The sequence below is a fragment of the Streptococcus bovimastitidis genome, assembly GCF_001885095.1.
In the GTDB taxonomy this organism is placed as follows: domain Bacteria; phylum Bacillota; class Bacilli; order Lactobacillales; family Streptococcaceae; genus Streptococcus; species Streptococcus bovimastitidis.
Window position 1 is genome coordinate 979183 of the sequence record NZ_LZDD01000001.1, and the last position, 56012, is coordinate 1035194.

Here is a 56012-nt window from a genome sequence, read left to right on the forward strand (position 1 = left end):
TCCATATAGGCAAAAAGTAAGGATAGGGTGTTTTTGCAAAGTTTTAAAAATCATAACTTCCCTTTTTTATTTTAAAGTCCAGCCACCGTCAATTTTAACAATTTCGCCTTGCATGGAAACTGCCTTTCCTGAAACTAAAAAGTCTGTCAGGTCGGCTATTTCTTCAGCTTGGGTCCATCTTCCGATTGGGGTTTGCTCAGCAACCCAATCGGCAAGGCCACCTTCTGAAAAGTCGCTAGCGGTCATGCCTGTTTGGACAGCCCCTGGGGCAATCCCAAAAACTTGAATGCCTGCTTTAGCATAGTCCAAAGCTAATTGTCGGGTGAAGCCAGCTAGGGCATGTTTTGAGCTGGTATAGGCAGCACCGCCACCTCCTGCTTGAAAACTGGCTATGGAACACATGTTGATGATAATCCCGCTTTGTTGCGCCAGCATTTTTTCCAAATAAAAACGGGTAAGCTTGACCACGGAAAAGAAATTGGTAGCAAAGAGCTTTTCAAAGTCCTCTTGGTTTGTTTCAAGTAGGGGTTTGTAGGCGTCCAGAATGCCCGCTGTATTGATGAGAATGTCGACCTGAGGTAGCCAGTCAAAGAGTGGGCTTAAATCGTCTGTCACATCTAATTGGAGAAAATGAAAATCACCTTCTAAAGCCGGCTTGGGACTGACATCAAGACCATAAACCTGATAGCCATTAGCTAAGAGGTGCTCTGCCTGGGCTTTCCCGATACCAGAAGCAACGCCGGTCACAAGGACTGTCTTAGTCATGGACTTCAACCCAATCTTCTGCCAAAACATCACATGGAGTTGGTGCCCACATAGAGAAGCCTTCCCCATCACCTGAAACATTAATCAAAAAGTAGGGAGTTACTTCCAAGGCCTGACCATTTTGCTCAATAGAATCAAAGAGTTGCACATAATTTTCAGCACCACCCCAACCACTTCTCACATATTTCTTCTTAGCTTTCAAGCCTGGTAAAATCTCTTCGAAAGTCATATCTATCTCCTTATTCACTTAGTCTAGTTGTTAATGATTTATGACTATTATAACATGAAAAGCCAAAATGATTAGTAGCTTGAATTACAAAGAGAAATTCATTGTTTTTCTTGTCCAATGAGATGATTTTAGTTACAATTATAGTATCGTCATAAGGCAAGAAACGAGGAAATCACTTATGAAAATTAACACTACCTATTTAGCTATCGGGCTAGCTTTTCTTGGTCTCCCCATCGCACTCAAAAGCATAGCCTATTTTCCAATTGCTCTAACTTTCTTTGTCCTAGCCTTTATCATTCCGCCTGAGGAAGATGATGAGGACAAAAATCATGAAGAGCAAAAAGATAGTAAAAGTGATTTAAATACTAAAAACTAAAGCAAAAAGAGAGTCCTTAGGGACTCTCTTTTCTTTTCTATTTACGGTTGTATTTCATCATTAATTTGAGAATAAAGGCCATGACAAACCAAAGGATGGCAGAAATACCGATGACCATGAGCCATCCCAATGGGCTTTGGGTTAGAAAACTTGGTAGGGGAACATTTATTCCGAAGAATCCTGTCACAATACTTGGGATGGTTAAGAGGATTGATAATAATGTCAGAATTTTCATGGTATCATTCAATTCATTGTTTAAGACATTATTATAGGTGCCTTCCAATTGGGCGAGGACCTGGGCTGAGAGTTGAGCCATTTCAACTAGCTGTCTGGCTTCAATTAGGGCATCATCTAACTGCTCCTCTTCGGCATCATCAAGGTCCAGATATAAGAGATGACTTTTTAACTGTTCTATCAAGAGAACGTTTTGTTTACTTGCTGATACGATATAGACAAGGCCTGTTTCTAAATCGGATAGTTGCAAGAGTTCTTTTTTACTGGTTCTTTCTCGTAATAAATTATTCAAACGATTCCGTTCAACATTGAGGTGGTCAACTGTTGGGAAATAATTTTTGGAAATCAGATAAAGGACTGTAAAAAGGAATTTGTAAAGGGAAATGGAGCCGTTTTTTTCGAGAATAGTCTCCATTTGCTTAATAATATAGGCACTTTTATCCTTATAAATGGTAATGAGGTTATCATCAAAGACGAAAAAGGTAATTGGAACAGTTTGATAATAATAATCTTGCTTGGAGACATCCAAAACATTATAAATCAATAATAGTGTCTTATCGACACGATCATATTCTAAATGGGATAGTTCGTTTTTATCAGCGGCATAGGTTAAGATTTCTGAATCAATTCCCAGCTCATGCTTCAGATAAAGTAAATCTTTAGCATTATCCGCATTGGCCATATAGGTCGTAAATTGGGGCTTTTTAACTTCCTTCACAGGTCTCTCCTTCTTAGACTACTTTTTGTCAGTATATCAAAAAAAGAGTCAAATGACTCTTTTTAGCTATTCTAAATGCTTAATTGTCACTTTCAAACTGACTTAAATCAAAGGCTTCTCCTTTTATTTTATCTGGAAGGATAAAGGCAACCAAGAGTCCTAGTAAAGTTGGTAGCAACCAACCCATGGACATACTATGGAAAGGTATATGAGCAACAAAGCTAGCCAATGCTGTTTTTGGCATGAGACCAGCAAGAACTTCCAATAGAGATGTCACAGTGACTAAGGCAATGGTTAAAGACATCCCCTTTTTAGATAAGGCAAAGGCTTTATTGAGGAGAATAATGATAACGAGCACAATGACAATTGGATAGAGTAGGGTCAAGACCGGCACGGAAAAGGCAATGACCGCGTTGAGTCCAAGATTGGCAATTAAAAAGCCAATAAGCGTAAAGAGAATCGTATAAACCTTATAAGACAAAGCCTTAAAATGCTTAGCAAAAAACTCAGAAACAGCTACAATCAAACCAACCGTTGTTGTAAAGCAGGTCATAACCACCATAACGCTTAGGAAGAGACGGCCGAAGGGGCCGAATAACTGATAGGAAGCTTGGGCTAAAACATAAGCCCCTTTATTAATAGACGGATCAGCCAGTACCGAGCTTGGGATTGGGAATTTATTGCCTAAGAAAGCAAGCCCCAAATAAAGAATACTAAAGGCTAAGCTGGTTACAAGTCCCACTACCCAAATAGTTGATAAATATTCTTTCTTACTAGCAAAACCAAATTGTTTGAGGGTCTCTGTTGCTACCAAACAGAAGGCAACAGAGGCAAGGGCATCCAGTGTATTATAACCGGCTAAAATACCTCCCCCAAAGGCTGAAGCTACATATTCAGCGCTAGCCTGACCACTGTCAGCTTGTCCGTATTTAAATGCCCCTACGACTACTAATACTAAAATCAGCAAGGCGAATAGCGGCGTCAAAATCTTACCCACACTATTCATGATTTTATTGGGGTTATAGGCTAATGCGAAAGCCGCTAAAAAGAAGCAAAGGGAGAAAAGCATCAAGGCAATCTGGCTATTGCCAACAATAGGTGAAAGGCCGACTTCAAAGGACACCGTAGCTGTTCTGGGAATAGCAAAGAGGGGACCGATGGTTAAATAAAGGAGAACCAGGAAGCTGAGCGAGAACCAAGGGCTGAATTTAATATCCATTTCCTGTTTGAAGCCACCATTTGTTAGGGTGCCGACCAATAAGGTAATAATGGCTAAACCAACTCCTGACAGACAGAACCCAATAATCGCCGGCCAAAAATGTGTGCCTGATGCAACCCCTAAGGCTGGTGGGAAGATTAAGTTGCCGGCTCCAAAAAAGATACCAAATAAAAGCAATCCTGTTAGAAAACCTTTTTTAACCATAAAATACCACTATGTAAACGGTCGTTTACACCTTTCTAAAAATTGTCATTTTTTCATTTTCAAAGCCAGGATAATTCGCTATTGAAACCGAGCTAAATCTGACTGGCAAAATAAAATAAGTGTTTTCTATTATAACAGAAATAAAGCAATTTTCTAGCTTTTTTTCGAAATTTTCTAAATATTTATACAAAAAAGGAAAGACCTTTCGGTCTTCCTCGAAATCTTAACCAATAATGGAACCGTTTGGAACAGACGAATCAACCGTAAGAACAGTCAATTGTTCTCCATGTTCAGCCGATAAAATCATGCCTTGGCTGACATATTTTTTCATCATTTTGCGAGGTTTCAAATTAGCTACAATCTGCAATTTTTTACCCACTAATTCTTGCTCGTTTGGATAGAATTTTGCGATACCAGACAGGATTTGACGATCCTCTCCATCTCCCGCGTCAAGACGGAAGCACAGCAATTTATCCGAACCTTCGACCTTAGAAACTTCCTTAACTTCAGCCACACGAATCTCAACAGCATCAAAAGTCTCAAATTTGATTTCCTCTTTTTCAGATTTGAGCTCAACTTCTTCAGGAACCCATTCTTTTTCTTGAGGAATCGCAGAGCCGCCTTCCATTTGTTCTTTGATGTAGGCAATTTCTGCTTCCATATCAAGACGAGGGAAAATGGGTTGCCCTTTAGAGATGACAGTCGTTTGAGCTCGAATACCAACTAATGAAAGATCTTCCAAGTCAGCTACCGCTTCTAAACCAAGTTGAGTCATAATAGCATTTGAACTTTCCATCATAAATGGTTGAATCAAGTGTGCCACCACGCGCAGACTTGCTGCCAAGTGTGCCATAACTGAAGCTAAATGTTGCTTGTTGCCATCTTCTTTAGCAAGAACCCATGGAGCAGTCTCATCGATGTATTTATTAGCACGTGAAATGATGGTCCAAACTGCTTCTAAAGCCCGTGGGTAGTCAACAGCTTCCATTTGAACATGATACTCTGCAATTTGCGCAGCAACGACTGCTTCTAAATCAGCATCAAAATCGGTAATACCGGTTTGGTAAGCTGGCATTTGACCGCCGAAGTATTTATTGATCATAGCAATGGTCCGGTTTAGCAAGTTACCCAAATCGTTAGCTAATTCGTAATTGATGCGGCCAACGTAATCTTCAGGAGTGAACATGCCGTCAGACCCAACTGGCAAACTACGCATGAGGTAATAACGTAAAGCATCTAAACCATAACGTTCAACCAACATTTCAGGGTAAACCACGTTCCCTTTAGATTTGGACATTTTACCATCTTTCATGACAAACCAGCCATGGGCAATCAAGCGTTCTGGTAATTTCATGTCTAACATCATCAAAAGAATCGGCCAATAGATTGAATGGAAACGAAGGATATCTTTTCCAACCATATGGAAAACAGTCCCATTCCAGAATTTATCATAATCTTCATGCATTTCTTGACCATAACCTAATGCAGTTGCATAGTTAAGAAGGGCATCAATCCAAACATAAACCACGTGTTTAGGATTTGAAGGCACTTTAACACCCCAAGTAAAGGTTGTCCGACTAACAGCCAAATCTTCTAAACCAGGTTCGATAAAGTTTTTAAGCATTTCGTTCAAACGGCCTTCAGGCTGAATGAAGTTTGGGTTTTCTTTATAGAAAGCAACCAAACGGTCAGCATATTTGCCTAAACGAAGGAAGTAAGACTCTTCTGAAACCCACTCCACTTGGTGACCTGAAGGGGCAATCCCACCTGTGACTTTACCGTTTTCATCACGGAAAACTTCTTCTAATTGGCTTTCAGTAAAGAACTCTTCATCAGAAACAGAATACCAACCTGAATATTGACCTAAGTAAATATCGTCTTGAGCTAATAATTTTTCAAATACCGCAGCAACCACTTCTTCATGATAAGCATCGGTTGTTCGGATAAATTTGTCATAAGAAATGTCAAGCAAGCTCCAAAGTTCTTTAACGCCTTCTGCCATTCCATCAACATAGGCTTGAGGTGTAATACCCGCTTCTTCAGCCTTAGTCTGAATTTTTTGACCATGCTCGTCAAGACCTGTAAGGTAAAAAACCTCATGATTCATCAAGCGTTTGTAACGGGCTAAAACGTCACAAGCAATGGTTGTATAAGCAGAACCAATGTGCAATTTCCCTGATGGGTAATAGATTGGAGTTGTAATATAAAATGGTTTTTTATCAGTCATTTGATTTCCTTTCAAGGCTAATGAAACCTTATCAATTTCTTCTCTAACTGGTTCTTATGACCCTTTTAAGAGATATTATTTATTATAGCATAATGTCGCCATCAAAAAAACAGCTTATTCCTCAGAATAAGACAGCATAAAGGGTTTGATTTTACTTTGAATATGGTAATATTCTTTTCCTAAAATATAATTGACATAAGTTAAGGGAATAAGGACAAGCCCTAAAGATAATTCGCCAAATTTTAAGGATAAGAGAGATGCGGCTAAAGCCCCTAAAATAAAGGTAAAAATGACAAAAGCCGTATTGCGACCGATCAGAATCATTTCTCGATTTTTTTCGTAAAGCCCTTTGGTCAGCTGATAAGCAGCATTTTTAACATTACCAGTCATCATGACATTAGCATAGGTTGCCCCACGTAGCGATTTAAAAGTATCCACTTGAATGGAAGCAAAGAAAGCCAGTCCAGAAACCGTAAAGAAAGCTGGAAGTATTGGTGTCAGAATACTAGTGATAAGTGCAATCACTGTCAAAACAAAACTGGACAACAAATACCAGTGAATACCATGTTTATTAGCCCAACGATGCATAAAGTAGGTAAAGGATTGACCTAGCATAAAAACAATGATGGGTAAGAGAAAATCTAGAGCCCTGTCCAATCTGCCCTGAGCCAAACTCATTGCTAGAGAAGCAACATTTCCTGATTGAATGCCCGCAAAACGTTGCCCTTGAGTCATAAAGGTAAAGGCATTGACATAACCCGAGATAAAAGTCAGACTCATGGCACAACGCAGAGCTTCATGAACATAATATCTTTGTTTTTTTCGTTTTGACATGGTTTCCTTCCTAATGACACGAAAAAAATACTGTTCAACAGTATTTTCAGACTTATTAAGGAGGATGTGGGATTCGAACCCACGCACGCTTTTACACGCCTGACGGTTTTCAAGACCGTTCCCTTCAGCCGGACTTGGGTAATCCTCCAAAAACTAATAATAGTATAGCACAGGTCAAGTCTCTTAACAATAGTTAATAGTAGAAAAAATAAGTAAAAATCTGAGATTTTAATCTAGCTCAGAATAAGATCAAAATGAAAACCTGACAACTATTGTGTCAGGCTTTATATCTTTATAATTTAATATGTTTTCTTATGGTGTCACATTTGATGTTTGGGTACTAGATTCAATAGTGACATTTTGTAAGTAATTGTCTTGACCAACTTGGCCCTTGAAGTGATCTCCTGCTTTGATAAATGGAAGTTGATCCGGCGTATCCTTGCTGGCTTTGATTTTATAGACCTTGCCTTCAGAAAAAAGGTAATAAATGGTATTTCCAGAAATCATTTGACTGGCTACTTGTTCAACCTGACCAGAAACTTTTTCCACTTTCTGACCACTATCAGCTTGCGAAGATAAGCCACTGGTGTCGCGGTCCGTAAATTGAGCAATCAAGGCTTCAATATCATTATTGACTGTCACTTGTTGATAATCTTCCGCATCAACCAAGGCATATGATTTAATCAGACCGGCATCATCTTTCAAGGACACCAAATAGAAAGCTTTATCATTTAACTTAACCAAAACTGGCGCTGTTGCTTGATAACCTTTCTCTTGAACTTCGCCTTCGGCGGATCGCTTCGCTGAGCTCTCAGTCGCTGAAGAAAGCTTGTAATTAGTGACCTCTCGAGTCCGCATATTGACTAAAATAAAGCCAAGATTTGACGAATCAGCTGTTGCCGAGGTAATACCTGTATAGAGATAGAGGTCCGAACCAATGGTCAAATAATTATAATTATCAGTGGTTTTTTTAACACCTGACTGACTAAAGACGGTATTCCAATAACCATTTTGATAAGTATAATGGTCGTTAACTCTTTCCAGAACATTTGAGGCTGAATAAACACGGTCAACCCATTTAGGAATTGCTTTTAAACTGTAATGCTTGGTTTTACCAGTGACAGCATCCAGTAATATAGCACCTGTTGGATCGGGTGAAGACAGGCCAAAACGTGGTTTATAAGTAGTTGCAACATAATAAGGATTGCCTTGATCATCCACTTCAAATGATGGATCACCAAAAATGGTAAAAGGATGCGTAAACCGTAAATGGCGCAAGGTATCTCGGAAAAGGTACTCAGAACTTGAGTATTTCATTGCCTTTTGTAAACGAACCAATTGGGCCTTACCAGTGGTTTGATTGACTTTCACATAATAATCAATCCCCTCTTGGCGGTTGGTCGCCCACTTCCAAAAACTCTTATACTCCAGAGGTGAAACGCGATAAGGTTGTTTACCTATTGTAATTTGACGGTATTCTTTGGAAATACCAAATTGGGACACTTTGTCAATTGTTCCAAGATAGGTATCGCCTATCTTCTCCGCTGATTCTCGGTCCAGCAAAGCTAGAGTTGAAATATTGCTTTCAGGGAAATCTTTCTTGAAATCTGCACTCTTTACGTTGATCACGTCAGCATAAGCTTTAGCTCTAAAAAGACGGGTATTAAAGAAAGACAAGACCCCAATAACCAGAGCTATCCCAAGAATAGCCAGAGTCAGCCAACGGTTGATACCGGAAAAAAGATTGAAATTCTGGGTAACATCTTTGACTTTCCCTTTTGCTTTCGAGTTGGTAAAAAGACTTTGAATCCCATCTGAAAGAGAGTGGATATAAAGATTAACCATTAAGATGACAAGGAGGAAGATAACAAATAACCAAAACTCACCACTCCAAATATTGATTGGTGGCAGATTGATCCAGTAATAAGAGGCAATCACAATCAGGGAAATCAAAGTTACCAAGACATGCATTTTTCTTTTCATAAGCTAACCTTTTCTAGAATGTATTATCTTCTATTATAGCACATTATGAAAGGGATTTCTCAATTACCATTTTTATAAAAGCGATAAGAATAAATAATAGGAAAAGCAATCATAATCGTTAACAATATTCCAAAAACGATACCGTTACTAATTTTAAGTAAGCCAAAAATCAAAATCAAGAGACCACCTGCTACCCAAACTTTTCCAGCTAATCGATGCGTTTTATTCCAGTTATTCTCATTATTTAAGGTCCAAGGAACTCGGATCCCAACAGTATAGTTTTGACGAATTTTTGGTAAATAGTTTCCGATAACCAAGAAAACAAGGCCCATAAAGATATTGGCATTGAAAGTCATGCCATGTCCAGAGCCAGTGGCTGCAAAGAAGACCATGGTTTGGGCAAAGAGCGATATGGCTGGGACAATCCAATAGACCAGACCAGCCATTTTTCTAAGCCGCCCTGATTTAGGGTCTTTGGAAACTAGCCAAACCGTAAAAAGATGGATGGCTAACATAAATAAGGGTAAGAAAAAGACGGCAAAGGTTTTACTGGAATAATCATCAGCTTTGCCAGAAAAATCAAAGTGGGTTGGTACTTGATTTGGCAATTGTTTCCATAGTAGCAAGCCAATTAAAATTGGTAAAAGTGTCACTAAACTAGTTATTAACAAGTGTTTTTTATTGATTTTCATTATTCTTATCTCCTCTTAGATCTGATAACCAAACCATGACATCCTCTAGGACCGAGGTGTTAATCTCATAATAAATAAAATTTTTAACCTTATTTTCTTCAATCAAATTGGCTTTTTTCAAGATGTTTAAGTGATAAGAAACCGAAGCCTGTGCCAAATCAAATTGCTTGGCAATCTCTCCTGCTGACCACTCACCCTCTTTTAAAAGATTGAGAATTTCCCGGCGGACCGGATCGGATAAAGCCTTAAAAGTTTCTGCGAAGCCCATTGGATAACCTCCGTCTATTTCGAAATTTTTCTAAATATATTATAACACTCACTAACTAAAAAGCAAGAGCTATTTCGAAAAAATTTAAAATAGATTTTAAAGGTGTGAAAATTCGCTTGATAAGCGCTTTTTTGCTAGAATAGACTTATCTTAAGACAGAAAGAGATTCAAAATGAAACTGATTTCCTGGAATATTGATTCCTTAAACGCAGCCTTGACCGGTGAATCACCACGCGCCCTTCTTTCACGCGCTGTAATCGACACTTTAGTAGCTCAAAACGCTGACATTATTGCTATTCAAGAAACAAAATTATCAGCAACTGGCCCTACTAAAAAACACATGGACATTATCGAAAGTTATTTTCCTGATTACGTTCACGTTTGGCGCTCATCCGTTGAACCTGCCCGCAAAGGTTATGCTGGAACTATGTTCCTCTATAAAAAAGAACTAAACCCAATTGTTTCCTTCCCTGAAATTGGAGCACCTTCAACAATGGATGCTGAAGGACGGATTATCACACTTGAATTTGATGATTGTTTTGTTACTCAAGTTTATACACCAAACGCTGGAGATGCTTTAAAACGTCTCGAAGACCGCCAACTATGGGATATCAAATATGCTGAATACTTAGCAGAGTTAGATGCCCAAAAACCAGTACTGGCTACAGGTGACTATAACGTTGCCCACAATGAAATCGACTTGGCAAACCCAGCTAGCAACCGCCGTTCCGCTGGCTTTACCGATGAAGAACGTGCTGGCTTTACCATGCTTTTAGGCAAGGGCTTTACCGATACCTTCCGTCACATCCATGGTGATATTCCTAATGTCTACACCTGGTGGGCACAACGAAGCAAAACCAGCAAAATCAACAACACTGGCTGGAGAATTGACTACTGGTTAACCTCAAATCGTGTTGCTGATAAAGTTCTAAAGTCTGAAATGTTAGACTCAGGTACTCGCCAGGACCATACCCCTATCCTTCTTGAAATTGACCTATAAGATGACAAGCCAAGAAAAATTTGATTTGCTTGAAAAGCGTATGGCCTCCCAAGCTGATACTGGACAAGCTGAAAAAATGGCGGCCTATATGAAAAACCATTTTGACTTTTACGGCATTCCTGCGTGCCCTCGTCGCCTCATCTACAAGGACTTAATAGCTGCAGACAAGAAAGCTAAAAGCATTGACTGGCTCTTGCTAGATCTTGCCTGGGCAAGTCCAAACGGGAACTGCACTACTTTGTCTGTGATTATCTAAAGGCTTTGACTAAATGGCTAAGCTTTGACCATGTTCCCAAACTCTTAACCTATGTCACCAGCAATCAGTGGTGGGATTCTATCGACCATTTTGACCATATTTTGGGCAGCATTGAGAACAACAGGCGGGATGCATTCATGTTGGAGCTCTCGCTGTCAGAGGATTTCTGGTTGCGACGCATCGCCATCGATCATCAGTTGGGCAAAAAGGATAAAACCAAGCCGGAACTTTTGGCTGCTATTATCTTAAACAATCTGGGATCTTCAGAATTCTTCATTAATAAAGCCATCGGTTGGAGTTTGCGGGATTATTCGAAGACCAATCCTGACTGGGTGCGAGAATTCGTCAAAGAACATAAAAATCAAATGGCACCACTTTCAATTAGAGAAGCAAGGAAATATATCTAAGGATTAAGCATTATCAAGATTTTGGTAATGCATTTTTCGTTTCAAAACCACTTCGACAGTTCCATCTTTAAATCCTTTTTTTAAAAATCAAATATTTTGTCAATTTAATCAAGTCAAGTTATAATAACACATCACTATATATTAATAATTGGAGACACGAAATGATTTCTAAATCTACAACCATGCTTTATGTTAATGACACTGAAGCTGCAATGACTTTCTGGACAGAAAAAATGGGCTTTGTCATTACTGACCAAGCTGACTCAGAAGATTTCAAATCTTTTGAAGTTGCCCCATCACTAGATTCAGCAACAAAATTTGGAATCCACAACAAAGATATGGTTGCTCAAGCAAACCCAGGCATGAACGTTGGCTTCCCATCACTACTTTTTGAAACTGATGATTTAGAAGCTGAATACAAAACACTAACTGAAAATGGTGTGGCTACAAACCCTATCATGGAATACCAAGGTATGGTTCATTTTACTTTCCAAGATAACGAAGGTAACTACATCGCTGTTCGTCAAACAATTTAATTTTCTAAAAGGAGAAAACACATGGTAACTGCACTTAATGTCTACTTAGTAACAAATGGAAACGGTAAAGAAGCTGTTGAATTTTACAAAGATGCTTTCAATGCTGAAATCACTAATTTAATGTTCTGGAAAGATGGTGTTCCAGATTGTCCTAAAGATCGCGAAGATCTTGTGATGAATGCCCAAATGGAATTTAATGGCATCCGTCTTCAATTATCAGATGAAAATCCTGATTTTGAATACAAAGCTGGTGGCAACATGTCAGCAGCACTTATCGTTGATAGCATTGAAGAAGCTCAAGAGCTTTATGCTAAATTAACTGTTAATGCTCAAGAAATCGTTATGGAACTCCAAGAAATGTTCTGGAGCCCAGCCTACGCTAACTTTATCGACCAATTCGGTATCATGTGGCAAATCAATACAGAACTTGCAAACTAATCCAAAAAGAAGTTAGGAATAGAATCCTAACTTCTTTGCATATAAAGACAAAATATCAGTCTTTACTTTTTTAATGCTTTTCTATTTCGGTTTCGGACGGTAGGTCAAACAGTCAGTGAATTGACTGTTTGAGGAAAACCCAGTAATTACATGCCTAAATCATGATCCCTAAGCGTCTCATGATTTTCGAGTTGCTTATTAAGAGATATGCCATTATCACCGCTATAGAAAAGTATTTTTTAATGACTAAATGTCACTTTTGAATCCCTTAAGTAAATTATTTTTAGTTACTTCATTTTTATTTCGTATATTATTTAGTTGAAGAGCCTTTTTCTAATCCTATTATGTCAGTAAATATTCGTCTCATCTAATATTTCTACGTCATTCGTTCACATGTCAAACGATCAAATTATTGAAAATAATGTTGTCTACCGCTAGATGTTTGATTGAAACCAGACTTATAAGTATCTCTATATTAAAAACTGTTTAAAACGATTGCTTATTATACTTTATATTTTGCTCAAATGAAAAGTTTCTTATTTTAGAACTTGAATTCAATTAAATCTTAATAGAAATACCTAAAACATAACATTTGTCTTCAATCAGATAGAGACATCATCAGTTGCATCATTTAAAGTCACTTTTGTTTTTTAAATTTTCTCATGATATAATAATATTATAATTATTAAAAAGGAGGAAAAATGAACTACAAAAATATAGAAAAAAAAGCACTTTTAATCTCTTCAACTGTTAATGGCATTAATGCTTTCGCTGGTATTTTTATTTATATTATCACGGGATTAAACGCACTTTTATTAGATAGTGTCTTTTCGGTCATTGGTCTTGTTTCTTCAATTGCTGCTATCTATATTAGTAAAAATAGCCACAAAAAAACAGATAATTTTCCTAGGGGTCTCTATTTCTTGGAGCCATTATTTGGGGTATTAAAATCAATAGCTACTTTAATGTTACTGCTGATTGCACTTCTTGAAAGTGGCGCAGTCGCTTATTCATATTTTACATATGGTGAAGGTGAACTCATCCACACAGGTCCCGTTTTACCCTATACAATTCTAACAGGTATGCTTTGCTTCGCCCTTTCCTACTATAACCATCGAAAAAATAAGGCAATCAATAATCTTAGTACAATTTTACATGCTGAAAGCAAGGCAAATTTAGTTGACGGTCTTATCTCCATTGGTATCGGAATAACCGTTTTTCTTCTAAATTTCATCAGTCAAGATGGACATCTGGGCTTTTTCCATTACACAGGTGATTTTTTTATCACGGTTATATTAGTGCTTTTTTCCTTTAAAGAGCCCTTAACGATATTAATCCATTCCTTTAAAGAATTTGCCTATTCGACAGTTCAAAATGAAAAACTTGAAGAAGCAATCGTTTATATTGTTAATCACCATCTAAAAGAACATCAAGATGATTATGACATTTTTGTTCATAAACAAGGAATGCAAATAAACGTCAGAATATTAATTTTAGATCTTGAAAGTCATCACATTATCAAACAGTTTGCTTTAAAAAAGGCAGATTTATTGAATCATTTACGAAAAAAATTTGATCAAATTCATCTAGAATTTGTTTTCTAAAAAGAAGTTAGGAAAAATCCTAACTTCTTTTTTTACTTAAATAATTCTCCGTAGGGTTTACGAGCCCCAATTTGGATGACTTGTTTATCCTTTACTAAAATGGGACGTTTGATTAACATGCCATCTTGGGAGAGCAATTGTGCAGCTTCCTCAATGCTTAAATCGTCAATCTTATCCTTTAGACCCATTTCTTTGTAAGAGTTACCACTGGTGTTGAAAAAATTCTTCATGGTAAAGTCTGAAGTCTCCATCCACTCCTTCAAAAGCTCTGCCTTAGGAGGTGTGGTCTTGATATCGACCGACTCAAAATCGGAGATATACTGCTTCAAATCTGCCTTGGCTTTTCGACAAGTGGAACATTTTGGGTATTCATAAAAAGTGTACATGTCTATCCTTTCTCCTTTTCTAATAGCCAGATTTTTTTATCAAGGCCACCGGCATAACCCGTCAATTGACCCTGGGATCCCAAAACGCGATGGCAGGGCACAAAAATGCTTAAGGGATTATGACCAACCGCTCCCCCGACCGCCTGAGCCGACTTGCAGTTCAAAGCCATGGCAATTTGACCGTAAGTTCTTGTTTCTCCATGGGGAATAGTCTGCAAATAGGTCCAAACCCGCTGGCGAAAATCGGTCCCATTTAAAGCAATAAAGTCAGCAACAGCAGGCTTTTCCTGGTTAAAATAAGCATCTAGCCATTGACAAGCCGCTGCTAAGGGCGCATTGACCTCTTCCAGTGGTACTTGCTTTATCCCAGCTTCAAAGTATTTTTGATTGAGAAACCAAGCACCAATCAGGGCTGACTCATCCGCAATTAATGAGATAGGACCTAATGGTGATTGATAAATGGTCTTAAATAAAGTCATGAGTTTCCCTCCATAAAGCAAGCCTTGATGTCATTCAAGGCTGTTCGATTATTTAGTAATGAGGCGAACACGGATAATGTTTTCGCTGGCTTCGAAATCTGCCACTAATTGATTAATTTTTTGGCCATCGCATTCATCCAAGTCTAGGAGGGTGTAGGCATAATCACCTTTTGACCGGTTGATAATATTATCAATATTAATGTTTAAGTTGGATACGGCTGTTGAAATTTTAGCCACAATATTTGGAACATTTTTATTGATAAGGGTAATCCGATATGGTGCAGATAAAGCTTGATGGACATTTGGAAAATTAACAGAATTTGTAATTTCACCTGTTTCCATAAAGCGACGGATAGTCTGTCCTGCCATAATGGCACAGTTTAATTCCGCCTCCTCAGTTGATCCCCCAACATGGGGAAAGACCGTGATATTTTCCTTATTTAAAAGTTCCTGACCACCAAAGTCGGTGATGTAACGTTTGACCACACCTGTTTCAAGGGCATCAAACAAATCAGCATTATTAACTAATTCAGCCCGGGCAAAATTGATGATGGTTGTGCCTTTTGCCATCAGAGCAAAACTTTCAGCATTAAAGGTATCTTTTGTAGCTTCTGTCAAAGGAACATGAACTGTAATGTAATCCGACTTAGTAAAAATCTCTTTCAAGTCATCAACCCTTTGGACATGACTTGAAATATTCCAAGCTGTTTCAATAGAAACATAAGGATCATAGCCTAAAACATTCATACCTAAGCGATAGGCATCGTTAGCAATCCTTGCACCGATAGCGCCAAGTCCAATGACTCCAAGAGTCTTACCAGAAATCTCTGACCCAGCAAATTGTTTCTTACCGGCCTCAACTTGTTGACTAACGTCATCACCCTTTAAAAGGTTGGTCCATTGATTGGCAGATATATAGTCACGTGCTGACATGAGAATGGCAGCTAAGACAGCTTCCTTGACCGCGTTAGCGTTTGCCCCAGGTGTATTAAATACTACAATACCTTCTGCACTGGCTTGATCGATTGGAATATTATTGGTTCCTGCTCCTGCTCTTGCGATAGCTTTTAAATTGTCAGGAAAAGTCTGACCATGTAAGTTTTCACTACGTAAAATGTAGGCGTCGGGATTAGCCGCTAAGTCTCCATCAATTTGAAACTTATTCCCTAATTCCTTTAAGCCTATTTGATTAATATTATTATAAGTTTTAACACTGTATACCATTTATGAATTGACTGGACAAGACTAAGCTATCCAGCACTCCTTCCTTAGAGCATCTTAGTAACTGCCACCATAACGACTATCTTCATTTATCTCTTGATAGCTAGCTTTTTCATGCTCTTTTTTAATTTTTTGATAAGCTAAACGAACACCAGCTAAAGGCACTTTTCCACAATAGTTAAAACCAAGCTTAGTCATGATATGCTGCATAGCTAGATTTTTTTCATGCGTATCACAACGAAAATCTGTCTGATCATGCCCTTCAATCAATCCTTGTAAAAAGGTTTGAGCTAAAGCCTGACCTTGGCTATCTTTAGCCACAGCAATTCGATGGAAAGTAACATAATCATTATTATCATTTAACCATTGTCCTTCATAGATGGCGTTATAGGCTTCTTCATTACCATAAATAACCGCTGAATAAGCTACAATTTGATTATCTACCAGGGCAACGAAGCCCTGACCCTTGATAATATCATCGATGATAACGTCTGCATTAGGGTGACCATCTTGCCACTGGTCACTACCATAGGCTGCAATAACTTCTTTTGCCCCCTCAATAATTGTCATGATTGGGCCCACTTCATTTGGAAAAGCTAATCTAATGTCCATAAAGCTTTTTCTTCTCTCATTCTTTATTCTATTTGATTACTATTTATTGATATTATGACTTTCAAATTCCTTCATAAAGTCAATTAAAGCAACAACCCCTTCTTTAGGGAAGGCATTATAAATACTTGCTCTCATACCACCAACACTACGGTGACCTTTAATATTTTTAAAGCCTTTAGCCTCAGCTTCTTTGACAAATTTCTTGTCTAACTCTTCATTAGGAGTTGTAAATGGAATATTAGCAATAGAACGTTCCCGAGGATTTTTGATAGGATTGTTATAAAAAGGCGACTGTTCAATATAAGTGTATAATAATCCAGCTTTCTCTCGGTTAACGACTTCCATTTGATCTAAGCCACCCAATTCCTTAATCCATTCAAAGACCAATTTTGCAATGTAAATGCTATAAACTGGTGGCGTGTTATAAAGGGATTCAGCTTTAGCTTGAATAGAATAGTCCAACATACTCGATAAAACCGGCTCTTTGTTCAAAAGATCCTCACGAATAATAACTACAGTTACACCAGCTGGGCCAATATTTTTTTGAGCACCGGCATAAATCATCCCAAATTGGTCAACTTGATAACGAACAGCTAGGATATTTGAGGACATATCCGCAACAATTGGGACACCATTGGTATCTGGTAAGTCGTAAATAGCAGTCCCTTCAATGGTATTATTAGTTGTGATATGGACATAGGCTGCTTCTGGGTCAATAGCAGAGCTATCATAAAGTGGGATCAAGCTGAACTTGTGTTCTTCAGAAGAGGCCAATAGTTCTGGCTGCATTGGAATTGATTTTGCCAGTTTAAGAGCTTCTGTATAAGCTTTTTTGCCCCAAGAACCTGCTACATGATAATAAGCTTTTTTACCTTGAGCTAGATTCAAAGGAATCATGGTAAACTGAGTCGAAGCACCTCCTTGAAGGAAGAGAACTTTATAATTATCAGGAATAGCCATTAATTCTCGAAGCAAAGCTTCGGCTTCTTTAATAATAGCATCAAATTCATTGGATCGGTGCGACAACTCTAAAACACTCATTCCACTGGAACGGTAGTCTAGCATATCAGCTTGCGCTTTTTCTAGAACGGCTTTTGGCAATACTGCAGGTCCTGCAGAAAAATTGTAAATTGTCATAAATACACCTCCGTATAATAATTGAAAGTATAGCATAATTATCAGAATTTTACAAAGATTTCCTGTCTTTATTCCAACCATAAAAATGGTATAATAAAACAGATTAGGAGGTTAATCATGTTAATAAAAGAATTTTGTGCCGAAAATTTAACCCATTTAAGTGGCTTAGGAGATCATCAAGTCAACCGAGTGGAACTTTGTGATAATTTAGCCGTTGGTGGAACAACACCTTCATATGGCGTCATCAAAGAAGCCTGTGACTTACTCCATGAAAAATCCATCACTGTTGCTACAATGATTCGTCCTCGAGGTGGCGATTTCGTCTATAACGACCTTGAATTAAGAGCCATGGAAGAAGATATTCTTAAGTCTATCGAAGCTGGATCTGATGCTTTAGTTTTAGGCTGTTTAACAAAAGATAATCGCTTAGACATTGACGCTATTGAACAACTCCTACCTGCTTGTCAAGGTTTGCCTTTGGTCTTTCATATGGCATTTGATTACATTTCAACTGATGAACAAAAAACAGCCATGGATCACTTAATCGACTTAGGATTTGTTCGTATCCTTACCCATGGTCATGCTGAAAGCAATAATATCATGGAAAATATCAGCCATCTAAAAGAATTGGTAGACTATGCTGACAATCGCATTGAAATCATGATCGGTGGTGGGGTTACTGCTGAAAATGCTGAAGAACTTAGCCAAATGGTTGGAACCCCAATTGTTCATGGAACAAAGATTGTATAAGAACATGTACCACTAAACAAATTTTCAATCGAAACCAAAACTGTTCCTCAATTAAAAACAAAAAGAAAGCTCATAAGAGCTTTCTTTTATTATCTAATCATATGATCTACTGGATGGTAATTGTTTTCATGGTATGATTTACCAAAGGCAAGAATTAAGGTTGAAATTCCTGGGAAAAATAAACTTAATACTGCCAACCCTTTTGAGCCGCCAAAGGCACGTACAAAACAAAATTGCGTATATGCATAATAAATGGCAAAAGCCCAACCAATAAAGTAAAGCCATTTGTTGCCTTCACCAAAAGTAATTTTATGCTTTGTAAAACCACCTAATATTGGAATCAGCGCATGCCAACCAGGTTGTTCTGCTTTTTCAAATAAACGCCAATTGCCAATCACTTGAAGGAGTAATGAAATTAATACTAAAATAAACAAAAAACCATAAACAGCTAGTACAGCATATAGTCCTGCTTCATCATTTGTCATCTCTTTGAATCCTCTTTTCCATAAATCTGTACATCTTGTACACCTTTATTATAACAAAATTAAAATGAAAACCATACATTTTTTTGTAAAACTTTTGTAAATAACTCATTCTTAATACAAAAAAACTCTAATTTTTAGAAAATTAGAGTTTTTTGTTCGATTATTATCAATTATTATGATAAGCCTGGTATAATTCTTGTCTATTTAATTGATATTTTTTTGCAATTTCTTTGATTGCTTGGTTTGGCTTTTTACCGGCCGAAATTTCTGACACAATTAATGCCAGATAATCAATATCTGCTTCATGGTCATTCAAGTCTTTGTCAAAGCCAGAAACAATCAGTAAACACTCTCCTTTGAGTGGATTATCACTAATGGATTCTAAGAGTTCTGAGATACTTCCCCTTTGATATTCTTCGTAGATTTTGGTCAACTCCCTGACTAAAACAACTTGGCGGTCACCGTAGACGCTCAACATATTTGAAAGGGTATCTGTCACGCGATAGGGAGATTCATAGAAAATTTGTGTTTCTGGGTAAGCTTCTTTCTCTTGGAAAAAGGCTTTTTGCTGTCCGGCTTTTCGCGGTAAAAAACCATAAAAAATATGAGGTTGAGGGGCTAGACCACTAGCAATCAGAGCCGTAATTCCGGCCGAAGCACCTGGGAGGGCAACCACTGTCAAATCTTCAGCAATGGCAGCTTTGACCAAGTCGTGTCCTGGATCAGAGATTGAGGGCATACCGGCATCTGAAACTTGCGCCAGATCATGTCCTTCTTTTAATAGGGCAATCAGTTGAGGAATTTTCTCAAATGCATTATGTTCATGAAAAGCAATCTGTTTGTTAATGATGTCAAAATGTTTTAAAAGAATACCGGTATTACGGGTATCTTCTGCACAGATAAAATCAACTTCATTCAGGGTTTGAACAGCCCTATAGGACATATCTTGGAGATTACCAATTGGTGTTGGTACCAGATAAAGTGTTCCTGATGTCTTTTGCTCTTTAAAGCTTTTTTGAATCTGCATCTTAAATCTTTCTATCTAATAGTTCACGACAAAACATGCATTCTTCATCGTTCTCACGTCTTTGCCCATAGAAAAAATTGCAAATATGAAATCCTTCATCATAGATGTCTTCCAAATGATCTTTTCCATGTTTAGTCGTAGTCTTAACCACTGGTTCATTTTCCAGTTGATTCAGGCGTTCCCGCAATTTATTATTTTCAATTTGTAATACTGTATTTTCTTCTAGTAATGCTTGAACTTGTTTTTTAATGGCCTCACTTTCAGCCAGGGTAATCATTAGATTTTGTGAAAATCCATCAAATGCATCAAACATTTCTCTTTTATTTACCAATACTTACCTCCTCTAATGGATAGGTTAAAACGGCTTGTTTTTCATCTACCATAATTTTTAGGGTGTCGTCAAAAATATTGATGCCCACTACCCGACCAGGACCTTGATCTGTTTCAACAATTGTCCCATAATCAGGGAATTTTTTCTTGCTATCGCTATAAAAATCATCTTCATACTGGAGACAACATAAGAGACGTCCACAATAGCCTAAATTTTTACCAGAGTTTAAGGACAAACTTTGGTTTTTTAGCATTTTTATAGATACTGTCGGAAATTCTCCTAAAAAGCTAGAACAACAAATCGGACGCCCACATGGACCAATGCCGCCATAGACCTTTGCTTCTTCCCGACTATTGAGTTGTCTCAATTCAATCCGCGTTCTAAAAAGCGCAGCTAAATCTTTCAATAGTTGACGGAAATCTACCCGTTCATCTGCTGAAAATGTGATTAAGACATAATTTCTATCCAAAGGAAAAAAGATGTCGATTAATTTCATATCCAACTGATTTTGTTCAATTAAGTCACGAACTTGATCCTTGGAATTTTCGGCAAAGTTTTGGTTAGCTAGAAAAGTTTTTTTGTCCATCTCATTTGCTTGTCGAATAACTTCTGGCATATCTTTGGGTAAGTTACTTTCTTTGAAAGCTTTCATCGCTTTGGTGACTTGAACCAATTGATTACCTTTAGCTTCTTTCACCACTAACCAAGAATCTAGTGGGTAATCTGTCTCTGTTTTTACATATTTTGTTGCAGGCGACTCTGCAAAACGAACACCAATTGTACTAATCATGATAACACCATAAATTCTAATGTATTTTGAAAAGAAACATTACTTTGCCACATTTGTCTAGCCAAAAAGAGTCTATCTAAATAATGCAAGGCTCTATCTTGACCATGCTCAGCAGCTAGGTAATAAGTTAAGAGTTTTAAAATGACGTCTTGTTCTTTCTTCTCGGGTGCAATGCTGACCAGTCGACTAACTTCTAAATAGGCCTGGTCCTGGTTTTTTAATAAATGACCAATAAAGCGTTGGCAAATGGTCATCCACTCTAACAATTTTGGATCTTTGAGGAGCCCTTCAAGGTCACTTGGATTTTTAGCTAATTTTGCTAACATATCTGCCTGACTTTTTAAGGAACCGGCTTCCTGAGCCTGTTGCGATAAAAGGGCTTCATTTTTGGGGAAATAGAAAATTTGCGTCCGACTCTTGATCGTTGGTAAAACCAAATTTTCATCATTGGTTAGCAAAAAGATGTATGAATCGCTTTGTGGCTCCTCAATATATTTTAAGAGGGCATTTGCTGCATTAACATGCATTTTTTCACTGTCCTTGATAATGAAGACTTGCTTTTCACTCTCATATCCCGTTCGCGAAAAGTTTTTCATCATTTCCTTAACTGCTTCTGTTTTAATGACCTGACCACTAGGTTCCAATAAGGTCACATCAGAAAATTCCCTCGCTGCAATTAACTGACAGGAGCGACAGTGCCCACATGGCAGTCCCGCTTGGGTCTCTTGACAAAATACTGCTTGAGCTAGATAAAGGGCCATATCCAAATTAGCGAAATCACCGACAAAAAGATAGGCATGATTGAGGCGTTTTTTAGCAAGAATTTGAGTAAAAGAGGCAAAAGCCTGGGGTGCTAATTGTTCAACAGTCATCCTATCCTCCTTTTTTATAGTTTTTCTTGGATGGTGGCAATAGCTTGCGCAATCACCTGATTCAGTGGTTTTGAAGCATCGATAGTCACAATGCGCTCAAGGTTTTCTTTGGCTAACTGTAAATAACCATTGCGAACCTGATAATGCATATCGACTTTTTCTAAATCTAAACGGTTAACTTCCCGGTCTTTATTTTGAGCTATTCGTGCTAAGCCAACCTCAGCCGTAACATCAAAATATAGGGTTAAATCTGGTTTAAGACCATCTGTAGCAAAGTCATTTAACCATTGAATATCCATCTTTTCAAGGCCACGACCACTTCCTTGGTAGGCAACAGAGCTATCAATGAAGCGATCAACAAGAACAATCTTTCCTGCTTCTAAAGCTGGTAGGACTTTTTCCACCAAATGTTGGCGTCTAGCTGCGATATAAAGTAAGAGTTCTGTTTTAGCATCCATAGCCGTATTATTGACATCCAAAATGACTTCCCTGATGCTTTCGGCGATGGCTACTCCACCTGGTTCCCGAGTCGTCATAATATCCTGATAACCGGCTTTTTCTAATAATGGAATGATAGCTTCAAGAACAGTTGTCTTTCCAGCGCCGTCTGGACCTTCGAATGTGATTAATTTACCTTTTGACATATAGATTCCTTTAATTTTAATTATTACTATTTTACCAAAATTTAGCTAAAAAAAATACTGCCTTTGGAAAAGGCAGTGAAATCTTTAGTTAAGGTCAGCTTTTATCTCTGTTGGAGTTACAGAAATAATGGTTACTCCTGTATCAGCTAAGGCTTGACTAAGACTTGCTTGGTCACATTGGCCGTCGATTTGAATTTCCACAATTGTTTTGCCAGTCGCACGGCTATCCGCAACAATGCGACCGATATTGAGTTTAGCTTTAGAAATGGATTCTGAAACTTTAGCTAAGATCCCAACTTTATTATCAGCCTCTAATACGATTCGAGTACCTTGCATTCCATAACCTGAAACATGTAAAAAAGCCTTAAAAACATCTCGGTCGGTAATGATACCACAGAGTTTTTCCTCATGCATAACTGGAAGGACACCAATTTTATGCTCCAACATCAGATAGATGGCATCTTCTAAACTGGCATCTGGACCAATAGTGATGACCTTTTTCAGCATAATATCTTTGATTTTGGTTTTATTGAGCAAGTAGTTCATTTCATAAATGGAGAGACTGGTTGCTTTTGATGGGGTTGCGTCAGCCATGGTTCCAGCCGTTACCAGACCAACCAATTTGCCATTATACAGGACTGGAAGACGGCGAACGTCTTGATCGCGCATAATATCTGCTGCTTGGGCAACACGTGTTTCAGGGGTAATAGTAATGACATCCTTGGTCATATAATCTTTGACAGCCATAAGACTTCCTCATTTCTTTTTCTAAAAATAGTATAGCACTCTTTCAATGACTTAGAGCCTAGCCACCTAAATAAGCTTTCTTGACTTGATCTGATTCTAAAAGTTCAGTTCCCTTACCTGATAATACCAGCTTGCCAGTTTCTAAAACGTAGGCACGATCGGCTATGGATAAGGCCTTATTGGCATTTTGCTCGATTAACAAGACAGTCATCCCCTGTTTTTGGATATCCTTAATAATAGAGAAAATTTCATTGATAAAGATTGGAGCCAGACCCATTGATGGTTCATCTAAGAGCAATAATTTAGGTTTGCTCATTAAAGCTCTTCCCATGGCTAACATTTGTTGCTCACCACCTGACAGAGTGGCAGCATCTTGGTTTTTACGTTCTTCTAAACGTGGAAATCGGTCGAAAATCATTTTTAAGTTTTCTTGATTTTCTGCCTTATCTTTCATCAGAAAGGCTCCCATTTCTAAGTTTTCCATAACGGTCAAGCCAGAAAAAACATGACGTCCTTCTGGTACTTGTGATAAACCTAAAGAAACAATTTTCCGAGCAGCTGTTTTATGAATATCTTGACCTAGAAAAGAGATACTCCCTTGGCTTGGTCTCACAAGTCCCGAAATGGAACGCAGGATTGAGGTTTTACCGGCTCCATTAGCACCGATAAGGGTAACAACTTCACCTTTTTCAACTGTGAAGGAAATATCTTTGACAGCTTCAATAGCGCCATAGTTAATAGATAAATGGTCAACTGATAACATTGGCATTAGAGTTCTCCTCCCAAGTAGGCTTCAATAACCCGCTTATTATTTTTGATTTCTTTTGGTGTCCCATGGGCGATTAGACGGCCGTATTCTAAAACATAGATTCGTTCCGTCACTTCCATAACTAAAGACATATCATGTTCAATTAAAATGATGGTCATGCCAAAGTCATTTTTGATTTGACGAATTAGAGCGGTTAAATCTGCTGTTTCCTGTGGGTTCATGCCTGCTGCTGGTTCATCCAAAAAGAGAATTTTAGGCTTTGTAGCAAGTGCACGAACGATTTCCAAACGTCTTTGTTGCCCATAAGGAAGATTCCGCGCTAACGTTTCTGCCTCTTGGTCTAGGTTGAAGATGGCTAATAAGTTCAATGCTTTTTCTTTTAGCTCCGCCTCTTTTTGATAGAAACTTGGTAAGCGTAAGAGACTTGCAAAGAGGTTACTTTTTTCTTGATTGGCTAAGCCGATTAAGACATTATCTAAAACAGTCATATCCTTGAATAAACGGATATTTTGAAAGGTTCTCGATAAGCCTAAAGAGGCAATTTTATAAGGTGTTTTACCATTGAGGACTGTCCCATCAAGTGTAACGGTTCCCTCACTAGGAACATAGACTCCGGTTAAAAGGTTGAACAAAGTGGTTTTACCAGCGCCATTTGGTCCGATTAGGCCAACTAATTCACCTTCATGTAGTTCCATGGTGACATCGCCAACAGCTGTCAGCCCACCAAAATGTTTGCTTAAATGTGATACTTCAAGAAGTGCCATTTACTTGCCCTCCTTTTGCTTATTAAAGAATGCTGACAATTTCAATTCTTTGGTCCCTAGGAGTCCACCTGGTCTAAAGACCATTACCAAGATGAGAGCTAAAGAATAGATGATCATCCGAATATCGGACAAACTTTGCAAATACATATTTAAGGCACCAAGGACGATAGCCGCCACAATGGTTCCAGTCATTGAACCCAGTCCACCTAATACTGCAATAATTAAGTAATCAATAGACCGCATAATAGTAAAGTCTTTGGGAACTACTGTCCCAATGTAACCAACATAGAGAGAACCGGCAATACTTGCTGTCATAGCAGCCAAAGCGAAAGTCATGACTTTAATCTTTGTTGTGTTTACACCCATTGACTCTGCTGCAATTTCATCCTCACGAATGGAAATGACTTGCCGTCCAGTTGAAGATCTTAAAAAGTTAAGCATTAAAAGTGCAATTAAGACCACAAAGATAAAAACAACTGGCCATGTTGTATAGCGGAGAATTCCCGTTAGACCAGCAGCACCGTTAGTCACTTCGCCACCATTAACAATGGCAATCCGAATAATTTCCGCAACACCCAGTGTCGCAATAGCAAGGTAATCCCCTTTCAAGCGAAGAGTCGGAAAACCAACAAGAACGGCGATTAAACCGGCAACTAAAACTCCTAATAACATGGAGATATAAAAACCGACATAAGTTGGCATATAATTTGTAAAAATGGCTGTTGCATAGGCACCGATGGCCATAAAACCAGCTTGACCAAGTGGAAATTGACCTGAATAACCGAGAACCAAATTGGTACCCATGGCCATAATGATTGATATTCCAATACCCATCAAGATTTGCACATAATAAGGTCCCAAAATACTGCTACCGATTAAGAAAGAGAGGACGATAAAGGTTAGCACAATAATGGCAAACCAAGCAGTTATGGATTTGATATTTTTTGTCATCCTTACACCTTTTCCTTAATATTTTTGCCTAAAAGCCCTGCAGGTCTTATTAATAAAATGATGATTAAGACTGCATAAACAATGGCGTCACGGTAACTAGAGAAGCCAAGAGTAACCGAAATAGTTTCAATAAGACCTATCATGAAGCCACCTAGGGCAGCACCAGGGATAATCCCAATTCCACCCAGAACCGCTGCGACGAAGGCTTTGATCCCTGGTGTCATTCCCATCAATGGGTTTATTGAGTTGTAATATAAACCAATTAGGACACCCGCAGCTCCAGCTAAAGCAGAGCCTAAAGCAAAGGTGAAGCTAATGGTTGAATTCACGTTGATCCCCATCAGTTGGGCAGCATCACTATCGACAGAGACTGCCCTCATGGCCTTGCCCATTTTGGTTTGTTTAACTATGAATTGCAAGCCTAACATTAGCATTAGCGATACAAACAAGATAATCAGCTGAACGTTACTAATGCTAACTGGTCCCAGTGTGTATTTGACCGTTTTTAGTGCTTGTGGAAAGGCCCTAGCCTCTGCTCCCACTAGATAAACCATTCCGTATTCTAGGAGGAAGGAAACGCCGATGGCGGTAATTAGCGCAGCGATTCTCGTTGAGTTACGCAAAGGGCGATAAGCCAAGAATTCAATCAACATGCCCAGACAAGCTGTAATCAGCATGGTCAACAAGAGGGCCACAAAGATATTGAGGTGGAAATGATTAATGAGGAAGTAGCCAATAAAGGCTCCCATCATAAAGAGATCCCCATGGGCAAAGTTAATTAATTTAATGATGCCGTAGACCATGGTGTAACCCAGGGCCAAAAGGGCATAGACACTGCCCAAAATCAGGCCATTGACAAGTTGTTGTAGCATTTATCTACCCATCTTTCTTCTTATACTTTTACTCAGCAGCAATAACAGTGGTTGAGCTTTCTTTTCCTTTTGTCAATCCGATAACGGTGACAGATTTAATCGGATTGTGCTTCTTATCGACCGACATGGTTCCTGTCACCCCTTCAAAATTTTGCAATTTGGCAATCCCTTTGGAGATGTCTTTAGAACTTTTGGCGTCTTTTGCAGCTTCCGCTGCCATATAGACAGAATCGTAAGCTAGGGCTGCGAACATCGAAGGTTCTTGCCCGTAACGCCTTTTATAATGTTTAGCGAAGGCGGCTGCTTTTTTAGAAATGGATTCTGAGTAGCCTGAGAGATAGTAGACATTAGTGACGTTGTCTTTACCGCCCAGTTCCACCAGTTTAGCGTCCGCAAAACCATCAGGACCGACGATTGGTACTGTTATTCCCATCTCACGCGCCTGCTTAATAATGGTTCCTGTTTCCTGGTAATAGCCCGGCATAATAATGGTGTCAAAGTTTTGATTTTTGATTTTGGTTAAGGCTGACTGGAAGTCTGTATCCCCTGATTGATAGGTTGATTCAGAAATAATTTTTCCTTGATAAACTTTCTTAAAGCGTTTAGCAATCCCTTTAGCATAATCACTTGAATTATCATAAAAGAGGGCCACTTTTTTAGATTTTAAATGATCTGTCGCAAATTTAGATAGGACATCCCCTTGATAGGAATCAATAAAAGTTGCCCGGTAGATGTAGTCATACGTTTTTCCATCTTTTGCAATAGTCAAGTCATCTTGTGTCCCAGAAGGCGTAATTAGAGGTACTGCTGCGGCTGTTGCATTTGGTGATGCTGCGGCTGCAGCTCCTGATGTGGCTGGCCCAACAATGACATTGACATTATCCTGGGTTGCTAAACTAGTGGTTACTGTTGCGGATTCCGCATTTTCGGATTTATTATCTTTGGAAACAATTTCTAGCTTTTTACCATTGATACCACCAGCCTGATTAATTTCCGCCACGGCCATCTTAGCACCAACTTTTTCTGCTGAGCCATATGCCGAAACCGGACCTGTTAATTCTAAATTTAAGCCAATTTTAATGGTTTTTCCAATTTTTGTTCCCTTGGCATTTGATGTACTACTTGGAGGCGCCGCATCACAAGCTGTCAAGGCAAGAAGGGCTAAGCAGCTAAGAGTTATCGCAAGAATTTTCTTTGACATATCGCATTTCCTCATACAGTCTAAAATAATATGTATCTAAGAATACAGAATTATCAGAAAATTGTCAATAGTTCAAACTTAATTTCTTCAAAAAAAACATTAAGAAAAAAAGAAACTAGGAGATTGAATTCCTAGTTTCTACATTCCTATTTATTCCGCAACTACTTCTTCTTGACGATGTAAATTACCGACAAAATTATGATCTAACGCTTCAAATTCAGATACAATCACTTCTTTGACAAACTTAAATTTACTAATTTCTTTAACTTTTTCTTGAACGTCTTCATCATTGACATATAAAACGAGATATCGTGATTTTTTCGAATGGTAATGAAGGTCACCAAACTTTAGTACTTTTCGTGCATCACGGTTGTAATATAAATAGACAATTATTCCAACTCTTTTTTGTCGTTCAAACATGCTATATCCTTTTCTTTAATATTTTGATAAATACCACGTGAGACTTTTTCGTGTCGGGTAGCTAAGGGCAGACCACTATCAACATAAATGGTTTCCGATACTTGATGGGCAACCTGATTAGTGATGCTCGCTAAAACAGCCTGCAAATCAACTTCTGCAAGTCTTAAAGCAACCACAAGTGGGTTTAAATCAAGCTCTCTTTTTTTAGCTAGAAGTAGTTTTTTTAGCATCTTACTTTCAGGTCGATAAGAGGCATATTTATCCTGATCTGAAAACTCTCTCACTAAAATTTGAAAGGAACCAATTTCTCTTTGGAGATCTGGGTCATTTGTAAAATGTCTTTTAACCTCAAGATAGCTTTGAAACTCCCCCGTTTTCTTTATATCTTCTACCAATCTATCAATAGCATCATCGATAACTAGAAGATCTTGGTTAATGACTAACATAAGTCGATTATACCATAAATTAAGGTTTTTTAAGCAGTCAAAAGACCTTTTTCTTTAAATCTCTCTTAGAGCTTGAAAAAGATATCATCCCCCCAGATGATACCTCTTTTCTCTCTCCCCAAATCATCATTTGATGTTTGGATACAATTATTATTATAACATATGTTGAATATTTTGTCTTTTTAAGGTTTTAATATAAAGCCTGACTTATAGGGTTTTTCACCAATACGAAAGAATATGTTACATTTATGTTAAAAAACACTGAAAAGCAATTTCAGTGTTTAAAGGTCTATTTTAATTCATTGTTTTCCATGATTTCATCGATGAAGCCATATTCAAGTGTTTCTTTAGCATCCATCCAGTAATCACGTTCAGCGTCTTTATGAATTTGTTTGATGGTCTTACCTGAGTTATCAGCTAAGATTTTTTCTAAGCGTTTACGTGTTTTAAGCAATTGTTCTGCAACAATAGCCATATCTGTTTGTTGTGTACCGCTTCCAGCACCACCCATAGGTTGGTGAATCAAGTATTCAGCATTTGGTAACATGAATCGTTTGCCTTTTGTTCCAGATGAGGCAATGATAGTACCCATTGATGCTGCCATCCCCATAACGATGGTTTGGACATCAGACTTGATAAAGTTCATGGTATCAACAATTGCTAAACCAGCTGAAACCGAACCACCAGGTGTATTAACATAAAGATAAATATCTTTGGTATTATCTTGAGCATCAAGGAATAATAATTGGGCAATAATAGAATTGGCCATATTGTCTTCCACTGGACCAGTCAACATAATAATACGATCTTTTAATAAGCGTGAATAAATGTCATATGAGCGTTCACCACGACTTGTTTGTTCAATAACTACAGGAATCATAAACTTCTCCTATCTAAAACTCTTTGAGGGCACTTCTCCCACAAATCTATTTTTTATGACTGACCTTATTATAATCTTTTGGTCAAATTAGGTCAAATAATAAACATAGCTTTTAAAAAACTTTCTAGACAAACTAGAAAGCTTTTTCGATCATTTTTTACTTAGTTCCAAACAATCTATCGCCAGCGTCACCAAGGCCTGGTACGATGTAGCCATGGTCGTTAAGTTTTTCATCGAGTGCTGCTGTGAAGATGTCAACATCTGGATGGGCTTCTTGTAATTTTTTAACCCCTTCTGGAGCTGCCACCAGGCAGACAAATTTAATGTTGGCTGCGCCACGTTTTTTCAAAGAATCTACAGCTAAGATTGCTGAACCACCTGTCGCAAGCATTGGGTCAACAACAAAAATTTGGCGTTGATCAATATCTTCAGGAAGTTTAACCAAGTATTCAACTGGTTCTAAGGTTTCTTCATCACGGTACATACCAATGTGTCCAACTTTGGCAGCTGGTACGAGACTTAAGAATCCATCTACCATTCCGATACCGGCTCTAAGAATTGGAACAATGGCTAATTTTTTCCCTGTTAATTGTTTCTGAACTGTTTTAGCAACAGGTGTTTGAATTTCAACGTCCTCTAATGGAAGATCACGTGACACTTCATAACCCATTAACATGGCAATTTCGTTAACTAACTCGCGGAAATTTTTGGTTGAAGTATCCTCTCTGCGCAAAATTGACAGTTTGTGCTGAATAAGTGGATGTGAAATAACTTGGCATTTTCCCATGGTAGATATGTCCTTCTTTCTATTTTTTCCCTACACATTATACCAAAAATCATTGCTCTTTGCTGAGGAATTTTTCATTTTAAGGAAATTTCTTTAGATATCAAGCTCGAGCTTTAGGCTAACTAGCCCTGGCTCTGCTTGAAAACAATTGCATCAGCCCCATGAAAAAAAGAACAGTTAGAATCCACTCTAAAGCGGTCGCCTGTTCTTTTCTTCTATATTAATTAGTTCATTCTCAATTTTTGTCTCAGTATTTCTGCCTTATGGCCAATTAATTTATCCAGTTGATGTGTCGCCAGTGTTAAATAACCATAGACCAGAATTCCAATTACACCTATGATGAGAAGATACAAGACGCTTGACAGGCGTCCAGTTGGCACAAAGATGAAGCCTAGCAGCCAATTACTGATACCTACGACAATTCCCATAATGGCTGTTAAAATAGCAATCAAGGTAATTTGTTTGTAGAGCAAGTTACGGTTAAAGTTGGTTACTTGATGCAGGCGTTTATACATAAGGAAAACGGGTACCAAAAGACCTAGGGCTGTTGCTAAGATTGGTCCATAAGCATGAAATAGATATATTAAGGGTACCTGAAGAACCAGTTTGGTAATTATCCCATAAGCAAAGTAATATAAGGCTTTGCGATTTTCAAATAGAGCCTGTAGCATTGGAGCCAATAAAGTATAAAAGGCTAAGAATACGGTCTGTAAGAGAACAGCTCTAAATAGGGTAATGGCTTCTGCTGAGCTAAAACCGTAGAAAACGGAATAAAGCGGGCGTGCTAAGATGATAGCACCCGTTAAAGCTGGTAGTAAGAAAATCATTAGCATGACGATATTATTAATGATCAGTTTTGCGGAAGCCTTTTTATCTTTTTTAATGTGGTTCTCTGTCAAGAGGGCTATCCCAACACCACCAATTGAGGCCGCAACAGCAATCAAAATCATGGTGATCTTAGCTGGGTTGGCATTAAAGTAACCAAATTGAATCAAGAGTTGCTCTTTGCTGTAATTGGTAAAAAGCAACATGGTGTTTGAGTAGGTCCATTGATCAATCAATTGGAAAGCTTGGATGGCACTACCAATAATGATAAAAGGAATGGATTCTTTCAACGTCTCAAAGAGTAGTCCTTTGGCGTCGATTGGCACATCCTGTTTTGGTTTAGCAAGAATGGCTCTCAATAAACCTTCTTTGGTTAAGTAGAATACCAGAACAGCCATACTGGCAATCATCCCGATAAAGGCGGCAAAGGTTGACTGAGTAACAGCATGAAGGTAATCCCCAGAACCCATCTTCATAATCATAAAGGTGGCTGTTAACATCCAAATGACCCTGATAATCTGTTCAGCGATTTGACTAAGAGCATAAGGTTTAATATTATTGTGCCCTTGGAAAATACCTCGGATGACACTCATGACCGGGAAGATAAAGACAGCTAAAGAAAGGCTGTGCATAATCGGGATGAGTTGCCCGTCAGACCCTGACATACTTGAAAAAATAGGTGAGGTCAGGTACATGGTGACTGAGAAAATCAAGCCTAAAATGACCATTAATTTCAAGGTCGTACGAATCAGTTGGTAGCTATGTTCTTTCTGGTTGAGGGAGTTGTACTTGGCAACTTGTTTAGCGATGGCAACATTGAGCCCCGTTGTTGAAATCAACAAAAAATAGGCATATACATTATAGCCCATATTAAAGAGTGCGTTGGCTTGTGTCGCATGTTGGCCCATCCAAATTAACCAAGGGATGATGTAGATGACACCTAGCAAGCGACTAATAAAGTTACTAGCTGTCGACCAAACTGTCCCCTGCAACATCAGTTCTTCTTGTGTCAGTTCTTTTTTCTTCTTATCCATAATAATTCTTTCTTCTTATAATAGAACTATTATAAACTTTTGCTAGTTACTTGTAAATCTGAAACATAAAAGATAAAATAAGAATTATGATAAGAATCGAAACTATAATTGACCTCTTGAAAGCTGATCACAATTTTCGTGAGGTCATTTCAAATGACACCTATTACTATAATTTTTCAGGATTAGCTTTTGATCAACTGAGCTATGATAGCCGCCAAGTTGATGACAAAACCTTATTTTTTGCTAAAGGAGCAAACTTCAAGGCTGAGTATTTGGAAACTGCACTTGCGGAAGGCCTACCTGCTTATGTCTCAGAAGTTGATTATGGTTTGTCTATCCCAGCTATCCTTGTCAATGACATCAAACAAGCCATGTCCATTATTGCCATGACTTTTTATGGTGATCCTCAGGATAAATTAAAACTTTTGGCATTTACCGGAACTAAAGGGAAAACAACCTCTGCTTACTATGCCTACCATATTTTAAAAGAATCGCATAAACCAGCCATGTTGTCGACTATGAACACAACCCTAGATGGTAAGACTTTTTTCAAGTCCCAGTTGACAACACCAGAAAGTTTAGACCTCTTTAAAATGATGGCTGAATGTGTAGCAAATGGCATGACTCACCTGATTATGGAGGTTTCAAGCCAGGCTTATCTAGTTGGTCGTGTCTATGGCCTCACTTTTGATGTTGGCGTCTTCCTGAACATTAGCCCTGACCATATTGGTCCAATTGAGCACCCAACCTTTGAAGACTATTTCTATCACAAACGTCTTTTGATGGAAAATAGCCGAGCTGTGATCATAAATAGCGGCATGGATCATTTCCAAATCCTCAAGGAGCAAGTAGCCGATCAAGACCAAGATTTTTATGGTGCTGATTCCGAAAACACCATTCTTAATAGCCAAGCCTTCAGCTTCACAGCTACTGGCAAATTGGCAGGTGATTACCAAACCAATTTAATTGGTCACTTCAATCAAGAAAATGCCATTGCTGCCGGCCTGGCTGCCCTTCGATTAGGGGCCAGCCTTGAGGATATCAAAAATGGGATTGCCGCGACCAGTGTACCAGGTCGGATGGAAGTCTTGAACCATCCAAGCGGTGCTAAAGTCTTTGTAGACTACGCCCATAATGGTGATAGTTTGGAAAAATTAGTTTCCGTAGTGGAAACCCACCAAAAAGGTAAAATAACCTTAATTATTGGTGCTACTGGAAACAAGGGTGAAAGCCGTCGTGCAGATTTCGGAAAAGTTATCAGTAATCACCCTGCCATTGATGTTATTTTAACAGCTGATGATCCTAACTATGAGAGTCCACAAGCCATATCAGAAGAAATTGCTAGCCATGTAGAGCGGCCACTTGAGATCATTGTTGATCGTGAACAAGCTATTAAAGCTGGTTTGGCTTACTGTCGTCAAGAAGGAGATGCCTTGATTATTTCGGGTAAAGGGGCGGATGCTTATCAAATTGTTAATGGTCAAAAGATGGAATATGCTGGTGACTATGCCATCGCCCAAGCATTTATGGAAAACCTATAATTCATTAAAACATAAGTCCATGGACTTATGTTTTTTCTCTTATCTAGGCAGTGATATTATTCCCTCTTGTATAAAGACCTTTTTTCATCTGAATGAAGTAAGTCAGTTACCAATTTATTTTTCGATACTTACTCTCCACAATTCATGCATTCATTATCTGAAAATCTCATCTCAAACGGGGTCTTTTAGAATGATTCTTGCTACTCTTTTTAACCATTCTAAAGTGTCTCATTTTCTTTTAAAAAAATAAGAAAAGTGAAAGAAAAGCCTATGTTAAGCCATTCTGATATGCTATAATGAAATAGCTTTTAGCAAAAATAAATGCTGATAGGAGGTGCACAAATGGCAACCATTCAAGCAAAAAATCTCAGCCTTCAATATGATAAAAAAACCATTATTTCAAATTTATCACTTGATTTTCCTGAACAGAAACTGACAACAATTATTGGTGCTAATGGTTGTGGCAAATCAACTTTGCTCAAAGCATTAACAAGGATTCTTCCCCTGGCCGATGGCCAAGTAGTGATTGATGGTCAAGCCATCTCTTCGTTACCAACAAAGGAAGTTGCTAAAAAAATGGCCCTCTTACCTCAAAGTCAAGAAGTCAACTCTGGCATCACTGTCTATGAACTGGTTTCTTACGGTCGTTACCCTCACCTCAATCAATTGGGACGCCTCAGTACTGAAGATCATCAAATTATTAACTGGGCACTTACTATTAGTAAGTTAAATGACTTACGTTATGACGATGTTGATTCCCTTTCTGGCGGTCAGAAACAAAGGGTTTGGATAGCTATGGCTTTAGCCCAAGATACCGATACCATTTTTTTAGATGAACCAACTACTTATCTAGACCTTAACCATCAAATTGAAGTACTAGATTTATTGAAAGATTTAGTAGAGAAGTCACATAAAACCATTATCATGGTTTTACACGATTTAAACCTGTCTGCACGCTACTCAGACCAAATGATTGCCATGAAAGAGGGGGCAATCATTAAACAAGGAAGTGTTGCTGAGATTATGACTGCAAAAGTTATTCAAGACACCTTTGCCATTGAAGCTCAGATTGTGGAAGATCCTATATACCATTGCCCCATTATGTTGACTTATCAACTCATATAAATTTTATACTAGGAGAATAGTATTATGAAAAAAATGTTTGCCTTTATAGCAGTACTTGCAAGTTGCTTTTTATTAGTTGCTTGTTCAAGCAATCCGCAAAATGCTAAGGATGATAAACTTGTCATCTCAAAAATGCCTAAGATTTCCGGCTTCACCTATAAAGGTCAAGTGCCTGAAAATCCTAAGCGCGTGATTTCATTATCTTCAACTTATACTGGTTACCTTGCCAAATTAGACCTAAATCTTGTTGGGGTGACCTCTTACGATCAAAAGAATCCCGTTTTAAAGAAATATATCAAAAATGCTAAAGTTGTTTCTGCAACTGATTTAGAAGCTATCACAGCTCTGAAACCTGATCTTATAATCGTTGGTTCAACTGAAGAGAATCAAGAGCAATTGGCTGAAATTGCACCAACAATTTCAATAGAATACCGTAAACACGACTACCTTCAAGTCTTTTCTGATTTCGGTAAGGTCTTCAATAAGAGCAAAGAAACCGATCAATGGTTAAATGACTGGAAACAAAAGACAAGTGCATTATCTAAAGAAGTCAAAGCTGTCACTGGCAAAAATGCTACTTTTACCATCATGGGACTCTATGAAAAAGAAATCTATCTCTTTGGTAAGGATTGGGGCCGTGGGGGCGAAATCATTCATCAGGCTTTCGGCTATAAAGCGCCAGATAAAGTGGAAAAAGAGGTTTTCCCTAAAGGCTATCTTTCTATTTCCCAAGAAGTCTTACCAGATTATATTGGCGACTATGTCGTCGTCGCAGCCGAAGATGAAAAAACTGGTGCTGCATTATATGAAAGCCAAATCTGGAAAAATCTGCCTGCCGTTCAGAAAAAACAGATTATTAAGGTCAATGCCAATACCTTCTACTTCACTGATCCACTTTCTTTGGAATATGAGCTAAAGACCTTGAAAAAAGCCATTTTAGCAAACAAGTAATAAGAAAGGATTGCTCATGTTGACCTTAAGAAAGCCACAATTGGCAGCCACAAAGCAAAAGCAGGATTTCTACCTCCTTTTAGCTTTTATCAGCATTAGTTTCTTAGTGGTCTTCTATTTGAGCCTCCGTTTCGGTGCCAAAAGCTTAAGCCATGAGGAACTCCTGCATATTCTTTTTAATCAATCAGACAATAGCAGACAAAGTACCATCCTTTGGAACCTACGCCTTCCAAGAATCATTGGAGCTATCCTAGTTGGAGCGGCCTTAGCCGTCTCCGGTGCACTCATGCAGGGCATAACACGAAATCCTATTGCTGACCCTGGTCTATTAGGGGTCAATAGCGGAGCCGGACTGGCCCTGGTCATTGCCTATGCCATCTTCCATCATTTGCACTACTCACTAATCATTTTAGTCTGCCTAATAGGAGCAAGTCTGGCCAGTCTCATCATCTTTGGTCTTTCCTATCAAGTTGGGCGAGGTTACCAACAACTGCGGCTAATCTTAGCTGGTGCTATGGTATCGACCTTATTTATGGCATTAGGCCAGGCCATCACTAATTATTTTCATTTGGCTAACGCCATTATAGGATGGCAGGCTGGTGGCCTAGTGGCCACTAATTGGAAAATGATTGCTTATGTAGCCCCCTTAATTCTGACAGCACTAATGATTGCCCAGCTCCTATCTTATCAATTAACCATCCTAAATCTCAACGAGAACCAAGCTAAGGCTTTAGGACAATCCACTATTAAGATGACCCTGATTTTGATGGCACTGGTTTTAATACTTTCAGCTGCAGCTGTCGCCTTAGCAGGAAGTATTGCTTTTGTGGGGTTAATTATCCCTCACCTGATCAAAAAATATATCCCGCAAACTTATCAGCTCAGCCTGCCTTTGATTGCTTTGACTGGTTCTACTTTTTTACTGCTTGTCGATTTGCTTTGCCGAGCAATCAATCCCCCCGTGGAGACACCCCTAACAGCCCTGGTCAGTTTGATTGGCTTTCCTGCTTTCTTATGGTTGGTTCGCAAAGGAGATAAGCTATGAGACATAAAAAGTCCAGAAAACTTAGTCTTGGACTACTCGTCACTTTAAGTCTTCTGATTCTGCTGTCGCTCTCAATCGGCGACAGTTCCTTTTCAGCGACGACACTGATTGACTTATTGACTGGAAAAGCCGATTCTGCTTTGGTCTTTATCATCACCAAGATTCGCCTCCCTAGGCTACTTGCTGCCCTCTTTGGTGGAGCCTCACTTGCCATCTCAGGTATTATTTTGCAAAGCCTGACCAAAAATCCTCTGGCTGATTCCGGTATTTTAGGAATCAATGCTGGAGCGGGTTTGGTGATAACGGTCTTTACCATATTTGATTTCATGGCAAGTTCGCAAAGTCTTTATTTGCTGCCTCTATTTGCCATGTTAGGAGCACTCCTAACGGTTACTCTGGTCTATCTCATGTCCAGTTCTAAAAGTGCTCCCCTTAACCCTGTCACCCTGATTATTACCGGTGTTGGTCTATCTATGATGTTATCCAGTTTGATGATTGCCTTAGTTGGTAATGTTAATCCCTATAAAGTGGACTATATCGTTAACTGGTTGAGTGGACGGATTACCGGCGATGACTGGCCTAGCCTCATGCTCATCATGCCCCTAATGCTTATCCTTTGGCTGCTGTCCTATCGACGGGCCTACCAATGGAATATTATGGGGCTATCAGAAGAAACAGCACTCGGTCTTGGTCTAAACTTGCGGCGAGAACGTGAGCTGGCCTTACTGCTTGCTTCTTGTTTAGCAGCCTTGAGTGTCATCTTAATTGGCAATATTGCCTTCATTGGCCTCATGGCAGGGCACCTCAGTCGTCAATTGGTTGGTGACGACCACCGGCTAAATCTTCCCCTAAGCGCCCTAATTGGTATGATTTTACTCTTACTAGCAGATACCATTACAAGAGTCTTCTTGGTCGGAAGTAACATTCCAACAGGGATTATCATGTCAATCATCGGTGCTCCCTATTTTCTCTATTTAATGACAAAAAATAACATTTAAAAAGATCAAAATCGTTCTGATTTTGATCTTTTCTTTATTGAAGACTGGGTGCCTGATAGATTAAGTTTTCCTGATCTAAGCGACCCAATAAGTGGTATCTCTTTTCTTCTTTTTCCTGTAAATAAGCTAACGTAACCAAGCTCTGGCAGAAAACATCAGGACGTTTCTGCAAAACTAAGTCCTTTCTCAGAAACTTCATCATGAAAGTTGTCAAGTATTTCAAAGCATAATCAGGATTGACATCGCCTAAGATTTGGTAAAGAGCTTCCTGCTCAGCTGACATGGGATAGGCATGTTGCAACTTGTAGAAATAATTAGCCAAGGTCAGGGTTTTACGTTCAAAGTCTGTTTCTTCAATAATCTGCAAGTCATTGGTTTTGTTGGTTAAAACCGTCTTGTATCGAAGTGACTTGATTTCTTGGTAAAGAGTGGATTGATCATCGACAAATACCATTTCATCCAATTGCAATTCTTCTAAAGTGTCTACTTGCGGTAGGTTTAATTGATAGCGTCTTTTACTTCTTGTGATATAGCCATTCTCAATATACAAATCAAGGGCCCTATCTAGCTGTTTCATGTCTGGGAAGGCTTTTTTGATGTGCCTTAGGGTTACATCATCATTGACATAAAGGTAATTAATGAGGTCTTGAAAGAAGGTTTGGCGCGTGATTTTATTGGGGTTGACAACCAGTAACATCTCTATAAAAGTCCTCCTCTGAAAAGCTGACTATCGTTGATGGTTAATATAAGCATGAAAACTAAAAATGTAGTTAATTTCATTTTACTTCTCCTATCTTAAAAAAAGTGGGCAAGCCCACTTTTTATACATATTGACCTTTAATAACGAAGAAAGTTCCACGAATTTCGCCAGCAAGTTTTGAGCGTTGACGGGCGAATTTAAATTTGCCTTCAAATTCTTTTGGAATCTCAATGCCATTTGATAACTTGAAGCCGACAGCTCGTTTGCCACCTTCAGCAAGGGTGTAGAGGACATTGACAGCTAGTCCATTGTCATAATAGACATGAGACCAAAGAATGCCATCAACTTCCATTTGTGAGACACAAAGGGGCTTGTATGGGAAAGCCATCTCACGTTCTTCCAAGACTTTTTCGATAAAGGGTAAAATCTCAGGTTTCTCTTCTGGTGTGAAGACTTCATAGTAGATTTTATATTTATTGAAAAAGTAGCGTGCTTCGTTGGCTCTTAAGCCAGCTAAGACATCTTTAACTGGACTTTCTTCTAATAAAGTTGTTTCGATTTCTTTAAAATTAACAATATAAGACATTAGTTTCCAAAGCTTTCTGTTAATTGTGGTACCACTTGTTTTTTACGTGATACAGCACCTGGTAAGAATGCATGGTTGTTTTCAAGTTTGAAGTTAAAGGCTGCTTCAACTTTGTCCATGTTTGCACCTAATGCCAAAATTTCTGAGTTAGAGTTAACAATATCTGTAATCATTAAGACAAAGTCAGAATAGCCTTCTGTTGCCATTGCATCTTTGATAGCTGCTTCAATAGCTTCCTGACGTTCTAAAACTTCAGCAATATCGACAGTATTGACTTGAGCAACACGAACGGCATTTCCATTTAATTCGAATGTTTTAGCATCAATATCAATAAGCTCTGATTCTGATTTACTTGCTAAGTTGGTTCCTGCTTTGAGGAGCCCCTTGCCATATTCTTCCAAGTTGACTTGAGCCAATTCAGCTAATTCTTCAGCGACTTTATGGTCTGTCATGTGTGTTGTTGGTGATTTCAACAAAAGCGTATCAGAGATCAAACCAGACAAGAGCAGACCAGCAATTTCTTTTGGTACTTCAAGATTGTTCTCTTTGTACATGCGGTAAACGATTGAAGATGCTGATCCAACAGGTTCAACGCGCATAAATAATGGGTTTGCTGTTTCAAAATTAGCAACGCGGTGGTGGTCAACAACGCCATAAATAGTTACATCTGCAATGTCAGCGATTGATTGTTGGAATTCGTTATGGTCCGTTAAGATAACTGTATCGGCACCTTCTGCCTTAGCAGATTCAACAACACGCGGAGCTGTTACGCCAAATGATTCTAGAGCAAAAGCTGTTTCTTCATTAGGTGTTCCTAGGGCTACAACTTCAGCGTCCATTCCGTAAGCATTTTTTACTAAGCATGCAAAAGCATATGATGATGCGATAGCATCAGTATCAGGATTTTGGTGACCAAAAACTAAAACTTTAGACATTATTTTACCTCATTCTCTTTATTGTCTATATTTTAGCAGAATTGAGGTTTAAAATCAAAGCTTGTCAATTATTTCTTTGTAAAAAAAGATAATGAAAGCTTGCTTTCATTATCTTTCGGTAAAGGTAGATATTCTATATTTTCTTTGAATACTTTTTTCATCTCAATTATGATTTATGAACACGGTTCATGTATTCTGTGTAGCTTTCTGTTTTCATGACTTCTTTAGCATGTTGAACCCGTTCTTTTGTTGGTGGTTTAACTCCTTCAAGGGCGTAAGGAATACCAAGTTCACGCCATTTAAATTCACCCATGGTGTGGTAGGGAAGAATTTCAAACTTATCAACATTTTTTAGGGTAGCAACAAAGGCTCCGAGGCGTTCTAAATGCTCATCAATGTCTGTTAAGCCTGGTACCAATACATGTCGAATCCAAACAGGAATCCCTTTGTCAGATAAGTATTGAGCAAACAAGAGGATATTCTTATTGGACTGTTTAGTGACAATTTTATGTTGCTCCGCATCAATTTCTTTCAAATCTAGCAAGACTAAATCGGTAACGGCTAAAAGTGTCTCTAATTTGGCATGATATTCTGGTGTTTCCCGATAGGTAAAACCACAAGTATCCAGTGTGGTATGAATACCAAGCTCCTTAGCCTTGATAAAAAGTGCTGTAATAAAATCAATCTGCAACATGGCCTCACCACCTGAAACAGTGATTCCTCCATTTTTACCCCAGAAATGACGATATTGCAAAGCCTCTTTTAAGACATCATTAACGGTACGTTCCTTTGAATTATTGGTTTCCATTTCCCACGTATCTGGGTTATGACAATATTGGCAACGCATTTTACAACCTTGCATAAATATAATAAAACGAATTCCTGGACCATCAACTGAGCCGAAACTTTCAGTTGAATGAATCATTCCAGTCACTTGTCCATAATCAATAGCTGACATTGAATCTCCTTATACATTGTAAACGTTTCACATTTTCATTATAACATTTTTCACAAAAAAGACTAGGTATGATCCTAGTCTTCGTCAACAATCTGTTCTATATTAGAAACTAATAATTTAAGTTTTGTGATACGACCATCCTTAACTTTATCATTGATTAAGGTTAAGTGTTTACCGTTGCTTTCACATTCAAAACTTACTTTTTCTTCCTGGCTAGGAATGGTTCCAGTGCCTGTTATATAAAATCCAGCAATGGTATCGACATCATCACTTTCAAGTTCCGTGTCAAAGAATTCATTAAATTCATTTAAAGTCATGGTTCCAACGACAATATAGGTATCTTCGCCAATGACATGAACAAATTTTTCAGCCTTATCGCTTTCATCATCAATTTCACCGACAATTTCCTCTAATAAGTCCTCTAGCGTAACCAAACCAGCTACACCACCGTATTCATCTAAAAGAATAGCCATTTGGTTTTGTGTGATCCGTAATTGTCTTAATAAATCATCGACGTAAATAGTTTCTGGAACAAATAAAGGTTCTTGTAAAATGCGACGAATATTAATATTTTCAAAACCATTTTTAAAGCCTGCTTCTAAGAGACGCTTAGTATGGACTAAGCCAATAACTTTATCCTTATCCACATCGTAGACAGGGATACGTGAAAAGCTTTGTTTTAAAATTTCTTGAATATTTTCTAAGGTGTCATCATTAATATCAATCATGAAGGCATCGGTTCTTGGAACCATTACTTCACGCGCCATTAATTCATCAAGTGAGAAAATCCCTTGAAGCATTTCAATTTCTTCAGCATCTAATGTAGCCTCACTGTTTGACAACATGTATTCAATCTCATCACGGGTCATTTGTTCATCAGCATCATCAAAGGTCATTGGCGTGATACGACTTAAAAGATTGGTTGAAGCTGATAAGAGCCAAACGAAGGGACTCACAAGTCTGCCAAGAATAATAACTATTGGAGCTGATATGATGGCAAGACGATCTTTTAAGTTCATGGCAATCCGCTTTGGATAGAGTTCACCAAGAACAATTGAGATATAAGTTAAGAAGACAAGTGAAATAATTGTACCCGCAGACTGTGCTGTTGCTGAATTCCCTAACCATTTGGAAATAACTTTACCAAGTGAGGCGGATAAACTTGCCCCTTGTAAAAGACTGATAAAGGTAATCCCAACTTGAATGGTTGAAAGAAAATGATTGGGTTGTTCTAAAACACGGAGAAGTCGAATGTATTTTTTGTCGCCGTCTGCTGCTTTTTGTTCAACACGTGAACGACTTAGTGACACTAGAGCCATTTCACTAGCTGAGAAAAAGGCATTTAATAAAGTAAAGAAAATCAGCAATAATAACTGTAAGTATAAAGGCTGATTGACAGGGTCTTCCATTAATAGATACTCCTAAAAAAGATTATAGTAACCTCATTATATCACAGATTTTTGAGAAATTGCTCAATTTGCCTTGAACATTAAGAATTTCAACTATAAAAAAGAGGCAAGTTCTTGCTTTCAAAAAAAAGGTAAGCTTGACTCATAAAATAAACTATTTTTTCAGTTCTGCTAACTTCTCAATCATTAAAAGAAAAGGAGGGCAGTTTTTTTGGTTGAGGGCTTGATAAGACATGACCGTTACTTGATCTTGTGGTAGGTCACTTATAAAGTCAATGAGTGCTTCTTTTTCTTCTTGACCACCATCATGTCCATAATAGACCATGATGGCAATTCGGCCACCAATAGTAAGGGCTCTGAGCAGTTTCTCTATGGCTTCGATGGTCGTTTCTGCATAGGTAATAATCGACTTATCAGCACTAGGCAAATAACCTAAATTGAAGATAGCAGCATCCACTTGTGTGACATACTGGTCAACATTTTCATGCCCAGAAAGAATCAATTGCACGTTTTCTAAATTGGCTTTAACTAGTTTTTCAGCTGTCCGCTGAATAGCTTCCTCTTGGACATCAAAGGCAAAAACTTTAGCAACTTTTGGTGCAAAATAGAGAGTATCATTGCCATTTCCCATGGTGGCATCAACAAGAATACTTTCTTCAGTTAAGATTTGGTCAAGGAAATCGTGGGAGACTTGAATTGGTTTTGCAATCATTTATCAATCTCCTAGCTGGCCAAATCACGATATCTATAAACTAATAGTCCTATCACAAAGGCAACTATTGAAACAGCACACGGAATAGCTAATAGAATCCAATCGAAATCTGTTCCTGCGAATCGGTCTGCAGCATTGGCCATATAATAAGGTGTTACATATTTTAAGAAATCAACCTTCTCAACAAGGCGACAGATAATATCCATGAAATAGCCGAGTAAGGCTATACCCATTCCAAATCCTACCATTTTTTTCTTGGACAAAGCTGAAAACATAAAGCAGATACTTGCAATCTCAATTTGCATGAGGAAGGCTAAGGCATGGTATTGAGCAAATGCTGAATAGTCAAAGGACATATCAACAGTGTAGAGAGCAGCATATTCAATAGCAATGCCAAGCACATTGAACAAAATCAGCGAGAGGATGACGCTAATATATTTTTGAACAATAATTTTTTTGCGTCCTAGTGGCAAACTAAAGAGGAACTCAGCTGTGTGAGCTTCTTCTTCCTTTGATAAGCTGGATACACCCAAGAGGGCTGCATACATAGCGGCGCCAATGGAGTAAATCAATGCAATTTCCGCGGAATAATAACCGCCTAGGGTAGCTATGGAGACCTTGTCCATTCCCAAAGCCTTAGAAACACCGCCCATATCTTGGTAGAGGTTGGCGATTTGTTTGATACTATCTGCGACACTCTCATAAAGCAGAATACATAGGGCACTACTGAGTCCTACTGAAAGAGCCCAGATGAGGAGACTTTTGTTCCCTTGTTTTAATTCGTGTTTGATGATCATTTGCCGTCGTCCTCCTCATAATAGTGCATGAACAAATCTTCCAGACTTGGTTCTTCGATTAAAATGTCATCCGGTTCTAATGAAGCCAACTCTTTCAAGAGGTCACTAGCCTTGCCTTCAAAACTTTGTGTGATTGACTGGCCATCTTTCCAAATGGTGACTTCTTTTTTCTGACTATGCATGAGGTTTTCAACGCGGTCAATGGTTAAAATTTTTCCTTTTTTAAGAATAGCCACGCGGTCACAGTAGGCTTTAACCTCTGACAAGACATGGGAAGACAGGAATGTCGTCCGTCCTGCAGCTTTCGCTTCAAGGAGCAACTGGAAGAAACGTTCTTGCATGAGTGGGTCCAATCCAGAAGTAGGCTCATCAAGAATCAATAAATCGGGTTGGTGCTGAAGGGCGCAAACGATACTCACTTTTTTACGGTTACCTAGTGATAAATCCTTGATTTTTTTATTTAAAGGAACCTCTAAGAGATTACAGATGCGAACCGCTTCCCGGCTACAATCATTGTTAGGATGTGCCTTAGCTGCAAAGCGAATGACTTGTTTAGCCGTCATATTAGGGTAAAACATAGCTTCTGAAGGCATATAGCCAATATGATCAAGGGTTTCTTCTAAACTATCGTATTGGTCTCCAAAAAGACTGATTTGGCCTTTGTTGTGTCTAATTAATCCCAATATACAACGAATAGTGGTTGATTTTCCAGCTCCATTTGAACCTAAAAATCCATAGATTTCGCCCTGTTCAACTGCCAGTGAGACATTATCTAAAGCCAAGTGACGGCCATAAGCTTTGGATAAATTACGGATTTTGATGATGGTATCTGTCATACTTCTCTCCTTCCCAACTAGCTTTTGCTAAGTCGGCAACCTTGGTAGGCGTTTCTTCTTTCCATCTCCTGATCGATGGCATTAAGCACTTCCCATTTGTTGAGACTCCACATGGGACCAATTAACATGTCCCTAGGAGCATCGCCGGTAATTCTGTGAATGATAATATTTTCTGGGATAATTTCCAATTGGTCACAAATAATCGACACATACTCTTCTTGACTCAACAATTGCAGTCTTCCCTCATGATAATCCCTTTGCATGCGCGTGTTGGTCATAAGGTGCAAGAGGTGCAATTTAATGCCCTGAATATCGTTATCGGTCACACAACGACGAACATTTTCTAGCATCATCTCATGGGTTTCACCTGGGAGTCCGTTGATCAGATGGGAGACGATTTCGATTTTGGGGAATTGGCGGAGCCGTTTGACGGTTTCCTTATAGAGTTCGTAGGAATGGGCCCGGTTAATGAGCTGCGATGTTTCTTCGTATGTTGTCTGTAAACCCAGTTCAACGGTGACATGCATTTTTTCTGCTAGCTCTGCCAAGTAAGAAATAACCTGGTCAGGCAAACAGTCTGGTCTGGTCCCAATATTAATCCCAACGACTCCAGGCTCGAAGATGGCTTGCTCGTATCTCTCTTTAATCGTCTCTAGAGGCGCATGCGTATTCGTAAAATTTTGAAAATAAACCAAATACTTTTGAACTTCCGGCCATTTCCGATGCATAAAGTCAATTTCTTTGTAGAATTGCTCACGAATTGGGGCATCGGGGGCAACAATGGCATCTCCTGATCCTGAGACGGTACAGAAGGTACAGCCACCATGAGCGACTGTTCCATCACGGTTGGGGCAATCAAAGCCAGCATCAATAGGCACTTTAAATATTTTTTCACCAAAAATGTTACGATAGTAATCATTTAGTGTTTGGTATCGTTTTTTCATACCCTTATTTTAGCATAATTTAAGACAAAAAAAACAACTCCTTGAGTTGTTTCATTTTTATTTCTGTTTCGATTGAAAGCGCCATTCAAATCGTTTTTTTATATAAAATGGGTAAAGGAGATTTAGAACGCCATATGCAATTGTAAAACCTCCAATGACATCTGTCGGGTAATGAACACCCAAATAGATGCGTGATAATCCAATCAGTAAAATCAAGCTAAAAAAAGCAAGGATCAAGATGAGACGAATCGTTTTGTCTTGGAAACGATTCAAGAGAATCAATAAGATTGCTCCATAAATCATGAAAGACCCCATAGCATGACCACTTGGGAAAGAAAAGCCACCAGCATATACGATATGTTCTAATGTTGGTCTAGCTCTTTGATAAATCAGTTTAAAACCTGAAATCAATATGCCAGCCAGAACGCCATTCGCAAGGAAAAAGAGAGCTTCTGCTTTCCATTTTATTAAGAACAAGAGAATGGTTACGATCACAACTACTGCTGTTTGAGTTGAAACATTCCCCATATAGGTAATGGTTCTAAAAAAATGAGTTGCTTGTTCAGGTAAAGTTCCCCGAATAGTCTCTTGAATGCTTTTATCAAAGGCTACCAATGTCTCAGGATAAAATTGTACGGTATAACCAAGCATCACAAAAAATAAAAATGCAAAAGATGATCGTAATAAGTATTCTTGTCTATTTTTCATATGGTAAAGTAATATATCTTTCTAAAATAGGTTTACTTGCAATATATACGAAATAGAATGAAATTGCAAATATGAGCCCTTCAATAAGATTAAAAGGTAAGACCATAGCTAGTAAATATTTTGCAATTCCAATAAAAGCACCGATATCAAAATTGGCAAATTTAGCATATAAAGGAATGGCATAGAAATAGTTTAATGCTAACATTGCTAAGGTTAAAGTAATAGTACCAATTAAGCTAGCTCCAATATATTGAAACCGGCTCTTTTTGCCATTCCAAAAAATAGCAAAGGCTGTTACAAACAAACCTAGAGCAATAATATTCATTGGTAATCCAATAAAATCATTAACACCACTATTATTAAGAAGTAATTTTAATAAACTACGTAATAATAAGATAGCATAGGCACTCTTCAAATCGAATAGAACCAAACCCAAGAGAACAGGTATGATAGAAAATTCAATTTTCAGGAAGTTAGCACCTGGAATGATTGAAAAGCTGACAAACATTAACAAAAATGAAATGGTTGACAGGATAGCGATTAACACTAAACGATGTGTTTTTGACATAAAAAAGTTCCTCCAATTTTTTCAAATTGAAAGAAGTTCCTTCGTAATCGCTTACACAAAATAAGTGTAAGCAAAAAACCAGGTCTTCTCTCATCCAGACTTTACTGTCGGTTGTAGATTTTCACCACATCAGCTTGCGCTCGCGGACTTCTAGTTGACTAGTCACCGCCGGTCGGGAATTTCACCCTGCCCTGAAGACACATATAGAATAGCAAAAATACTACTACATAGCAAGACTTTTGCATTAAGATAATAAGAAATAGTCAACAAATCGATTAAAAAACAGACACTACCATTAGGAGTGTCTGCTTTGTCCAGAATATCAAAAATTAAAGGCTTGTAATTTTGAAAAATGGCGCTGCTACTCCACGATTATCATCTTTATCAGTACTTCTTTCATTCCATAAGTTTTGAATTGGATACCAGCCACAATTACCACTAGTGTATGGATCATAGACATAAGTGTAACCATTCGAATAGCCTTTTAAGACCATTTCATGACTTCCAGAAGCTACAAATTTGTTATATTGGATTGCACAAGCCACATGATGCCCAGCTTGTAAAGCTGATGTAATTGCTGATGCATTGGTCAAATTACTATATTGATAACCAAAATTAGTAACCGCCGAAATTAATCCTTGTGCCGAAGTTCCAATAAAGGATTTATTAAACTCATTCGTTTTTGTATATAAGAAATCAGCTACTTGTGGTGGAAGAATTGTTTTTCCAGATAGGGATGAGAATATCATGGCTAAACTGGTTGGTACACAACCGGCAGCAGCTAAATTTGAAATACCGTATTGTTTCCAACCCCAACGTGAATCTCTCTGGTTATAATATGGAGTGATAAGTGCTGCTCTTAAATTTGTTGTCCCTACTTCAATTTTTTGCACACTGCCATCTTGATAATAGACGTAAGCATGGACCGTATATTTTCCAATTAAAGATTTGTGTCGTTGCTGATTAATTCTAATGGTGGTCGCACCACTTGACGCTGCTGCGCTTTCATACCAAGCTAAATTGCTTTGATCGGCAGTTGACCATGCAGCAACTTTTATTTTACTAATTGGCTTGCCACTTGCTCCCGCAAGAATAACAACATCAGCGACTCCTTGTTGTGGGCGCTCGTTTTGAATGAATCCTTGACTGCCTTTAGATTTTTCTACTAATTGAATTTCTAATGCTTCAATAGCTTTAGATTGACCAGTTGTTCCTGCTACATAGCGATCATAGACCCATGATTGCCATCCAATATTTTGGACGTGAGCACGATATTTTAAATCAAAGCGACTATCTAAATAACCACTTAATTTCATTTCAATGGCTTCAATGCGATTTGAGTTTGTTAAAACACCAGCCATTTGCTCACTTGAAACAAAGGTTTGCCAGCCAATATTTTGAACATGAACACGATAAGTAATATCGCCATAGGATTTGTTATTAAGACTAAGAAGGAAAGCTTGAATTTGTTTTGATTGTCCAGTAGTTCCACTAAACATACCTTCTGAGACCTTATTTTGCCAACCATTATTAATAATATTTGTCTGATAGGTTAAAGTAGGTTTAGTAAAGAGAATAAAAGCTTTACTGGTATCTAAAGTAACTGCTTGCCCCTTTTGAATCAGCTGAATTTCAAAAGCTTCCATGCGTTTGCCAAGACCTTGGCTGCCCGCACTCTCACCATTTTTTGCCCAGCTCAACCAGCCAAAATCGGCAATGTGGGTACGGTAATAAATATCATACTGAAATGCTAAGTTACCAGTTAATTGAATACGAATGGCTTCCATTGCTTTGGACTGTCCCGTTGTCCCACTAACTTGACCTTCAGACACTGGATTTTGCCAACCGATATTTGCCACATGACTGGAGTATGTGATATTGCCATCACTTGGATTATCGATAGTGATTGTAATGGCTTCAACAGCTTTTGATTGCCCAGTCGTACCACTGATTTGACCTTCTTGAACAGGATTCTGCCAACCAACATTTGAAACATGGCTAGTATAGTTTACTGTTGGTTTTGTGACAGTTGGTTTTGTGACAGTTGCTTCTGTAGAGGCTAAGCTTTTAACTGTTTTTTCACTTGGACTGACTTCTGAATTGGAGGGATTATTTTTTGTATTGCTCACCTCAGGCGTGCTAACTGACTGATTATCTACACTTGCAGTCACTGGATTTTGAGGTGTTTCTATTGTCCCCTTCGAAGCTATTGGATTTACCTTCGCTATAGAAGTTTCTACAGCTTGTGGACTATCTATTTGAGCCTGATTAATTGGAACTGGATTTGATGCAGCTTGTTCTTCTGCTGATACAGAATAAGTTTGTAGTCCAGAAAGCAGACCTAAACTAGATACACCCAGAATTACCCAAGTTTTTTTTGACTTGCGCAGTACTTTTTTCATTCATTCACCTCTTATTTTTCATATTATCCTATATTTCTCATTATAGACTCATCTGACTGCAAAAGCAATTCAAAAAAAAAGAAGCCCCTTGGAACAGACAGCAAAATTTAGTTATAAACTAAGAATTGAGTGCTACTGAGGTCACTTCTATTTTATTTTAATTTATCATTTTCATAGGTATGTTGAAGTTCAAGGCCACTAAAAGCTTGCTGTCTCAGGGCCTCATAGACGATCATACAAACGGTGTTTGACACATTGAGACTTCTGACGTGTTGATCATTCATTGGAATACGAAGCGCCTTTTCAGGATGTTGGCGCATGAATTCTTCAGGTAGTCCCTTGTCTTCTCTTCCGAATAAGTAGTAATGTCTTTGACCATCGTTAAAGTTCTGGTCAGAGTAAACCTTATCTGCAAACTTACTAATGAGGTGGAGCTGGCCATCACACTTAGCCAAAAAATCTTCCAGATTATCATAAAAGCGAATGTCCAATTTTTCCCAATAATCTAGACCTGCTCGACGCATTTTGCGATCATCAATGGGGAAACCCATAGGTTTAATAATATGCAATGGGGCATTCGTTGCGGCACAGGTTCTTGCGATATTCCCAGTATTTTGGGGGATTTGGGGTTCAAAAAGCACGATATGGTTTTTGGAATCTATTTCTCTATATTGGTTGTGTTCAATATCAACTGTCATTGTTTTCCTCTTTTACTCATCAAAAAACCACACTGCCCGGAGTCAAGCTCAGCAAACAATGTGGTTGGTGGTGATTCGTTAACTTAAATCATAACAGGTTTGATTTAAACCAACGAATGCTTATTTGTTATTATAACACTTTGACAAGTCATGTCAATAAAAATCTCTAAAAAAATGCTGATTTTAGTGATTTTTATTGCGTTTCAGGCTAAAGTGGTCAGGAACAGGATCCTCTCCCCCTTCAACAAATGGGTGACAGCGTAAAATCCGAGCAGTACCCATTAAAACTCCTTTAAGTCCACGCTTTTCAATAGCTTGAATCATATAGCTCGAACAGGTTGGCCGATAGCGACATGACGGTGGAAAGATGGGGGAAATGAATTTCTGATAAAAACGCACCAAGGCGATTAAGAAAGCATTAATCATTTATCTGTTACAGCAGCGTTGTGGAGCTGACTAACTTCTTTTTTATTAAGACGTCTTGCTTCACCTGGTCTCAAACCAGTTAAATCCAAAGTACCAAATTGCGTCCGTGATAATTTATCAACTAAGAGTCCAACTGATTCAAACATCTTCTTAACTTGGTGATTACGACCTTCATGAATTGTTAACTCAACAATCGAACGGTTTTTGTCAGCTTCTACACGGATGATATTGTAACGAGCTGGTTTTGTTTTCTTACCATCTATGACAACACCACGTGTTAAAGGACGAAGATTCTCCTTAGTGGCAATACCTTTAACTCGAGCTAAATAGACTTTATCGATTTCATTCCGAGGGTGAATCATTTTATCCGTAAAATCGCCATCATTTGTCAAAATCAAAAGCCCAGAAGTATCCCAGTCAAGGCGACCAACAGGGTAAATCCGTTCCTTAACTTGTGGCAATAAATCAATAACCGTTTTGCGCCCTTTATCATCGGAGACACTGGAAATAACGCCACGTGGCTTATTAAGGAGATAGTAAACCTTCTCTTCATTGTAGATTGGGCTACCTTCGACTTCAACCTGATCACCAGATTTGATAGTTGTGGCCAAATCAGTCACAACCTGTCCATTTACTGTTACTAATCCGGCTTTAATCAGCTCTTCCGCTTTACGACGACTAGCCACACCAGCGTGGGCTATAAATTTGTTAATTCTCATTTTTTCTCTTTTCTTTTTGGGGAATACCAGAGGTTCTAACTTAATCATTATTATGAAACAAGGCTGTTTCCTGATCTTCGATTTCTAGATTAGACACGTCTAATAATTCATCTAAGTGATTAATCCCCATGTAGTCTAGGAAATAATCAGTGGTTGCATATAAATTAGGACGACCGATAACCTCTTTTTTGCCGGTTTCCTTAACCAATTCAAAAGCAATTAATTTACTAAGTGCCCCACTTGAGTTGACACCTCTAATATCGTCAATTTCAAGCCTAGTAATAGGCTGTTTATAAGCGATAATTGAAAGGACTTCTAAACTTGCTCTGGATAAACTTTGGTTAATAGGAGCATTAGCAAACGTCCGTAATAATTCTGCATAAGCATCTTTTGTAACCAACTTAAAGGTCTGAGAAGACTCAATCAAACAAAGGGCTGAATCCTGATCATTTTCATATTTTTCCTTTAATTTGTCAACTTGTTGTTGCAGGGCTGTGGGTGATAAATTGGTTAGGTTTGCCAGTTGTCGTAAACTGAGACCTTCCTCACCAGCAACAAAAAGCAATGCTTCAATTTGTGGTAAATAAGTCATTACATTTCCTTTGTTAATATAATATCAGCAAAATTTTCACTTTGATATACTCTTGCTACTTGCACCTTAATTAATTCTAAAGTTGCTAAAAATAAGGTAATGACCTCATTTAAGCTAGTACATTCTTGAAAAACTTCTGTCAATAAGACTTCTTTTTTAGAAGTTAATTTACCTTCCAAGTGTTGCATCATATCTTCAATTCGAAAATCTTCCCGTTCAATAACCGTATGATTTTGCTTGAATTCTTCCTGCTTAACAGTCATGATTTTTGAGAAGGCTAAAAAGAGGTCGGTGACATTTTTATCTTCTTTTAAAACTGTATCTTCAAAAATGAGTTCTAACTTTGGTTTTGAGTAGTAAAGTGCTCTATGGTCATGTTGCTTACCTAAAGCTTTACTAAGCTCTTTAAAACGACTGTATTCTTCAATTTTTGATAAGAGGTCAATTTCAGGATCATCTTCATCCGGCTCTGCCTCAACAATTTTGGGAAGGAGACGACGACTTTTTATCAACATGAGCTGACTAGCCATAACCATATATTCACCCGCAAGCTCAAGTTTCATTGCTTGTAAAGTTTCAATATAGGCAAGATATTGCTCAATCACTTCAACTATTGGCACTTGATAAATATCCATCTGATATTTTGAAACCAAGTGAAGTAATAAATCCAGAGGTCCTTCAAAATCTTTTAACTTTATATCCATTAGTCTTTAAAATACTTTTCTAGTGTTACAGGACTCTTCAATCCTAATTGCTGGCTAATCGCCAGAATTGATTTCCCTTTTGATTTTTCCTTCATAATGAAATGCCTTCTTAAATCTTGGGCTGTCACTTCTTCTAATTCTAGACTTTTTAAGAAGGCTTTTAGCTCCTTATAAAACCATTGCCGTGAAAAAGTCTTCCCCTGATGATCAAACAAATAAACTTGCTTCTGATTAACAAAAATTTCCATTAATGGTAGTAATTTTTGGGGAATTTCTAAAACCCTTTGTTGTCCATTTGTTTCAATTTTTACCATCTGCAAGGCTAACAGGCAATTTTCAACCTTTAAGTTTGCTATTTCATTGGGAAGTAAGCCTAACTCAAGAATTAATAAGGCAATCAATTGACCCCTTTTCTGTCCAGATTCCTGCAAGAAATCGACTGACTTAATTGTATCAGTGAGCTCAGGTTTTGGCTTATCTTGTCTAACTTTCTCATCAATATGAAAATAATCTTTTAGGTAAGAGATCTGATACAGAAAATAGAGAAATTGATTAACCGTTGAGAACTTTCGTCTTCTAGCAGCATCACTTAGTCCAGAAACCTCAAATTGATAGCGTCTCATTTTCTCCGAACTCATTTTCTCGTTAACAATATCAACAAATTGCAACAAATCATAGCGGTAGGCTGATTTGCTTGCTTTTGAAAGTTCTTTTGTAGCTAGAAATGTTTCAATTAAATCAATCATGTTTTTTCTCGATGCTATAATCGTCGGTAAAATCATGAAGAAGGCTATTTAATGCTTTGAGAATTGATTTTCGAGTGATGATACCAACAAATAAGTTTTTATCATTAACTACAGGTAAAAAAGGATAATCAACTAACTTATGCATGATGTGTGTAAGACTTGAGGTCATTGGAATGGCTTCAATTTTTGTATTAACCATTTCACCGATGTCTGTCTGATTTAATTCCCAATCCGTCAATTGATTCTTAACTTGATAATTTAAAATATCAGAAATACTAATCGTTCCTCTATACTGGCGGTCCTTTGTCAATACAGGAACGCGGGAAAAACCATTATTTACTAATAAAAGCATGACATGATCAGAATTATGAGTATCAATAAAAATCGCTAAATCGTCTGCAGGAATTAAGTAGTTAACTAAATGTTGTAAAATAAAATCTTCAAATTCTTTTGCGATCATCGTTTAAATTCCTTAGACAAAGATGGGTATAGTTGATGCTCCCGATTATAGAAAGTGATTGAAAATCGATTATCATCAATCACAATTTTAGCATAGAGTTTCTCATCTACTTCACCCCTTGGTAGTAAGAGACTTCCAGGATTAACAAAGAGTGTTTTTCCCATTTGCCAAACTGCTGGTCTATGAAGGTGCCCATAGAGACAGATATCAGCATGAGCTTCTTGGGCAAAATAATCCAATTTATCCCAGGTAAAATTGATTTGATAATGATGGCCATGTGTTTGAGCGATAGTTAGGTCATCTAGTCGAATGATATTATCTTGTGGATAGTCTTTATCATAATCACAATTTCCGCCAACAACATAAATACCTTGCCAGAGGGAATCCGAACTTTTGAGTTCAGAGTCTCCATTGTGAAAAATGGCATCCACTTTACCAAGATAGTGATTTTTAACAGATTCTACAATGTCACGGTCACCATGAGAGTCACTCATTACAATTATCGTTTTGCTTGCCATGATGGAAATTCCTCCACTAACTTTTTAAAGGCTAAACCACGGTGAGAAATGCTATTCTTTTCTTCCGCACTTAACTCTGCAGAGTGTTTACCTGTTTCACCAACAATAAAGAGCGGATCATAGCCAAAACCATTCTCCCCCTTAGGTTGGAATGCAATGTAGCCAGGCCAGTCGGCTTCGACTACTAAACTTTCTTTTCCTGGTGCAGCTACAACTAAAGTTGTATGAAACTGTGCCGAACGGTCTTTTTGATCAAAAACCATGGCTAATTCATGCAATAATTTGGCATTATTTGCCTCATCAGTTGCTTCAGGTCCAGAAAAACGAGCTGACCAGACACCTGGCATGCCACCTAAGATATCAACTTTCAATCCTGAGTCATCGGCGATTACCATTTTTCCAGTTAATTCTGAAATGGTTTCGGCTTTCAACCTGGCATTTTCTTCAAATGTAACTCCAGTTTCGTCTACTTCCGGTAATTCAGGATGATCATTTAAGTCTTCCACTTCATAGCCCAGTTGACCAAACATTTTACGGAATTCTTCTGTCTTTCCTTTATTATGTGTTGCTATTAAGATTTTTTTCTCCATAGCAAGAGTGTCCATATTGAAGAAAGCTTTTAAGGGAAGTCCTTCTTCAGGCATGAGCACCTCTAAAACCTGCTGGTTTTCACAAATGAGAAGGGCACCTTGATGTTCAAGAACTTCAAGATGTCGCCCTATTTCTTGATTAATCATCTCTAAGACAAATTGAACTAAAGCAAAATCTGAAGATTTTTTGATAACTGTAATCGTGTATCCATAATTTTCCCAGTCTTCTTCAATATCATTTGTGTTCAGAGGCGCCAGCTTAAGATTTAATAGGTTAAAGCGATCACCAATAATATCATCTATGGCAATGATGGTGTTATAGCCCTGCCATTTCCCAATAAACCAGTTCTCTTTATCTTTGTATTCGTAAATTTTTTCTGTCATAAGCTTATGTGCTCCACATGTATTTCTTCATTTAACCAAGAATTAGCAATGATTTGAAAACTATCAATCCCTGCTGTTGTGTAATAAGTATGGTCTAAGTCACGTTCTGTCCGACTGGCATTAATTTGAAAGTAATTTAAGAGGACCGAGATATCACGAACGCACTCAGCACCACTATCAATTAGAGTCACTTCTGGTCCCATTACATTTTGAATTATTGGGCGTAATAAGGGATAGTGGGTACAGCCTAAAACTAAGGTATCAACTTTTCCAACTAATGGTGCTAATGTCTCGTAGACAATCTTTTTAGCGACACTTGAACCTGTCTCATTGGATTCAACAATTGGAACAAATTTGGGACAAGCCAAACTTTGAACGGCAACTTGTGGCGCTAAGAGTTGAATTTTTTGCCGGTAAATATCTGAATTAACCGTCATTGGTGTGCCAATGATTCCTACTTTACCGTTTCTTGTTGCTTTAATAGCAGCGCTAGAACCAGGAAGAATCACCCCTAAAACAGGTATGTCTAAGGCTTCTTTG

General features: G+C 38.2%; 64 protein-coding genes, 1 tRNA gene, 1 pseudogene and 1 riboswitch (1 of these 67 running past the window's edge). Of the genes and pseudogenes, 12 read left to right on the forward strand and 54 right to left on the reverse strand.

Features of this window, described 5'->3' with window-relative positions:
* Positions 1 to 66: 66 nt before the first annotated feature.
* Together A9Q68_RS04770 and A9Q68_RS04775 are read right to left on the reverse strand one after the other, a co-directional pair.
* A complete protein-coding gene (locus A9Q68_RS04770; protein ID WP_071793551.1) occupies positions 67 to 765 on the reverse strand; it encodes a 3-oxoacyl-ACP reductase in 699 nt (232 codons plus the stop codon).
* Positions 758 to 994 carry a DUF2829 domain-containing protein gene (locus tag A9Q68_RS04775; RefSeq protein ID WP_071793552.1) on the reverse strand — a complete coding sequence of 79 codons (237 nt, stop codon included), beginning with the start codon at positions 992 to 994 and terminating at the stop codon, positions 758 to 760. The genes A9Q68_RS04770 and A9Q68_RS04775 overlap by 8 nt, the downstream gene beginning before the upstream one ends.
* 178 nt (positions 995 to 1172) lie before the next feature.
* Between A9Q68_RS04775 and A9Q68_RS04780 the strand changes: the two genes are divergently transcribed.
* Complete coding sequence (locus A9Q68_RS04780) at positions 1173 to 1370, forward strand: hypothetical protein (protein WP_071793553.1); 198 nt, start codon at positions 1173 to 1175, stop codon at positions 1368 to 1370.
* 37 nt (positions 1371 to 1407) lie between these two features.
* Here the strand turns inward: A9Q68_RS04780 and A9Q68_RS04785 are convergent, their stop codons facing one another.
* The 8 genes from A9Q68_RS04785 to A9Q68_RS04820 form a co-directional block, all read right to left on the reverse strand.
* Complete coding sequence (locus A9Q68_RS04785) at positions 1408 to 2322, reverse strand: magnesium transporter CorA family protein (protein WP_071793554.1); 915 nt, start codon at positions 2320 to 2322, stop codon at positions 1408 to 1410.
* A 79-nt stretch (positions 2323 to 2401) separates the two neighbouring features.
* Positions 2402 to 3745, reverse strand: a complete 1344-nt coding sequence (gene brnQ / locus A9Q68_RS04790; RefSeq protein WP_071793555.1) for a branched-chain amino acid transport system II carrier protein — start codon at positions 3743 to 3745, stop codon at positions 2402 to 2404.
* 223 nt (positions 3746 to 3968) lie between these two features.
* Positions 3969 to 5972, reverse strand: coding sequence for a methionine--tRNA ligase (gene metG, locus A9Q68_RS04795; RefSeq protein WP_071793556.1), 2004 nt, complete (start codon positions 5970 to 5972; stop codon positions 3969 to 3971).
* 114 nt (positions 5973 to 6086) lie between these two features.
* Entirely contained in the window at positions 6087 to 6806 is a 720-nt protein-coding gene (locus A9Q68_RS04800) for a YoaK family protein (RefSeq protein WP_071793557.1), read from the reverse strand.
* 58 nt (positions 6807 to 6864) lie between these two features.
* Positions 6865 to 6954, reverse strand: a tRNA-Ser gene (locus A9Q68_RS04805).
* A gap of 164 nt (positions 6955 to 7118) precedes the next feature.
* The gene (locus A9Q68_RS04810; protein WP_071793558.1) at positions 7119 to 8789 is read right to left on the reverse strand and encodes a hypothetical protein; all 1671 of its coding nucleotides are present in this window, start codon (positions 8787 to 8789) and stop codon (positions 7119 to 7121) included.
* 59 nt (positions 8790 to 8848) lie between these two features.
* Entirely contained in the window at positions 8849 to 9481 is a 633-nt protein-coding gene (locus A9Q68_RS04815; protein ID WP_071793559.1) for an SdpI family protein, read from the reverse strand.
* The gene (locus A9Q68_RS04820; RefSeq protein ID WP_071793560.1) at positions 9468 to 9749 is read right to left on the reverse strand and encodes an autorepressor SdpR family transcription factor; all 282 of its coding nucleotides are present in this window, start codon (positions 9747 to 9749) and stop codon (positions 9468 to 9470) included. The genes A9Q68_RS04815 and A9Q68_RS04820 overlap by 14 nt, the downstream gene beginning before the upstream one ends.
* Before the next feature lie 172 nt (positions 9750 to 9921).
* Between A9Q68_RS04820 and A9Q68_RS04825 the strand changes: the two genes are divergently transcribed.
* The 5 genes and pseudogenes from A9Q68_RS04825 to A9Q68_RS04845 all read left to right on the forward strand — a co-directional run bounded on the left by A9Q68_RS04825 (position 9922) and on the right by A9Q68_RS04845 (position 13990).
* Positions 9922 to 10749: an exodeoxyribonuclease III gene (locus tag A9Q68_RS04825; protein ID WP_071793561.1), complete on the forward strand. Its 828-nt coding sequence runs from the start codon at positions 9922 to 9924 to the stop codon at positions 10747 to 10749.
* Between the two features lies 1 nt (position 10750).
* Positions 10751 to 11412: pseudogene (locus A9Q68_RS04830) on the forward strand (DNA alkylation repair protein).
* A 161-nt stretch (positions 11413 to 11573) separates the two neighbouring features.
* A complete protein-coding gene (locus A9Q68_RS04835) occupies positions 11574 to 11948 on the forward strand; it encodes a VOC family protein (protein ID WP_071793562.1) in 375 nt (124 codons plus the stop codon).
* A 21-nt stretch (positions 11949 to 11969) separates the two neighbouring features.
* Complete coding sequence (locus A9Q68_RS04840; protein ID WP_071793563.1) at positions 11970 to 12386, forward strand: VOC family protein; 417 nt, start codon at positions 11970 to 11972, stop codon at positions 12384 to 12386.
* A gap of 701 nt (positions 12387 to 13087) precedes the next feature.
* On the forward strand, positions 13088 to 13990 hold the full coding sequence (locus tag A9Q68_RS04845; protein WP_071793564.1) for a cation transporter: 903 nt from the start codon (positions 13088 to 13090) through the stop codon (positions 13988 to 13990).
* 32 nt (positions 13991 to 14022) lie between these two features.
* Here the strand turns inward: A9Q68_RS04845 and A9Q68_RS04850 are convergent, their stop codons facing one another.
* The 5 genes from A9Q68_RS04850 to serC are packed head-to-tail and all read right to left on the reverse strand — an operon-like array spanning position 14023 to position 17825.
* A complete protein-coding gene (locus tag A9Q68_RS04850) occupies positions 14023 to 14376 on the reverse strand; it encodes an arsenate reductase family protein (protein WP_037592408.1) in 354 nt (117 codons plus the stop codon).
* A gap of 2 nt (positions 14377 to 14378) precedes the next feature.
* Positions 14379 to 14855: a methylated-DNA--[protein]-cysteine S-methyltransferase gene (locus tag A9Q68_RS04855; protein ID WP_071793565.1), complete on the reverse strand. Its 477-nt coding sequence runs from the start codon at positions 14853 to 14855 to the stop codon at positions 14379 to 14381.
* Between the two features lie 48 nt (positions 14856 to 14903).
* Entirely contained in the window at positions 14904 to 16079 is a 1176-nt protein-coding gene (locus A9Q68_RS04860) for a 3-phosphoglycerate dehydrogenase family protein (protein ID WP_071793566.1), read from the reverse strand.
* A gap of 54 nt (positions 16080 to 16133) precedes the next feature.
* A complete protein-coding gene (locus A9Q68_RS04865; protein WP_071793567.1) occupies positions 16134 to 16688 on the reverse strand; it encodes a GNAT family N-acetyltransferase in 555 nt (184 codons plus the stop codon).
* A gap of 39 nt (positions 16689 to 16727) precedes the next feature.
* Complete coding sequence (gene serC / locus A9Q68_RS04870) at positions 16728 to 17825, reverse strand: 3-phosphoserine/phosphohydroxythreonine transaminase (RefSeq protein WP_071793568.1); 1098 nt, start codon at positions 17823 to 17825, stop codon at positions 16728 to 16730.
* Positions 17826 to 17942: 117 nt separating this feature from the next.
* Between serC and A9Q68_RS04875 the strand changes: the two genes are divergently transcribed.
* Complete coding sequence (locus tag A9Q68_RS04875) at positions 17943 to 18575, forward strand: copper homeostasis protein CutC (protein WP_071793569.1); 633 nt, start codon at positions 17943 to 17945, stop codon at positions 18573 to 18575.
* An 89-nt stretch (positions 18576 to 18664) separates the two neighbouring features.
* Here the strand turns inward: A9Q68_RS04875 and A9Q68_RS04880 are convergent, their stop codons facing one another.
* The 17 genes from A9Q68_RS04880 to A9Q68_RS04960 form a co-directional block, all read right to left on the reverse strand.
* Complete coding sequence (locus tag A9Q68_RS04880; RefSeq protein WP_071793570.1) at positions 18665 to 19060, reverse strand: DUF5684 domain-containing protein; 396 nt, start codon at positions 19058 to 19060, stop codon at positions 18665 to 18667.
* Between the two features lie 166 nt (positions 19061 to 19226).
* Positions 19227 to 20087 carry a 16S rRNA (cytidine(1402)-2'-O)-methyltransferase gene (rsmI, locus tag A9Q68_RS04885; protein ID WP_071793571.1) on the reverse strand — a complete coding sequence of 287 codons (861 nt, stop codon included), beginning with the start codon at positions 20085 to 20087 and terminating at the stop codon, positions 19227 to 19229.
* Between the two features lies 1 nt (position 20088).
* Positions 20089 to 20400 carry a DNA replication initiation control protein YabA gene (gene yabA / locus A9Q68_RS04890; RefSeq protein WP_071793731.1) on the reverse strand — a complete coding sequence of 104 codons (312 nt, stop codon included), beginning with the start codon at positions 20398 to 20400 and terminating at the stop codon, positions 20089 to 20091.
* Between the two features lie 7 nt (positions 20401 to 20407).
* On the reverse strand, positions 20408 to 21208 hold the full coding sequence (ricT, locus tag A9Q68_RS04895; protein WP_071793572.1) for a regulatory iron-sulfur-containing complex subunit RicT: 801 nt from the start codon (positions 21206 to 21208) through the stop codon (positions 20408 to 20410).
* The gene (locus A9Q68_RS04900) at positions 21205 to 22080 is read right to left on the reverse strand and encodes a DNA polymerase III subunit delta' (protein WP_071793573.1); all 876 of its coding nucleotides are present in this window, start codon (positions 22078 to 22080) and stop codon (positions 21205 to 21207) included. Before A9Q68_RS04900 ends, ricT begins: the two co-directional genes overlap by 4 nt.
* Before the next feature lie 14 nt (positions 22081 to 22094).
* Positions 22095 to 22724 carry a dTMP kinase gene (gene tmk / locus A9Q68_RS04905; RefSeq protein ID WP_071793574.1) on the reverse strand — a complete coding sequence of 210 codons (630 nt, stop codon included), beginning with the start codon at positions 22722 to 22724 and terminating at the stop codon, positions 22095 to 22097.
* Positions 22725 to 22808: 84 nt separating this feature from the next.
* On the reverse strand, positions 22809 to 23471 hold the full coding sequence (locus A9Q68_RS04910) for a CBS domain-containing protein (RefSeq protein WP_071793575.1): 663 nt from the start codon (positions 23469 to 23471) through the stop codon (positions 22809 to 22811).
* A gap of 58 nt (positions 23472 to 23529) precedes the next feature.
* Entirely contained in the window at positions 23530 to 24240 is a 711-nt protein-coding gene (locus tag A9Q68_RS04915; RefSeq protein WP_071793576.1) for an ABC transporter ATP-binding protein, read from the reverse strand.
* Positions 24240 to 25004: an ABC transporter ATP-binding protein gene (locus A9Q68_RS04920; RefSeq protein ID WP_071793577.1), complete on the reverse strand. Its 765-nt coding sequence runs from the start codon at positions 25002 to 25004 to the stop codon at positions 24240 to 24242. Before A9Q68_RS04920 ends, A9Q68_RS04915 begins: the two co-directional genes overlap by 1 nt.
* The gene (locus A9Q68_RS04925; RefSeq protein WP_071793578.1) at positions 25005 to 25955 is read right to left on the reverse strand and encodes a branched-chain amino acid ABC transporter permease; all 951 of its coding nucleotides are present in this window, start codon (positions 25953 to 25955) and stop codon (positions 25005 to 25007) included.
* Positions 25956 to 25957: 2 nt separating this feature from the next.
* Positions 25958 to 26827: a branched-chain amino acid ABC transporter permease gene (locus A9Q68_RS04930; protein WP_071793579.1), complete on the reverse strand. Its 870-nt coding sequence runs from the start codon at positions 26825 to 26827 to the stop codon at positions 25958 to 25960.
* Between the two features lie 28 nt (positions 26828 to 26855).
* Positions 26856 to 28028 carry an ABC transporter substrate-binding protein gene (locus tag A9Q68_RS04935; protein WP_071793580.1) on the reverse strand — a complete coding sequence of 391 codons (1173 nt, stop codon included), beginning with the start codon at positions 28026 to 28028 and terminating at the stop codon, positions 26856 to 26858.
* Between the two features lie 150 nt (positions 28029 to 28178).
* Complete coding sequence (locus A9Q68_RS04940; protein WP_071793581.1) at positions 28179 to 28448, reverse strand: YlbG family protein; 270 nt, start codon at positions 28446 to 28448, stop codon at positions 28179 to 28181.
* Positions 28418 to 28894 carry a YlbF/YmcA family competence regulator gene (locus A9Q68_RS04945; RefSeq protein ID WP_071793582.1) on the reverse strand — a complete coding sequence of 159 codons (477 nt, stop codon included), beginning with the start codon at positions 28892 to 28894 and terminating at the stop codon, positions 28418 to 28420. Before A9Q68_RS04945 ends, A9Q68_RS04940 begins: the two co-directional genes overlap by 31 nt.
* 289 nt (positions 28895 to 29183) lie before the next feature.
* A complete protein-coding gene (gene clpP, locus A9Q68_RS04950) occupies positions 29184 to 29774 on the reverse strand; it encodes an ATP-dependent Clp protease proteolytic subunit ClpP (RefSeq protein ID WP_071793583.1) in 591 nt (196 codons plus the stop codon).
* Between the two features lie 157 nt (positions 29775 to 29931).
* Positions 29932 to 30561: a uracil phosphoribosyltransferase gene (gene upp, locus A9Q68_RS04955; protein WP_071793584.1), complete on the reverse strand. Its 630-nt coding sequence runs from the start codon at positions 30559 to 30561 to the stop codon at positions 29932 to 29934.
* Between the two features lie 224 nt (positions 30562 to 30785).
* Positions 30786 to 32420: a putative polysaccharide biosynthesis protein gene (locus tag A9Q68_RS04960; RefSeq protein ID WP_071793585.1), complete on the reverse strand. Its 1635-nt coding sequence runs from the start codon at positions 32418 to 32420 to the stop codon at positions 30786 to 30788.
* Positions 32421 to 32506: 86 nt separating this feature from the next.
* Between A9Q68_RS04960 and A9Q68_RS04965 the strand changes: the two genes are divergently transcribed.
* From A9Q68_RS04965 to A9Q68_RS04985, 5 genes are all read left to right on the forward strand, one after another.
* Entirely contained in the window at positions 32507 to 33961 is a 1455-nt protein-coding gene (locus A9Q68_RS04965) for a UDP-N-acetylmuramoyl-L-alanyl-D-glutamate--L-lysine ligase (RefSeq protein WP_071793586.1), read from the forward strand.
* A 342-nt stretch (positions 33962 to 34303) separates the two neighbouring features.
* Positions 34304 to 35086, forward strand: coding sequence for an ABC transporter ATP-binding protein (locus A9Q68_RS04970; RefSeq protein ID WP_071793587.1), 783 nt, complete (start codon positions 34304 to 34306; stop codon positions 35084 to 35086).
* Between the two features lie 24 nt (positions 35087 to 35110).
* Positions 35111 to 36037 carry an iron-hydroxamate ABC transporter substrate-binding protein gene (locus tag A9Q68_RS04975; protein WP_071793588.1) on the forward strand — a complete coding sequence of 309 codons (927 nt, stop codon included), beginning with the start codon at positions 35111 to 35113 and terminating at the stop codon, positions 36035 to 36037.
* Positions 36038 to 36053: 16 nt separating this feature from the next.
* Positions 36054 to 37082: a FecCD family ABC transporter permease gene (locus tag A9Q68_RS04980; protein WP_071793589.1), complete on the forward strand. Its 1029-nt coding sequence runs from the start codon at positions 36054 to 36056 to the stop codon at positions 37080 to 37082.
* On the forward strand, positions 37079 to 38080 hold the full coding sequence (locus A9Q68_RS04985; RefSeq protein ID WP_071793590.1) for a FecCD family ABC transporter permease: 1002 nt from the start codon (positions 37079 to 37081) through the stop codon (positions 38078 to 38080). Before A9Q68_RS04980 ends, A9Q68_RS04985 begins: the two co-directional genes overlap by 4 nt.
* 34 nt (positions 38081 to 38114) lie before the next feature.
* On the opposite strand, the gene A9Q68_RS04990 is transcribed toward A9Q68_RS04985, so the two are convergent.
* The 22 genes from A9Q68_RS04990 to racE all read right to left on the reverse strand — a co-directional run.
* Positions 38115 to 38777, reverse strand: coding sequence for a DUF1803 domain-containing protein (locus tag A9Q68_RS04990; protein WP_071793591.1), 663 nt, complete (start codon positions 38775 to 38777; stop codon positions 38115 to 38117).
* Positions 38778 to 38901: 124 nt separating this feature from the next.
* The gene (locus A9Q68_RS04995) at positions 38902 to 39366 is read right to left on the reverse strand and encodes a phage tail protein (protein ID WP_071793592.1); all 465 of its coding nucleotides are present in this window, start codon (positions 39364 to 39366) and stop codon (positions 38902 to 38904) included.
* Entirely contained in the window at positions 39366 to 40301 is a 936-nt protein-coding gene (locus tag A9Q68_RS05000) for a manganese-dependent inorganic pyrophosphatase (protein WP_071793593.1), read from the reverse strand. The genes A9Q68_RS04995 and A9Q68_RS05000 overlap by 1 nt, the downstream gene beginning before the upstream one ends.
* Positions 40302 to 40467: 166 nt before the next feature.
* The gene (pflA, locus tag A9Q68_RS05005) at positions 40468 to 41259 is read right to left on the reverse strand and encodes a pyruvate formate-lyase-activating protein (RefSeq protein WP_071793594.1); all 792 of its coding nucleotides are present in this window, start codon (positions 41257 to 41259) and stop codon (positions 40468 to 40470) included.
* A gap of 74 nt (positions 41260 to 41333) precedes the next feature.
* The gene (locus A9Q68_RS05010) at positions 41334 to 42668 is read right to left on the reverse strand and encodes a hemolysin family protein (RefSeq protein WP_071793595.1); all 1335 of its coding nucleotides are present in this window, start codon (positions 42666 to 42668) and stop codon (positions 41334 to 41336) included.
* Positions 42669 to 42822: 154 nt separating this feature from the next.
* Positions 42823 to 43380, reverse strand: a complete 558-nt coding sequence (mnmM, locus tag A9Q68_RS05015; RefSeq protein WP_083426028.1) for a tRNA 5-(aminomethyl)-2-thiouridylate-methyltransferase MnmM — start codon at positions 43378 to 43380, stop codon at positions 42823 to 42825.
* An 11-nt stretch (positions 43381 to 43391) separates the two neighbouring features.
* Entirely contained in the window at positions 43392 to 44177 is a 786-nt protein-coding gene (locus tag A9Q68_RS05020) for an ABC transporter permease subunit (RefSeq protein ID WP_071793596.1), read from the reverse strand.
* Positions 44174 to 45013 carry an ABC transporter ATP-binding protein gene (locus tag A9Q68_RS05025; RefSeq protein WP_071793597.1) on the reverse strand — a complete coding sequence of 280 codons (840 nt, stop codon included), beginning with the start codon at positions 45011 to 45013 and terminating at the stop codon, positions 44174 to 44176. The genes A9Q68_RS05020 and A9Q68_RS05025 overlap by 4 nt, the downstream gene beginning before the upstream one ends.
* Positions 45014 to 45030: 17 nt before the next feature.
* Positions 45031 to 45957: a tRNA modification radical SAM protein MnmL/YtqA gene (gene mnmL, locus A9Q68_RS05030; protein ID WP_071793598.1), complete on the reverse strand. Its 927-nt coding sequence runs from the start codon at positions 45955 to 45957 to the stop codon at positions 45031 to 45033.
* A gap of 57 nt (positions 45958 to 46014) precedes the next feature.
* Complete coding sequence (locus A9Q68_RS05035) at positions 46015 to 46665, reverse strand: phosphatase PAP2 family protein (RefSeq protein ID WP_071793599.1); 651 nt, start codon at positions 46663 to 46665, stop codon at positions 46015 to 46017.
* Complete coding sequence (locus A9Q68_RS05040; protein ID WP_071793600.1) at positions 46655 to 47233, reverse strand: ECF transporter S component; 579 nt, start codon at positions 47231 to 47233, stop codon at positions 46655 to 46657. The genes A9Q68_RS05035 and A9Q68_RS05040 overlap by 11 nt, the downstream gene beginning before the upstream one ends.
* A 78-nt stretch (positions 47234 to 47311) precedes the next feature.
* Positions 47312 to 47436, reverse strand: a riboswitch (FMN riboswitch).
* A 126-nt stretch (positions 47437 to 47562) separates the two neighbouring features.
* On the reverse strand, positions 47563 to 49635 hold the full coding sequence (locus A9Q68_RS05045; RefSeq protein WP_071793601.1) for a GBS Bsp-like repeat-containing protein: 2073 nt from the start codon (positions 49633 to 49635) through the stop codon (positions 47563 to 47565).
* Positions 49636 to 49787: 152 nt separating this feature from the next.
* Positions 49788 to 50333 (reverse strand): tRNA (cytidine(34)-2'-O)-methyltransferase, encoded by a 546-nt coding sequence (locus tag A9Q68_RS05050; RefSeq protein ID WP_071793602.1) that lies wholly within the window; start codon positions 50331 to 50333, stop codon positions 49788 to 49790.
* Between the two features lie 183 nt (positions 50334 to 50516).
* Complete coding sequence (yidD, locus tag A9Q68_RS05055; RefSeq protein WP_106404004.1) at positions 50517 to 50756, reverse strand: membrane protein insertion efficiency factor YidD; 240 nt, start codon at positions 50754 to 50756, stop codon at positions 50517 to 50519.
* A complete protein-coding gene (locus A9Q68_RS05060; protein WP_071793604.1) occupies positions 50756 to 51478 on the reverse strand; it encodes a pseudouridine synthase in 723 nt (240 codons plus the stop codon). The genes yidD and A9Q68_RS05060 overlap by 1 nt, the downstream gene beginning before the upstream one ends.
* 40 nt (positions 51479 to 51518) lie before the next feature.
* Complete coding sequence (gene scpB / locus A9Q68_RS05065) at positions 51519 to 52070, reverse strand: SMC-Scp complex subunit ScpB (protein WP_071793605.1); 552 nt, start codon at positions 52068 to 52070, stop codon at positions 51519 to 51521.
* The gene (locus tag A9Q68_RS05070; protein ID WP_071793606.1) at positions 52070 to 52774 is read right to left on the reverse strand and encodes a segregation/condensation protein A; all 705 of its coding nucleotides are present in this window, start codon (positions 52772 to 52774) and stop codon (positions 52070 to 52072) included. The genes scpB and A9Q68_RS05070 overlap by 1 nt, the downstream gene beginning before the upstream one ends.
* Positions 52774 to 53520 (reverse strand): site-specific tyrosine recombinase XerD, encoded by a 747-nt coding sequence (gene xerD, locus A9Q68_RS05075; protein ID WP_071793607.1) that lies wholly within the window; start codon positions 53518 to 53520, stop codon positions 52774 to 52776. The genes A9Q68_RS05070 and xerD overlap by 1 nt, the downstream gene beginning before the upstream one ends.
* On the reverse strand, positions 53513 to 53980 hold the full coding sequence (gene cbpB / locus A9Q68_RS05080; RefSeq protein ID WP_071793608.1) for a cyclic-di-AMP-binding protein CbpB: 468 nt from the start codon (positions 53978 to 53980) through the stop codon (positions 53513 to 53515). The genes xerD and cbpB overlap by 8 nt, the downstream gene beginning before the upstream one ends.
* Positions 53977 to 54498 (reverse strand): metallophosphoesterase, encoded by a 522-nt coding sequence (locus A9Q68_RS05085; RefSeq protein WP_071793609.1) that lies wholly within the window; start codon positions 54496 to 54498, stop codon positions 53977 to 53979. The genes cbpB and A9Q68_RS05085 overlap by 4 nt, the downstream gene beginning before the upstream one ends.
* Positions 54480 to 55472, reverse strand: a complete 993-nt coding sequence (locus A9Q68_RS05090; RefSeq protein WP_071793610.1) for a nucleoside-triphosphate diphosphatase — start codon at positions 55470 to 55472, stop codon at positions 54480 to 54482. The genes A9Q68_RS05085 and A9Q68_RS05090 overlap by 19 nt, the downstream gene beginning before the upstream one ends.
* On the reverse strand, positions 55469 to 56012 hold the 3' portion of the coding sequence (gene racE / locus A9Q68_RS05095; protein ID WP_071793611.1) for a glutamate racemase. The gene runs 251 nt beyond the window's last position; the window shows 544 of its 795 coding nt (coding positions 252-795); the start codon falls outside the window, past its right edge — the gene reads right to left on this strand; it ends in the stop codon at positions 55469 to 55471. Before racE ends, A9Q68_RS05090 begins: the two co-directional genes overlap by 4 nt.

Excerpts from the sequence above, each read along its gene's own strand:
- A9Q68_RS04770 (WP_071793551.1), bottom strand. The coding sequence starts at position 765 with ATGACTAAGACAGTCCTTGTGACCGGCGTTGCTTCTGGTATCGGGAAA.
- A9Q68_RS04775 (WP_071793552.1), bottom strand. The coding sequence starts at position 994 with ATGACTTTCGAAGAGATTTTACCAGGCTTGAAAGCTAAGAAGAAATAT.
- A9Q68_RS04780 (WP_071793553.1), top strand. The coding sequence starts at position 1,173 with ATGAAAATTAACACTACCTATTTAGCTATCGGGCTAGCTTTTCTTGGT.
- brnQ (WP_071793555.1), bottom strand. The coding sequence starts at position 3,745 with ATGGTTAAAAAAGGTTTTCTAACAGGATTGCTTTTATTTGGTATCTTT.
- metG (WP_071793556.1), bottom strand. The coding sequence starts at position 5,972 with ATGACTGATAAAAAACCATTTTATATTACAACTCCAATCTATTACCCA.
- A9Q68_RS04800 (WP_071793557.1), bottom strand. The coding sequence starts at position 6,806 with ATGTCAAAACGAAAAAAACAAAGATATTATGTTCATGAAGCTCTGCGT.
- A9Q68_RS04810 (WP_071793558.1), bottom strand. The coding sequence starts at position 8,789 with ATGAAAAGAAAAATGCATGTCTTGGTAACTTTGATTTCCCTGATTGTG.
- A9Q68_RS04815 (WP_071793559.1), bottom strand. The coding sequence starts at position 9,481 with ATGAAAATCAATAAAAAACACTTGTTAATAACTAGTTTAGTGACACTT.
- A9Q68_RS04820 (WP_071793560.1), bottom strand. The coding sequence starts at position 9,749 with ATGGGCTTCGCAGAAACTTTTAAGGCTTTATCCGATCCGGTCCGCCGG.
- A9Q68_RS04825 (WP_071793561.1), top strand. The coding sequence starts at position 9,922 with ATGAAACTGATTTCCTGGAATATTGATTCCTTAAACGCAGCCTTGACC.
- A9Q68_RS04835 (WP_071793562.1), top strand. The coding sequence starts at position 11,574 with ATGATTTCTAAATCTACAACCATGCTTTATGTTAATGACACTGAAGCT.
- A9Q68_RS04840 (WP_071793563.1), top strand. The coding sequence starts at position 11,970 with ATGGTAACTGCACTTAATGTCTACTTAGTAACAAATGGAAACGGTAAA.
- A9Q68_RS04845 (WP_071793564.1), top strand. The coding sequence starts at position 13,088 with ATGAACTACAAAAATATAGAAAAAAAAGCACTTTTAATCTCTTCAACT.
- A9Q68_RS04850 (WP_037592408.1), bottom strand. The coding sequence starts at position 14,376 with ATGTACACTTTTTATGAATACCCAAAATGTTCCACTTGTCGAAAAGCC.
- A9Q68_RS04855 (WP_071793565.1), bottom strand. The coding sequence starts at position 14,855 with ATGACTTTATTTAAGACCATTTATCAATCACCATTAGGTCCTATCTCA.
- A9Q68_RS04860 (WP_071793566.1), bottom strand. The coding sequence starts at position 16,079 with ATGGTATACAGTGTTAAAACTTATAATAATATTAATCAAATAGGCTTA.
- A9Q68_RS04865 (WP_071793567.1), bottom strand. The coding sequence starts at position 16,688 with ATGGACATTAGATTAGCTTTTCCAAATGAAGTGGGCCCAATCATGACA.
- serC (WP_071793568.1), bottom strand. The coding sequence starts at position 17,825 with ATGACAATTTACAATTTTTCTGCAGGACCTGCAGTATTGCCAAAAGCC.
- A9Q68_RS04875 (WP_071793569.1), top strand. The coding sequence starts at position 17,943 with ATGTTAATAAAAGAATTTTGTGCCGAAAATTTAACCCATTTAAGTGGC.
- A9Q68_RS04880 (WP_071793570.1), bottom strand. The coding sequence starts at position 19,060 with ATGACAAATGATGAAGCAGGACTATATGCTGTACTAGCTGTTTATGGT.
- rsmI (WP_071793571.1), bottom strand. The coding sequence starts at position 20,087 with ATGCAGATTCAAAAAAGCTTTAAAGAGCAAAAGACATCAGGAACACTT.
- yabA (WP_071793731.1), bottom strand. The coding sequence starts at position 20,400 with ATGTTTGATGCATTTGATGGATTTTCACAAAATCTAATGATTACCCTG.
- ricT (WP_071793572.1), bottom strand. The coding sequence starts at position 21,208 with ATGATTAGTACAATTGGTGTTCGTTTTGCAGAGTCGCCTGCAACAAAA.
- A9Q68_RS04900 (WP_071793573.1), bottom strand. The coding sequence starts at position 22,080 with ATGACTGTTGAACAATTAGCACCCCAGGCTTTTGCCTCTTTTACTCAA.
- tmk (WP_071793574.1), bottom strand. The coding sequence starts at position 22,724 with ATGTCAAAAGGTAAATTAATCACATTCGAAGGTCCAGACGGCGCTGGA.
- A9Q68_RS04910 (WP_071793575.1), bottom strand. The coding sequence starts at position 23,471 with ATGGCTGTCAAAGATTATATGACCAAGGATGTCATTACTATTACCCCT.
- A9Q68_RS04915 (WP_071793576.1), bottom strand. The coding sequence starts at position 24,240 with ATGCCAATGTTATCAGTTGACCATTTATCTATTAACTATGGCGCTATT.
- A9Q68_RS04920 (WP_071793577.1), bottom strand. The coding sequence starts at position 25,004 with ATGGCACTTCTTGAAGTATCACATTTAAGCAAACATTTTGGTGGGCTG.
- A9Q68_RS04925 (WP_071793578.1), bottom strand. The coding sequence starts at position 25,955 with ATGACAAAAAATATCAAATCCATAACTGCTTGGTTTGCCATTATTGTG.
- A9Q68_RS04930 (WP_071793579.1), bottom strand. The coding sequence starts at position 26,827 with ATGCTACAACAACTTGTCAATGGCCTGATTTTGGGCAGTGTCTATGCC.
- A9Q68_RS04935 (WP_071793580.1), bottom strand. The coding sequence starts at position 28,028 with ATGTCAAAGAAAATTCTTGCGATAACTCTTAGCTGCTTAGCCCTTCTT.
- A9Q68_RS04940 (WP_071793581.1), bottom strand. The coding sequence starts at position 28,448 with ATGTTTGAACGACAAAAAAGAGTTGGAATAATTGTCTATTTATATTAC.
- A9Q68_RS04945 (WP_071793582.1), bottom strand. The coding sequence starts at position 28,894 with ATGTTAGTCATTAACCAAGATCTTCTAGTTATCGATGATGCTATTGAT.
- clpP (WP_071793583.1), bottom strand. The coding sequence starts at position 29,774 with ATGATTCCTGTAGTTATTGAACAAACAAGTCGTGGTGAACGCTCATAT.
- upp (WP_071793584.1), bottom strand. The coding sequence starts at position 30,561 with ATGGGAAAATGCCAAGTTATTTCACATCCACTTATTCAGCACAAACTG.
- A9Q68_RS04960 (WP_071793585.1), bottom strand. The coding sequence starts at position 32,420 with ATGGATAAGAAGAAAAAAGAACTGACACAAGAAGAACTGATGTTGCAG.
- A9Q68_RS04965 (WP_071793586.1), top strand. The coding sequence starts at position 32,507 with ATGATAAGAATCGAAACTATAATTGACCTCTTGAAAGCTGATCACAAT.
- A9Q68_RS04970 (WP_071793587.1), top strand. The coding sequence starts at position 34,304 with ATGGCAACCATTCAAGCAAAAAATCTCAGCCTTCAATATGATAAAAAA.
- A9Q68_RS04975 (WP_071793588.1), top strand. The coding sequence starts at position 35,111 with ATGAAAAAAATGTTTGCCTTTATAGCAGTACTTGCAAGTTGCTTTTTA.
- A9Q68_RS04980 (WP_071793589.1), top strand. The coding sequence starts at position 36,054 with ATGTTGACCTTAAGAAAGCCACAATTGGCAGCCACAAAGCAAAAGCAG.
- A9Q68_RS04985 (WP_071793590.1), top strand. The coding sequence starts at position 37,079 with ATGAGACATAAAAAGTCCAGAAAACTTAGTCTTGGACTACTCGTCACT.
- A9Q68_RS04990 (WP_071793591.1), bottom strand. The coding sequence starts at position 38,777 with ATGTTACTGGTTGTCAACCCCAATAAAATCACGCGCCAAACCTTCTTT.
- A9Q68_RS04995 (WP_071793592.1), bottom strand. The coding sequence starts at position 39,366 with ATGTCTTATATTGTTAATTTTAAAGAAATCGAAACAACTTTATTAGAA.
- A9Q68_RS05000 (WP_071793593.1), bottom strand. The coding sequence starts at position 40,301 with ATGTCTAAAGTTTTAGTTTTTGGTCACCAAAATCCTGATACTGATGCT.
- pflA (WP_071793594.1), bottom strand. The coding sequence starts at position 41,259 with ATGTCAGCTATTGATTATGGACAAGTGACTGGAATGATTCATTCAACT.
- A9Q68_RS05010 (WP_071793595.1), bottom strand. The coding sequence starts at position 42,668 with ATGGAAGACCCTGTCAATCAGCCTTTATACTTACAGTTATTATTGCTG.
- mnmM (WP_083426028.1), bottom strand. The coding sequence starts at position 43,380 with ATGATTGCAAAACCAATTCAAGTCTCCCACGATTTCCTTGACCAAATC.
- A9Q68_RS05020 (WP_071793596.1), bottom strand. The coding sequence starts at position 44,177 with ATGATCATCAAACACGAATTAAAACAAGGGAACAAAAGTCTCCTCATC.
- A9Q68_RS05025 (WP_071793597.1), bottom strand. The coding sequence starts at position 45,013 with ATGACAGATACCATCATCAAAATCCGTAATTTATCCAAAGCTTATGGC.
- mnmL (WP_071793598.1), bottom strand. The coding sequence starts at position 45,957 with ATGAAAAAACGATACCAAACACTAAATGATTACTATCGTAACATTTTT.
- A9Q68_RS05035 (WP_071793599.1), bottom strand. The coding sequence starts at position 46,665 with ATGAAAAATAGACAAGAATACTTATTACGATCATCTTTTGCATTTTTA.
- A9Q68_RS05040 (WP_071793600.1), bottom strand. The coding sequence starts at position 47,233 with ATGTCAAAAACACATCGTTTAGTGTTAATCGCTATCCTGTCAACCATT.
- A9Q68_RS05045 (WP_071793601.1), bottom strand. The coding sequence starts at position 49,635 with ATGAAAAAAGTACTGCGCAAGTCAAAAAAAACTTGGGTAATTCTGGGT.
- A9Q68_RS05050 (WP_071793602.1), bottom strand. The coding sequence starts at position 50,333 with ATGACAGTTGATATTGAACACAACCAATATAGAGAAATAGATTCCAAA.
- A9Q68_RS05060 (WP_071793604.1), bottom strand. The coding sequence starts at position 51,478 with ATGAGAATTAACAAATTTATAGCCCACGCTGGTGTGGCTAGTCGTCGT.
- scpB (WP_071793605.1), bottom strand. The coding sequence starts at position 52,070 with ATGACTTATTTACCACAAATTGAAGCATTGCTTTTTGTTGCTGGTGAG.
- A9Q68_RS05070 (WP_071793606.1), bottom strand. The coding sequence starts at position 52,774 with ATGGATATAAAGTTAAAAGATTTTGAAGGACCTCTGGATTTATTACTT.
- xerD (WP_071793607.1), bottom strand. The coding sequence starts at position 53,520 with ATGATTGATTTAATTGAAACATTTCTAGCTACAAAAGAACTTTCAAAA.
- cbpB (WP_071793608.1), bottom strand. The coding sequence starts at position 53,980 with ATGATCGCAAAAGAATTTGAAGATTTTATTTTACAACATTTAGTTAAC.
- A9Q68_RS05085 (WP_071793609.1), bottom strand. The coding sequence starts at position 54,498 with ATGGCAAGCAAAACGATAATTGTAATGAGTGACTCTCATGGTGACCGT.
- A9Q68_RS05090 (WP_071793610.1), bottom strand. The coding sequence starts at position 55,472 with ATGACAGAAAAAATTTACGAATACAAAGATAAAGAGAACTGGTTTATT.